The sequence below is a fragment of the Halopenitus sp. H-Gu1 genome (genome assembly GCF_041821145.1).
Classification (GTDB): domain Archaea; phylum Halobacteriota; class Halobacteria; order Halobacteriales; family Haloferacaceae; genus Halopenitus.
Genome location: NZ_JBGUBC010000019.1, coordinates 1 through 54,875 on the forward strand (window position 1 = coordinate 1; position 54,875 = coordinate 54,875).

At 61.1% G+C, this 54,875-nt stretch carries 57 protein-coding genes and 1 pseudogene; 29 read left to right on the top strand and 29 right to left on the bottom strand.

Annotated features, from left to right (window positions below):
• Positions 1 to 59 precede the first annotated feature (59 nt).
• The 13 genes from ACERIT_RS12670 to ACERIT_RS12730 form a co-directional block, all read right to left on the bottom strand.
• A complete protein-coding gene (locus ACERIT_RS12670; RefSeq protein WP_373675229.1) occupies positions 60 to 464 on the bottom strand; it encodes an Hsp20/alpha crystallin family protein in 405 nt (134 codons plus the stop codon).
• 131 nt (positions 465 to 595) lie between these two features.
• Positions 596 to 1,201 (bottom strand): hypothetical protein, encoded by a 606-nt coding sequence (locus ACERIT_RS12675; protein ID WP_373675230.1) that lies wholly within the window; start codon positions 1,199 to 1,201, stop codon positions 596 to 598.
• Positions 1,194 to 2,351, bottom strand: a complete 1,158-nt coding sequence (locus ACERIT_RS12680) for a DUF3179 domain-containing protein (protein WP_373675231.1) — start codon at positions 2,349 to 2,351, stop codon at positions 1,194 to 1,196. Before ACERIT_RS12680 ends, ACERIT_RS12675 begins: the two co-directional genes overlap by 8 nt.
• 633 nt (positions 2,352 to 2,984) lie before the next feature.
• Positions 2,985 to 3,494, bottom strand: a complete 510-nt coding sequence (locus tag ACERIT_RS12685) for a universal stress protein (protein ID WP_373675232.1) — start codon at positions 3,492 to 3,494, stop codon at positions 2,985 to 2,987.
• Between the two features lie 76 nt (positions 3,495 to 3,570).
• Entirely contained in the window at positions 3,571 to 4,428 is an 858-nt protein-coding gene (locus tag ACERIT_RS12690) for a DUF58 domain-containing protein (protein ID WP_373675233.1), read from the bottom strand.
• Positions 4,425 to 5,375, bottom strand: a complete 951-nt coding sequence (locus ACERIT_RS12695; RefSeq protein ID WP_373675234.1) for an AAA family ATPase — start codon at positions 5,373 to 5,375, stop codon at positions 4,425 to 4,427. Before ACERIT_RS12695 ends, ACERIT_RS12690 begins: the two co-directional genes overlap by 4 nt.
• Positions 5,372 to 6,292 carry a hypothetical protein gene (locus tag ACERIT_RS12700; protein WP_373675235.1) on the bottom strand — a complete coding sequence of 307 codons (921 nt, stop codon included), beginning with the start codon at positions 6,290 to 6,292 and terminating at the stop codon, positions 5,372 to 5,374. Before ACERIT_RS12700 ends, ACERIT_RS12695 begins: the two co-directional genes overlap by 4 nt.
• A gap of 59 nt (positions 6,293 to 6,351) precedes the next feature.
• Positions 6,352 to 7,005: a chromosome partitioning protein gene (locus ACERIT_RS12705; RefSeq protein ID WP_373675236.1), complete on the bottom strand. Its 654-nt coding sequence runs from the start codon at positions 7,003 to 7,005 to the stop codon at positions 6,352 to 6,354.
• The gene (locus tag ACERIT_RS12710) at positions 7,002 to 9,374 is read right to left on the bottom strand and encodes a VWA domain-containing protein (RefSeq protein WP_373675237.1); all 2,373 of its coding nucleotides are present in this window, start codon (positions 9,372 to 9,374) and stop codon (positions 7,002 to 7,004) included. The genes ACERIT_RS12705 and ACERIT_RS12710 overlap by 4 nt, the downstream gene beginning before the upstream one ends.
• Complete coding sequence (locus ACERIT_RS12715) at positions 9,374 to 11,179, bottom strand: BatA domain-containing protein (RefSeq protein ID WP_373675238.1); 1,806 nt, start codon at positions 11,177 to 11,179, stop codon at positions 9,374 to 9,376. Before ACERIT_RS12715 ends, ACERIT_RS12710 begins: the two co-directional genes overlap by 1 nt.
• 111 nt (positions 11,180 to 11,290) lie before the next feature.
• Positions 11,291 to 12,730 carry a dihydrolipoyl dehydrogenase gene (locus ACERIT_RS12720; RefSeq protein WP_373675239.1) on the bottom strand — a complete coding sequence of 480 codons (1,440 nt, stop codon included), beginning with the start codon at positions 12,728 to 12,730 and terminating at the stop codon, positions 11,291 to 11,293.
• 180 nt (positions 12,731 to 12,910) lie between these two features.
• On the bottom strand, positions 12,911 to 13,258 hold the full coding sequence (locus ACERIT_RS12725) for a hypothetical protein (protein ID WP_373675240.1): 348 nt from the start codon (positions 13,256 to 13,258) through the stop codon (positions 12,911 to 12,913).
• A gap of 201 nt (positions 13,259 to 13,459) precedes the next feature.
• Positions 13,460 to 13,942 carry a dihydrofolate reductase gene (locus ACERIT_RS12730; RefSeq protein WP_373675285.1) on the bottom strand — a complete coding sequence of 161 codons (483 nt, stop codon included), beginning with the start codon at positions 13,940 to 13,942 and terminating at the stop codon, positions 13,460 to 13,462.
• Positions 13,943 to 14,108: 166 nt separating this feature from the next.
• On the opposite strand from ACERIT_RS12730, the gene ACERIT_RS12735 reads away from it, so the two are divergent.
• The 3 genes from ACERIT_RS12735 (at position 14,109) to ACERIT_RS12745 (ending at position 19,514) form a co-directional block, all read left to right on the top strand.
• Entirely contained in the window at positions 14,109 to 15,569 is a 1,461-nt protein-coding gene (locus tag ACERIT_RS12735) for a ribonuclease H-like domain-containing protein (RefSeq protein WP_373675241.1), read from the top strand.
• A 2-nt stretch (positions 15,570 to 15,571) separates the two neighbouring features.
• On the top strand, positions 15,572 to 18,103 hold the full coding sequence (locus tag ACERIT_RS12740; protein ID WP_373675242.1) for a DEAD/DEAH box helicase: 2,532 nt from the start codon (positions 15,572 to 15,574) through the stop codon (positions 18,101 to 18,103).
• Positions 18,104 to 18,254: 151 nt separating this feature from the next.
• Positions 18,255 to 19,514 carry a CynX/NimT family MFS transporter gene (locus ACERIT_RS12745; RefSeq protein ID WP_373675243.1) on the top strand — a complete coding sequence of 420 codons (1,260 nt, stop codon included), beginning with the start codon at positions 18,255 to 18,257 and terminating at the stop codon, positions 19,512 to 19,514.
• A gap of 88 nt (positions 19,515 to 19,602) precedes the next feature.
• Here the strand turns inward: ACERIT_RS12745 and ACERIT_RS12750 are convergent, their stop codons facing one another.
• Positions 19,603 to 20,022 (bottom strand): RidA family protein, encoded by a 420-nt coding sequence (locus ACERIT_RS12750; protein WP_373675244.1) that lies wholly within the window; start codon positions 20,020 to 20,022, stop codon positions 19,603 to 19,605.
• Positions 20,023 to 20,160: 138 nt separating this feature from the next.
• Here ACERIT_RS12750 and ACERIT_RS12755 point away from each other — a divergent pair, with 138 nt between their 5' ends.
• The 3 genes from ACERIT_RS12755 (at position 20,161) to ACERIT_RS12765 (ending at position 22,335) form a co-directional block, all read left to right on the top strand.
• The gene (locus ACERIT_RS12755) at positions 20,161 to 20,559 is read left to right on the top strand and encodes an ArsR/SmtB family transcription factor (protein WP_373675245.1); all 399 of its coding nucleotides are present in this window, start codon (positions 20,161 to 20,163) and stop codon (positions 20,557 to 20,559) included.
• Positions 20,552 to 21,715, top strand: a complete 1,164-nt coding sequence (gene arsB, locus ACERIT_RS12760) for an ACR3 family arsenite efflux transporter (protein ID WP_373675246.1) — start codon at positions 20,552 to 20,554, stop codon at positions 21,713 to 21,715. Before ACERIT_RS12755 ends, arsB begins: the two co-directional genes overlap by 8 nt.
• A gap of 188 nt (positions 21,716 to 21,903) precedes the next feature.
• Entirely contained in the window at positions 21,904 to 22,335 is a 432-nt protein-coding gene (locus ACERIT_RS12765) for a low molecular weight phosphatase family protein (RefSeq protein WP_373675247.1), read from the top strand.
• 132 nt (positions 22,336 to 22,467) lie between these two features.
• Here ACERIT_RS12765 and ACERIT_RS12770 read toward each other — a convergent pair whose 3' ends face one another.
• From ACERIT_RS12770 to ACERIT_RS12780, 3 genes are read right to left on the bottom strand one after another with little or no spacing between them, the layout of a single operon-like run.
• Positions 22,468 to 23,121, bottom strand: a complete 654-nt coding sequence (locus ACERIT_RS12770; protein WP_373675248.1) for a hypothetical protein — start codon at positions 23,119 to 23,121, stop codon at positions 22,468 to 22,470.
• A 25-nt stretch (positions 23,122 to 23,146) separates the two neighbouring features.
• Positions 23,147 to 25,081, bottom strand: a complete 1,935-nt coding sequence (locus tag ACERIT_RS12775; protein ID WP_373675249.1) for a heavy metal translocating P-type ATPase — start codon at positions 25,079 to 25,081, stop codon at positions 23,147 to 23,149.
• Positions 25,082 to 25,087: 6 nt separating this feature from the next.
• Entirely contained in the window at positions 25,088 to 25,303 is a 216-nt protein-coding gene (locus ACERIT_RS12780) for a heavy-metal-associated domain-containing protein (RefSeq protein ID WP_373675250.1), read from the bottom strand.
• A gap of 202 nt (positions 25,304 to 25,505) precedes the next feature.
• Between ACERIT_RS12780 and ACERIT_RS12785 the strand changes: the two genes are divergently transcribed.
• Complete coding sequence (locus ACERIT_RS12785) at positions 25,506 to 26,042, top strand: ArsR/SmtB family transcription factor (RefSeq protein ID WP_373675251.1); 537 nt, start codon at positions 25,506 to 25,508, stop codon at positions 26,040 to 26,042.
• A 52-nt stretch (positions 26,043 to 26,094) separates the two neighbouring features.
• Here the strand turns inward: ACERIT_RS12785 and ACERIT_RS12790 are convergent, their stop codons facing one another.
• Positions 26,095 to 26,466: an SHOCT domain-containing protein gene (locus tag ACERIT_RS12790; RefSeq protein WP_373675252.1), complete on the bottom strand. Its 372-nt coding sequence runs from the start codon at positions 26,464 to 26,466 to the stop codon at positions 26,095 to 26,097.
• A gap of 299 nt (positions 26,467 to 26,765) precedes the next feature.
• Here ACERIT_RS12790 and ACERIT_RS12795 point away from each other — a divergent pair, with 299 nt between their 5' ends.
• Positions 26,766 to 28,133, top strand: a complete 1,368-nt coding sequence (locus tag ACERIT_RS12795) for a permease (RefSeq protein ID WP_373675253.1) — start codon at positions 26,766 to 26,768, stop codon at positions 28,131 to 28,133.
• Positions 28,134 to 28,177: 44 nt separating this feature from the next.
• Here the strand turns inward: ACERIT_RS12795 and ACERIT_RS12800 are convergent, their stop codons facing one another.
• On the bottom strand, positions 28,178 to 29,254 hold the full coding sequence (locus ACERIT_RS12800) for an AI-2E family transporter (RefSeq protein WP_373675254.1): 1,077 nt from the start codon (positions 29,252 to 29,254) through the stop codon (positions 28,178 to 28,180).
• Between the two features lie 202 nt (positions 29,255 to 29,456).
• On the opposite strand from ACERIT_RS12800, the gene ACERIT_RS12805 reads away from it, so the two are divergent.
• From ACERIT_RS12805 to ACERIT_RS12825, 5 genes and pseudogenes are all read left to right on the top strand, one after another.
• A complete protein-coding gene (locus ACERIT_RS12805; RefSeq protein ID WP_373675255.1) occupies positions 29,457 to 30,056 on the top strand; it encodes a helix-turn-helix transcriptional regulator in 600 nt (199 codons plus the stop codon).
• Positions 30,057 to 30,225: 169 nt separating this feature from the next.
• Positions 30,226 to 30,525 (top strand): annotated as a pseudogene (locus tag ACERIT_RS12810) (hypothetical protein); the annotation flags it as partial.
• A gap of 190 nt (positions 30,526 to 30,715) precedes the next feature.
• The gene (locus tag ACERIT_RS12815) at positions 30,716 to 31,054 is read left to right on the top strand and encodes an SHOCT domain-containing protein (RefSeq protein ID WP_373675256.1); all 339 of its coding nucleotides are present in this window, start codon (positions 30,716 to 30,718) and stop codon (positions 31,052 to 31,054) included.
• Between the two features lie 131 nt (positions 31,055 to 31,185).
• Positions 31,186 to 31,494, top strand: a complete 309-nt coding sequence (locus ACERIT_RS12820; RefSeq protein ID WP_373675257.1) for a thioredoxin family protein — start codon at positions 31,186 to 31,188, stop codon at positions 31,492 to 31,494.
• 22 nt (positions 31,495 to 31,516) lie between these two features.
• Entirely contained in the window at positions 31,517 to 32,293 is a 777-nt protein-coding gene (locus tag ACERIT_RS12825) for a plastocyanin/azurin family copper-binding protein (RefSeq protein WP_373675258.1), read from the top strand.
• 47 nt (positions 32,294 to 32,340) lie between these two features.
• Here ACERIT_RS12825 and ACERIT_RS12830 read toward each other — a convergent pair whose 3' ends face one another.
• Complete coding sequence (locus ACERIT_RS12830) at positions 32,341 to 32,487, bottom strand: hypothetical protein (RefSeq protein WP_373675259.1); 147 nt, start codon at positions 32,485 to 32,487, stop codon at positions 32,341 to 32,343.
• Positions 32,488 to 32,571: 84 nt separating this feature from the next.
• Here ACERIT_RS12830 and ACERIT_RS12835 point away from each other — a divergent pair, with 84 nt between their 5' ends.
• Positions 32,572 to 33,306 (top strand): uracil-DNA glycosylase family protein, encoded by a 735-nt coding sequence (locus ACERIT_RS12835; RefSeq protein ID WP_373675260.1) that lies wholly within the window; start codon positions 32,572 to 32,574, stop codon positions 33,304 to 33,306.
• Positions 33,307 to 33,313: 7 nt separating this feature from the next.
• Here ACERIT_RS12835 and cyaB read toward each other — a convergent pair whose 3' ends face one another.
• Entirely contained in the window at positions 33,314 to 33,970 is a 657-nt protein-coding gene (gene cyaB / locus ACERIT_RS12840) for a class IV adenylate cyclase (RefSeq protein WP_373675261.1), read from the bottom strand.
• Positions 33,971 to 34,125: 155 nt separating this feature from the next.
• On the opposite strand from cyaB, the gene ACERIT_RS12845 reads away from it, so the two are divergent.
• The 3 genes from ACERIT_RS12845 (at position 34,126) to ACERIT_RS12855 (ending at position 36,492) form a co-directional block, all read left to right on the top strand.
• On the top strand, positions 34,126 to 35,112 hold the full coding sequence (locus ACERIT_RS12845; protein ID WP_373675262.1) for a peptidylprolyl isomerase: 987 nt from the start codon (positions 34,126 to 34,128) through the stop codon (positions 35,110 to 35,112).
• Positions 35,113 to 35,191: 79 nt separating this feature from the next.
• Entirely contained in the window at positions 35,192 to 35,452 is a 261-nt protein-coding gene (locus ACERIT_RS12850; RefSeq protein WP_373675263.1) for a hypothetical protein, read from the top strand.
• Between the two features lie 2 nt (positions 35,453 to 35,454).
• The gene (locus tag ACERIT_RS12855; protein WP_373675264.1) at positions 35,455 to 36,492 is read left to right on the top strand and encodes a sodium:calcium antiporter; all 1,038 of its coding nucleotides are present in this window, start codon (positions 35,455 to 35,457) and stop codon (positions 36,490 to 36,492) included.
• Between the two features lie 35 nt (positions 36,493 to 36,527).
• Here the strand turns inward: ACERIT_RS12855 and ACERIT_RS12860 are convergent, their stop codons facing one another.
• The 4 genes from ACERIT_RS12860 to ACERIT_RS12875 all read right to left on the bottom strand — a co-directional run bounded on the left by ACERIT_RS12860 (position 36,528) and on the right by ACERIT_RS12875 (position 38,599).
• Positions 36,528 to 37,157, bottom strand: coding sequence for an RAD55 family ATPase (locus ACERIT_RS12860; protein ID WP_373675265.1), 630 nt, complete (start codon positions 37,155 to 37,157; stop codon positions 36,528 to 36,530).
• An 87-nt stretch (positions 37,158 to 37,244) separates the two neighbouring features.
• Positions 37,245 to 37,451 (bottom strand): hypothetical protein, encoded by a 207-nt coding sequence (locus tag ACERIT_RS12865; RefSeq protein WP_373675266.1) that lies wholly within the window; start codon positions 37,449 to 37,451, stop codon positions 37,245 to 37,247.
• Between the two features lie 52 nt (positions 37,452 to 37,503).
• The gene (locus ACERIT_RS12870; protein WP_373675267.1) at positions 37,504 to 37,878 is read right to left on the bottom strand and encodes a YlbF family regulator; all 375 of its coding nucleotides are present in this window, start codon (positions 37,876 to 37,878) and stop codon (positions 37,504 to 37,506) included.
• Positions 37,879 to 37,951: 73 nt separating this feature from the next.
• Positions 37,952 to 38,599, bottom strand: coding sequence for an alpha/beta hydrolase (locus tag ACERIT_RS12875; RefSeq protein WP_373675268.1), 648 nt, complete (start codon positions 38,597 to 38,599; stop codon positions 37,952 to 37,954).
• Positions 38,600 to 38,735: 136 nt separating this feature from the next.
• On the opposite strand from ACERIT_RS12875, the gene dph2 reads away from it, so the two are divergent.
• Positions 38,736 to 39,779, top strand: coding sequence for a diphthamide biosynthesis enzyme Dph2 (dph2, locus tag ACERIT_RS12880; protein ID WP_373675269.1), 1,044 nt, complete (start codon positions 38,736 to 38,738; stop codon positions 39,777 to 39,779).
• 39 nt (positions 39,780 to 39,818) lie between these two features.
• Here the strand turns inward: dph2 and ACERIT_RS12885 are convergent, their stop codons facing one another.
• Complete coding sequence (locus tag ACERIT_RS12885; RefSeq protein ID WP_373675270.1) at positions 39,819 to 40,271, bottom strand: TIGR00725 family protein; 453 nt, start codon at positions 40,269 to 40,271, stop codon at positions 39,819 to 39,821.
• A 443-nt stretch (positions 40,272 to 40,714) separates the two neighbouring features.
• The gene (locus ACERIT_RS12890; RefSeq protein WP_373675271.1) at positions 40,715 to 41,389 is read right to left on the bottom strand and encodes a TrkA family potassium uptake protein; all 675 of its coding nucleotides are present in this window, start codon (positions 41,387 to 41,389) and stop codon (positions 40,715 to 40,717) included.
• A gap of 149 nt (positions 41,390 to 41,538) precedes the next feature.
• Between ACERIT_RS12890 and ACERIT_RS12895 the strand changes: the two genes are divergently transcribed.
• Together ACERIT_RS12895 and ACERIT_RS12900 are read left to right on the top strand one after the other, a co-directional pair.
• Complete coding sequence (locus tag ACERIT_RS12895; protein ID WP_373675272.1) at positions 41,539 to 42,963, top strand: APC family permease; 1,425 nt, start codon at positions 41,539 to 41,541, stop codon at positions 42,961 to 42,963.
• 15 nt (positions 42,964 to 42,978) lie between these two features.
• Complete coding sequence (locus ACERIT_RS12900) at positions 42,979 to 43,632, top strand: TrkA family potassium uptake protein (protein ID WP_373675273.1); 654 nt, start codon at positions 42,979 to 42,981, stop codon at positions 43,630 to 43,632.
• Between the two features lie 136 nt (positions 43,633 to 43,768).
• Here ACERIT_RS12900 and ACERIT_RS12905 read toward each other — a convergent pair whose 3' ends face one another.
• Positions 43,769 to 44,317 carry a hypothetical protein gene (locus ACERIT_RS12905; protein WP_373675274.1) on the bottom strand — a complete coding sequence of 183 codons (549 nt, stop codon included), beginning with the start codon at positions 44,315 to 44,317 and terminating at the stop codon, positions 43,769 to 43,771.
• 320 nt (positions 44,318 to 44,637) lie between these two features.
• On the opposite strand from ACERIT_RS12905, the gene ACERIT_RS12910 reads away from it, so the two are divergent.
• The 7 genes from ACERIT_RS12910 to ACERIT_RS12940 all read left to right on the top strand — a co-directional run bounded on the left by ACERIT_RS12910 (position 44,638) and on the right by ACERIT_RS12940 (position 52,758).
• Entirely contained in the window at positions 44,638 to 45,981 is a 1,344-nt protein-coding gene (locus tag ACERIT_RS12910) for a choice-of-anchor W domain-containing protein (protein WP_373675275.1), read from the top strand.
• Between the two features lie 55 nt (positions 45,982 to 46,036).
• A complete protein-coding gene (locus ACERIT_RS12915; protein WP_373675276.1) occupies positions 46,037 to 47,500 on the top strand; it encodes a VWA domain-containing protein in 1,464 nt (487 codons plus the stop codon).
• A gap of 52 nt (positions 47,501 to 47,552) precedes the next feature.
• Positions 47,553 to 48,947: a SipW-dependent-type signal peptide-containing protein gene (locus ACERIT_RS12920; RefSeq protein ID WP_373675277.1), complete on the top strand. Its 1,395-nt coding sequence runs from the start codon at positions 47,553 to 47,555 to the stop codon at positions 48,945 to 48,947.
• A 248-nt stretch (positions 48,948 to 49,195) separates the two neighbouring features.
• A complete protein-coding gene (locus ACERIT_RS12925) occupies positions 49,196 to 49,948 on the top strand; it encodes a hypothetical protein (RefSeq protein ID WP_373675278.1) in 753 nt (250 codons plus the stop codon).
• A gap of 1 nt (position 49,949) precedes the next feature.
• The gene (locus ACERIT_RS12930; RefSeq protein ID WP_373675279.1) at positions 49,950 to 50,918 is read left to right on the top strand and encodes a SipW-dependent-type signal peptide-containing protein; all 969 of its coding nucleotides are present in this window, start codon (positions 49,950 to 49,952) and stop codon (positions 50,916 to 50,918) included.
• Positions 50,915 to 51,829: a signal peptidase I gene (locus tag ACERIT_RS12935; RefSeq protein ID WP_373675280.1), complete on the top strand. Its 915-nt coding sequence runs from the start codon at positions 50,915 to 50,917 to the stop codon at positions 51,827 to 51,829. The genes ACERIT_RS12930 and ACERIT_RS12935 overlap by 4 nt, the downstream gene beginning before the upstream one ends.
• The gene (locus ACERIT_RS12940; RefSeq protein ID WP_373675281.1) at positions 51,826 to 52,758 is read left to right on the top strand and encodes a hypothetical protein; all 933 of its coding nucleotides are present in this window, start codon (positions 51,826 to 51,828) and stop codon (positions 52,756 to 52,758) included. The genes ACERIT_RS12935 and ACERIT_RS12940 overlap by 4 nt, the downstream gene beginning before the upstream one ends.
• Before the next feature lie 64 nt (positions 52,759 to 52,822).
• On the opposite strand, the gene ACERIT_RS12945 is transcribed toward ACERIT_RS12940, so the two are convergent.
• Positions 52,823 to 53,386 carry a hypothetical protein gene (locus ACERIT_RS12945; protein ID WP_373675282.1) on the bottom strand — a complete coding sequence of 188 codons (564 nt, stop codon included), beginning with the start codon at positions 53,384 to 53,386 and terminating at the stop codon, positions 52,823 to 52,825.
• A gap of 250 nt (positions 53,387 to 53,636) precedes the next feature.
• On the opposite strand from ACERIT_RS12945, the gene ACERIT_RS12950 reads away from it, so the two are divergent.
• Together ACERIT_RS12950 and ACERIT_RS12955 are read left to right on the top strand one after the other, a co-directional pair.
• Positions 53,637 to 54,398, top strand: a complete 762-nt coding sequence (locus ACERIT_RS12950; RefSeq protein ID WP_373675283.1) for a hypothetical protein — start codon at positions 53,637 to 53,639, stop codon at positions 54,396 to 54,398.
• 141 nt (positions 54,399 to 54,539) lie between these two features.
• Positions 54,540 to 54,863 (top strand): hypothetical protein, encoded by a 324-nt coding sequence (locus tag ACERIT_RS12955; RefSeq protein ID WP_373675284.1) that lies wholly within the window; start codon positions 54,540 to 54,542, stop codon positions 54,861 to 54,863.
• Positions 54,864 to 54,875 lie beyond the last annotated feature (12 nt).

The window sequence follows — 54,875 nt, forward strand, 5'->3', positions numbered from 1 at the left end:
GATTCGTCACGAGACAGCTGTCACCATCCATCCGTGGTGGTCGACGGAATGGTTACCCGTCACTCGATCTCGATTTGGGTGCCCTGCGCTACCGGCTCACTCTTGGGCATCCGGATCGTCAGGATACCGTTGTTGTAGGTGGCCGAGATCTCGTCCGCCTCGACGGCCTCCGGAAGTGGGATGGAACGAACCGCGGATGCATGGCGGCGCTCCCGTCGAATATACTTACCCTCCTCTTCTTCTTCTTCTTCCTCTTTTTCCTCGTGCTCGGCTTCGATCCGGAGCGTCCGATCGGTCACCCGAATGTCGATGTCATCCTCATCAAATCCGGGCAGCTCGGCAGTCAATACGAGCTCCTCGTCCTTGTCTTCGAGGTCGATCGTGACGGACGACGCCGCCGACGGTTCGATCCCGAACACGTCGCCGTTCCAGTGGCGGGCCATCGCTTCGAACTCCTCCTGCATGCGATCGAACGTCTGTATAAGTTCGTTTAATGGGGTCGTTGGTTTTGTCATATTGCAAACGTGGTTTCGACTCGAAACCAAATGAATGCTCCCGTATTTCCTACGCTATGGGAACATTCATGATATAGTTTTTATAATTGTGAAGGTTCGACCTGTCGACCGATCAGTAACAGACCGCCGACGAGCATCACGATCGCAAACGGGACCAAAAATCGGAAGCCGGTGCTGATCGTCGCACTGGCTTGGATGCCGATTACGAGAAGTATCGTCGGTCCACAGCACGCAGCGCCGGACAACAATGCCGGGATGCCGGCGAGGACGCCGGTCGAGGTCTCCAATCCACAGGCCCGGGGCTGAACCACGCCGAGATAGGTGAGTGCGAAGTTCGCCCCAACGAGACCGGCAAGGATCATGGCGACCAGCATATTGAGCGGTGACACCAGATACGTAATCGATCCGATGGAGACGACCGCGATAGCGTCGAACCGAAAGAACCCGACGTTGGCGAACGCTCGGGAGAAATCGTCGACGGTTCGAACTGTGAGTCCCCCCGGCTCGCCGCTAGCCACGGAGAGATCACCCACCGTGACGAGATACACTACGAGATAGCTGACTCCGACACCGAGGAACACGATCCGTGAATCCCAGCGTTTTGCTGCGATCTCGAGAGCCGCCGCAGTCCGACTCAGGACGCCCATTTCGTTTGCGATCGCGTTGGTGTGGCTGGTCTCAGGCATAGAGGGTGGTGTCAGGATAAAAACCGCTCCAGGCGAACCACATCGCGTCGAAGGCGAGCGTCCGTTCCAAGGGGAGCGCCTCCGGTGCGTACGTGTCTCCCGTACGATCTACGATCTGCCCGTCCCGATACTCGAACGGCTTGTCGTCCGGGTTCCGGTACACGTAGCCCGTGTCGAGATCCGGTTCGTAGGTTGCCACCACGGATGTCCCGCCGAGGCTGCCTTCGATGAGTTGTGCGTTCCTGAGCGTGTTCTTCTCGAAGGCGGCCGCCCCATCCGTAGTTCGCGTCCCGATAACGACCGTCTTGGGCTGGAGGCGGTCGTCCTCGGAGAACGCCGAAAACATGGGAGACGATCCCGGCGAATAGTATCCCTCTCGCGGGGTGTACGACCCGTACGGGTCTCGATCGTAGTTCCTCGCGTGGCCGGTCTCTCGGGAGAGAACCTGGGTATCGGGATGTGTACTCGACCAACGGTTCCACGTCGTCCAAATGACTCGAAACTCCTGCAGCGAGTGATTCGGCGGCTCCTCGTTCCACGGGCCGGGAATCGCGGTTGCGAGTACTTGCGGCCACCAGGTTTCGGTAGCCCTGTCGTACATGATCAGGTTGTTGTTCACGAGCCGTCCGGACACGCCAAACGTCGTGTCACCGCGTTTGAATCCCATGGCGGTACCGGTCAACGGACAATAGGTGACGCTAACCGGAGTGTCATCGACGACGTCGTTACAGATCTCGTGTAAGACGAGAATTGACTGCGGGTACGCCTTCGCCTCGTGTTCCGTTGCAAGTCCGAATACCGGATCACCCGGATCCAGTCCACTCGAAGCCTCGTCTGCGGAGATAAATGTCGGGTCATCGATCGACGGAATGCCGTCTTTCGGTGGACCACCGGAAACCGCGTTGTCCCGCAACGAAGACGGCTCCATCGGAAGCGGGAGTCGTTCATCCGTTGATGGTGGTCCTGTCCCGCTCGTATCCGATCGGTCGGTCGATTTGCCGTTTTCTTCGGTCGATTCGCCATCTTCCTCGGTTGATTCGGTCGTCGACGTATCCTTGGCGCCGTCGGTTCGTCTCCCGCCGACGCATCCGGAGAGGGTTGCGACTCCGACACCGGCAAGGACGCTCCGACGTGTCACGAGTCGCGGCATACCCCAGTATTGGTCGTAGACGGGCAAAAGCACTCCCTAACCCCCACGTAACCGGGGAGACGCTCTTCCGTCCGCCTCGGGGCGATCGACGGTCAGTTTCGATCGGTTTCGGGTAGTGATCGACAGTCAGTTCAGATCACGAAAGCGAGTACCGTCGGAGTCGGAATCCGTCCTCAAGAACAGCTGGTTACAAATCCCGGCATCGGTTCGGCGCGTCCGCATCGCTATCGAAGCCGCTGTGGCACGTTTACGTGGCCAGCGCAGGCTGACTTCCGTCTCTTCGATCGATCGGATCGCATGCTCCACGATGTTTCAATCCGCGTTAGTAAACTGAAGCACACCTCCGCTCTGGGTAGTCAAATCCGCTCGATTACGACGGGAATCGATCGTCGTTCCACACTCGGGACACTCGTAGTCGAGAGAGTCGGTACGCACTTCGATGATCCAGTTCCCGTTAATACGACTCGCGTGATTGCAATTGGTACAGTACAGCGTCGCCTTCTGGGACGGCTGCCGCTCAGAGAGGGTTTTGGAGGAAACCATTTGCATATATACTATTCGGATGGGTATAACGATGTTGTTCTCCCCCCGGCTACGATCGGGAAGGCGAGGAAAACGGCCGTTACCACTCCCTCACTCGTTTCGGGTTAGTGCTACAACTGGTCGGTCCGAGTTGATCATAATGGACTGTGAGATGCTTCCAAATATGGCCTTCCCGATGGGGCTCCGCTTTCGCCCGCCGACGACGATATATCGAGCGTCGATTCGATCCGCTTCCTCGATGATCTCGGTTTCCGGATCGCCGACCCTTCCTTTAACGGCGATGTCGGCACGTTGCTCCTCGGATAGCGTTCGTTCGACGCATCTCTCAGCGACGCCTGCCGCGTCATCAGTTGCATCTTCGAGGTCGTAGTCCGAGAGGCTCTCTTCGGACATCGCGTATCTGAACCCGGCCTCTTGGCTCCCGCCTGGAACCACGACCGGTGTCGTGACGTCGGAACTCTCACGAAGTTCCTCGAACTGATCCTGTTCCATCACGTGGAGGGCAACGAGCTCCTCGTCGTATGCCTCCGCGAGTTCGTGTCCGACCTCTACAACCTCATCTCGTTCGTGTTCGCCACCGATTGCTGCAAGTATCGTCATGGCTATGTATTCCCCTGGTGATGTAATAAATCATATCCCCAGTTCCCACATTCCAATTACCGCCGGCGGCTTTCGTTCACCCGATCCACACCGTCGAAAAGGCGTCGAAGAAGTCCTCATCGGTTGCCACGAGCGCGTGTGTCACCCGCAGATCCTGCGCTCGGGTGGCCACGTCGTCGACGAACTCGTCGACGCGGCTGCGATACTGCTTGGCGAGCCGTCCGCCGAAGTACGTTCGTCGAGTTAAATCCGTCTCGATGTCCTCGAAGATGGTGTCCCCGCCGACCTCCGGATCGAGTTCAGTCGGGGAAAGCACCTGTATGAGAACCACCTCGTTGCGAGCCAGCGACGCCACGCCCGTCTCCAATCCGTCGATATCGCCGATGCAGTCGGTTACGACGACCACGAGGGACCGTGATCGGATCGACGCCGCGTACGCCTCGAATGCTGTCTGGAAGTCCGTTCCGCCAGTTGGGGTCGTCCCGTTGAGTCGATCGATCAGCGCCAACACCTCCCCGCGAGTCGATTTTCCGGTGTCGATGCGTTCTGCACGCTCGGTAAACAGGGAAAACCGGAAGTCGTCGTGTTCCTCGGCGGTGAGGTATGCATAGCCGAGGCCGAGTTTCGCTCCGAACTCGAATTTGTGCTGGTTGCCCTCGCCGAAATCCATTGATGCGCTCGCGTCCAACAGGACGTGGACCGTCAGATTGCGCTCTTCTTCGAACTGCTTGATAAAGAACTCCTCCGTGCGAGCGTAGAGGCGCCAATCGACGAGGCGGGTGTCGTCGCCCGGTGAGTAGCGGCGGTAATCGCTGAAGGTCAATCCCTCGCCGACGCTTGGCGACTCCCGTTCGCCCTTCTTGGTCGACGTAGTTCGCTGATCCAGCGTCTCGAACCGATCGAGTTCGTCGAGGAAGTCGGGATCGATGGTCATATCTCGGTCAGCAGATCGGCGATTACGTCATCGGTCGTTACCCCTTCACGCTCCGCCCGGAAGTCGAGCAGAATTCGATGACGGAGCACCGGTGGGGCCATCGACTCCACGTCCTCCCACGAAACGTGGTTTCGACCGTGCAGGAATGCGCGTGCCTTCGCCGTAAGGACGAGACCCATGCTTGCCCGAGGACTCGCACCGAACTCGACGGTCTCCGCCTCGCGGGTCGCTCGAACGAGACGGATCGCCCGGTCACGAACGTCGTCGGCGATGGGCATCTCGCGGACGAGCGACTGTATCTCCGTTAGTTCCGCCCGTGTGAGCACCTTCTCCACTTCCTGAGCCGTTTCGCCTCCGGTATAGAGGGTCACGATGTCGCGTTCCTCCTCGTAGGCGGGATAGTCGAGAACGAGTTTCAGGAGAAAGCGGTCCGTCTGTGCCTCGGGGAGCGGATAGGTCCCCTCCTGATCGATCGGATTCTGAGTAGCCAGCACGAAGAAGGGACGCGGGAGGTCGTAGGTCTCGCCTGCGGCGGTTACCTGTTTTTCCTGCATCGCTTCCAACAGAGCGGCCTGCGTCTTCGGGGTCGCACGATTGATCTCGTCGGCCAGAACGACGTTCGCGAAGATCGGCCCCTTCTCGAAGACGAACTCCCGGTTGCCCTCCGATTCGCGGATGATCTCCGTCCCCGTGATATCCGAAGGCATCAGATCCGGCGTATTCTGTACCCGTGAGAAGTCCAGATCGGTCACGTCCGCGACCGTGCGTACCATCGTGGTCTTCCCTAACCCCGGGTTGCTCTCCAGCAGAGCGTTGCCGTCCGCAAGGATACAGACCAGAAGGCGTTCGAGCACCTCACGTTGCCCGATGATGCGTTTGCCAACCTCCTCGCGCACCCGGTCGAGCCGTTGCTGCAACGCGTCGACGTCCGATGTCTGTTCGCTCATGACTCCTCGCTTTCCTCCCGGATTCGGAGGTTGTACTCGCGGATCAGTTCCGCGTCTTCGAGGCGTTCCCGCTCGTCAAAGCCCGCACGCTGTGTCTCAATCGTCGTCGAGTCGTCGAAGCCGCTGTTGTCGTAGGCCGCCGCCGAATCAGCATCAGTCCCGGCCTCGCTCCCCGATCCGCTGGTGTCGATTGTCGCATCCAGTTCCTGCTCACCGGCCGGAACGTCCTCCGGCTCGCCCAGGATCGACGATCCGTTCTGGAGTCCACCGTACTCCGATTCGATGCCCCCCTGCGTGTCGCCGTTTTGGGATCCGTCCATGCCGGTCAACGACACGTCGACGACGGCGAGTTGGATCGTCGCGACGCTGACAACCGCGACGACGAGGATCGTCACCGTCACCCGTCGGAGGTCCAGCAGACCGACGCTCGATGCGTCCTTGAGATCGTCCAGAACGTCCTCATAGAGGCGACGGGCCATTCGGGACCGTCCCCCATGATCCACGACGTCCCGTGCGGTCCGGAGCGCCTCGTTCAGGTCGGGGTTGGCGCTTTCGAACTGCTCGACGAGCGGGCGGTGGCTCCGCCACGCCACCTCGACCACGAGGACGACGCCGCCCACGGCAACACCGAGGACCGCACCGGTCGTTACCGTCGGATCCGCGAGCGGCAGTCCCACCGCTTGAAGCGCGTTGAGCACCGCCTCCGGGATCGGAAGTCGCGCGGGGAGACCGGGGACGCCCGTGACCGTCGCCGCGAGATTCACGAGTAACGTTGCGAGGCTCGCATCGATGACGGCGTAGATGGCGGCCACCTTCCATCCTTCGCGCCGGATCTCGACGAGCGCGCGGCGGATCTTGCGCTCAGCCGGTGGCGGATCGCGGTCGGGGTTGTCATCGGGTGGTGTCGTCTCCGACATGGGTTCAGTTCTCCAACAGTAGTCGGTTCATCAACATTGGTCAGTTCTCCCACATTGGCTTAGTTACACTCCGGCGGTGGGTCATCGAACCGCGAGCACACCGATTGAAGGTCGTTTTCGGTCTCGCGGAGGTCGTTGCGAAGGCGGTCGTTTTCTTCCCGGAGATTCGCGTTTTTCCGTTCCAGATCGTTGACCTCGGACTCGAGTTGCGAGACCTCTTCGTTCAGGTCCTCGACGTCCGACTGCAGTTCGTTCCGCTCGTCCCGAAGCTCCCGGTTCTCGGATTCGAGGGTCCCCACTTCGGATCGGAGCTCGGCGTTCCGGGATTCCAGCGCGTTCACCCGGTTCTCCAGGGATCGAACCTCCTCCTGGGCGGCCTCCAGTTCCTCCTCCGTCGACGCGAGTTCGGCCTGTGTCTCGTCCAGTTGTCCTTCCGTCTCCTCAAGGTCTTCCGACACCTGACTGACGTCGCTTCGGGTGGTGCTGAGGCTCTCGTTGAGTTCCTGCAGTCGCTGGCGCGTCTCCTGTAAGTCCCGTTCCGTCGTCTGCAACTCCTCCTGGAGACGATCGTTCTCTTGGCGGAGTTGGGTGTTCTCCGCGTCGAGTTCCTCGACTGACTCCTGATAGTACAACGTTGCGCCGGCGGTGCCGGCCATGGACAGACAGATCAGGAGGGCGAGGGTGAGGTTGATGGACCGGCCGATGAGGCTCATGGGAGACCGCTCTCCGTTTGTGTACGTCCTTTGTACACTTGAAGCCGCCGGACGATCACCTCTGCGAGAAAGACGAGGAGTGCGGCAGTCAACAGCGCCCAGTCCCACGACTGTCGAACGTCGCGGACCCGGGTCGACTGTTGACGGGCGAACGTCGCGATCTCGGTGGCCTCGTCCTCCTCAAACTGCCGACCGTCCGTCGTCCGCACGGCCTCAGTGAGCGCTGGCGACGTGCCAAAGCCGGCGTACTCCGCGGGATAATTCGCGGCATAGGTCGCGCCGGCGACCGTCTCGAAGCCGGGTGTCGTGGGCGTGACCGTGGCCCGGTAGACGCCCTCATCAGTGGCGCTAAAGGAGAGATCGGTCCCGCTCGGCGGCGACGATCCGCGGTAGATGATCGTCGTCGGTTCGCTGACCCTCGTATCCGACACGTCGGTGACGCCAGTCGCCTTGCGCTCCGGATCGCCGATGGCGTAGTTGGCTGACTTGGTGACGAGCAGGGAGTCCGGCTGACCGAGCAGCCCATCGAGCCCGCCGTCTTCTCCATAGGTCGTGATGGTTGTGACCCGTCCGAGACCGTATCGCCACGAGGCGACGGCTGGAGTTCCGTCCGCCCCGGCGACGAGGAAGTCCGCGCCCGGCCGGATCGAGACGTCGTTTACCTGACCGGGGTCGGATTCGAGGGCCACTCCGTTGGTGATGAAGTGACCTGAGTCGACGACCGTGAGGCCATCGCCCTCGAACTGTCGACTGCCGCCGCCAAAGAGCAGGCGAAGTCGGTCGGTCTCGTCGGCGCGGAAGTAGTTGCCGCCGGATTCGTCGGCGACCCGTCTGAGAACTCCCTCGTTGACGTTTTCTCCCGCCGCGACGGCGATCACACGAATACCTTGCCGACCGAGGGAGTTAGCGACCACCGCCGACCGACTCTTGGTGTCGCGACCGTCGCTGACGAGGATGATCGTCCCGCGTTGGTCCCCGAGCATCTCCTCAGCACCACGGAGTCCATTCGCGATGTCCGTCGCGCCGCCGGCCTGCAGGCGGCGGATCCGATCCTCGGTTTCCCCGCGACCCTCACTCAACGGAACGGGATCGGAAACACGGTAGGCCTCATGGTTGAACCCGACGACACCGACGGTGTTCTCGTCGCCGAGTTGCGAGAGGGCGTCCAGCACCACGGCCTTCTGGATCCGCATTCCGTCGCCGGCGCTCTCGGAGACGTCGATCAGGAGCACGATCCGCGCGCTCCCCTGCGTCGACTCGCCGAGTGTAACCGGGAGCATCGAGGCGACCGAGGAGTTGTCGTAGTTACCGTTCTCGAAACCGTTGGGACCGCCGACCATCAGCAGACCGTTACCATCGATGACGAACCGCTGGAGTTCATCGACGTTCCCCAGGTCCTCGGCAGCGACGTTCTGGACGACGACCGCGTAGTACGGATCGAGATCTGCGGGAACCGACTCGGCGGTCTCCACGTCGTACAGCTGGCCCAGATACTCCTGGAGGGGGTATTCGCCACGGGAGACGTACAGCACTCGGGGTCGGTCGACGACTCGGATGGTCTTTCGCGCCACGTCGTTGATCTCGAACGTGTCCTCGCCGTCGAGTTCGGCGGTGATCCGATGGCTTCCCGTATCCTCGAACGTGTGGGCGACGGCGACGCTCCCGGTCCCGTCGTCGATCCGATCGCTGGCGACGGGTTGGCCGTCGACGGAAACGGTCACTCCCACCGGATCGGTGGCTTGCACTCCCGAAACCTGCACCAGAAACTGACTTTCGACGCCGGTGCTCGCCTTGCTCGGCCCGGCGAGAGTGACGTACCGTTCGGTTTGGGTGGGGTGGGGCGAGACGGTGCTGATCGTGGCGTTGAGAGATCTGGCGTACTCCGCCGTTTCGGCGAGGCTTTGCCCACCGGTGACTTGTCCGTCGGAAACGACGACGACGGAGCCGTTCTCGCGGAGATTGGCGGCGATGCCGTCCCCGACCCGGGAGTCAGTTCCCTGTGCGATCGTGGAGACGGTCGTCGGGACGCCCTCCGCCTCGATGTCGTCGGCGAGATCATCGGCGACGGCTGGCGAGACGTCCGTGCTGTTCGAGCGGTCGACCAGTACCGACACACTCGGATCGCCTTGCGTCTCCATCGTGACCACAGTGAACGGACCGGCGGCCGCGACGACGACCAGCGTCGCGACGACGATCCGCGAGGCGAGCAGGAGTTGTCGGCTCCGAGCGGAAGCCGTCCCCGATGCCCGATAACGGACCAGCAGGCCGAGGGCGAGAACGGCAAGCGGTAACGCTACGAGAACGATCGGTCGTTCCAGACCGACGACAGTTTCCCCGATCGTCGTCCGGACCGACAGAAGAACCCACATTAGAGATCACCTCGACGGCGGAGATACGCCACTTCACCGACGACGATGAGAAGTGCTGCCAGCGCGACCAGCGGCGTCAGCGAGAGCGGAACCTGCCGATCCTCCTCACGCGCCCGGATGCCGGTCTCCGCGGTCCGGTCGTCGAGCGGCGTGGCATCCACGTCGGACTCGGTATTGCTGTACAGCGAGACGCCGATCCGTCGTTCGTCGTCACCGACGACGTAGAAGCCGGTTCGATCGAGCGGGATGGTGCGAGCCGAGACGGTGCCGTCGGGCGTCCGAACGTCCGTCGCGTTGGCGAACTGGAGGCGGGATCCCGTTTCGCGGTTCAACGAGTCCAGCGACTCGCGCCCGGCCAGATGGAAGACCGCTCGCTTCCAGAAGACGGGATACTGGTAGTTGAACCGGAAGGGGTCGGCGGTGGCGACGTACCCGTAATAGAGTACCCGTCCCGATCCCTGCCGGTCGGTCGCCACGAGGGGCGCACCGTCCGTGGTACGAACCAGTGCGGTTCCCGAGCGGAGCGACCCTTGGAGGTATTCCTCCGGCGGCGGGAAGTCGATACCACGAGTGAGTTCGTCGTTCTCCACGCGGCCGATCGACGGATTGGTTCCGACGCCGTCGGGCGAGATGAGAAGGAGATCACCGTAGCCGTCCGGCGGGTCGTCCTGCGCCAGTATGCCGACGCCACCGCCCGCTTTGAGGAGGTTCCGACCGGCTTCGACGTTGCCTCGAAGGAGGCGATCGGACTCCAGATCGCTGTAGAGGATCACGTCGTAGTCGTCCTTGACGGTCGTCGGCGGGGAATCAACCGTGAGTTGCACTTCGTCCACCACGGAGAGCGCGGTCGTGAGATGCCGATCCTGGTCGTTAGTCAAAAGCAGTACGTCCACGGTCGGATCCGACGGAGCAGCGACGTATGCCGTGTCGTCGGTCGGAAATGAGTCACCGGGAGTTACTCGTGCGTCGCCGCCGCCGGCCGGAACCGTGAACTCGACCCGTTCGACACCGCCGGGATCGAGCGCGATCGATCGGGTGCGGTCATCGAGCGTCACCGATCGCGTCGCCCGTTCATCACCGAAGTTCTTCACAGCAAGCGTGACGTTTGGTCCCGAAAAGGAGCGATCCACGATTCCGACGTTATCGTCACCACCGCCGTCGAACTGCCGGAGGTCGACTCGAAGATCGCGGGCACGCGCCGACTGCACGTCGTCGCTCCACCCCGTGTCGTCAGCAAAGTCGCTGAAGACGACGATACGAGCGTCCTCGCCGGCGATTGAGGCTGCCTGTGAGATGGCTGCACCGAGGTCGGTCGGTGCGTCGGTGACCGCAAGACCTTCGAGCGTCGTAGTCACTTCGTCGGCGCCGCCGGTGCGGAGTGCGATCCGACTCTCGCTCCCCGCGAAGACGACGGAGTTGGTTCCGGTGGTCGACTCGCTGGCTGCCGCGACGGCCGCATCAAATCGCGTTCCGTCGCCGGTTTCGACTCCCATACTCGCGCTCCCGTCGAGGACGATGACCGTCTCCTCGACGGTCCGACTCTCCGAGACGGACATGTACGGCCCCGCAAGTGACACGGCAAGAGCGATCAATACGAGCAGTTGCAATACCAGGAGGACGTTCCGATTGAGCCGTTCAAGCAGAGGGTTCGACGCGTCTTCGCCGGCTTCATCGAGAAGGAATCTGAGAGTCGGCAGTTCCACCCGGCGGGGATCGGGTTGGACGAGATAGAGGAGAATGACGGGGATAACCGCGAGCAGGGCGACAAGCCCCAGCGGTGTGAGAAACACGTCGGAGAGGGCCATGCTCTTCAACAGGGTGTCATTTCCTATCCCTCTTTCGACGATCGAGAGATCGCCTCGTTCGGGACGGACGGAGTCGAACTCCGCGAGACCACCCTTCGAAGAGCGAAACGATCAGTGATGATGGTGGTGATCACCGCTATCGCCCCGGGTGAAATGCCCGGAGAAGGCGCGCTGGACGACTTCGGGGAGTGCGGGATGGATATGGATGGCGTTTCGAATGTCCGCTACGGTCCCGGTCCCCGATTTCATCGCGACGACGACTTCCTGAATCAACGAGGACGCTTCCGGTCCAATGATGTGACAGCCGAGAATCTCACCGTCCAGATCGATAAGCACCTTCACGAAGCCCTCGGCTTTCATTGCATCTCCGCGGGCGGTGTCCTCGTAGCGGTACGTATTCATCGCGTACTCGCGATCCTGGTCGCGGAGTTCCGATTCGGATGCACCGACGCCTGCAACCTCGGGTGAGGCGAAGACGGCGAAGGGCATTGCACTGTAGTCGACCGGCTGTTGGTCACTACCGAACAGATTCCGTACCACGGCTCGTGCTTCGTGGTTGGCGCTGTGTTTCAGTAGATATTCGCCGACGATGTCGCCGAGCGCCCAGACGTCGTCGGCCGTCGTCCGCAGGTATTCGTCAGTCTTGATATATCCGTGATCGTCCGTTTCGACGCCAGTTGCGTCGAGATTTAGTGTATCGGTGTTTGGGGTTCGTCCCGCTGCGATGAGCAACTCATCACCGGTTACTGTGACGGGCGTCTCGTCCTCGACGATACCGCCGTCCGCTCCGTATTCGTACTGTTGCGCCTCGACGGTTACGGAGCCATCGTCCTGCGAGACGGCCGTGGCTGCATGTCCCGTGTGCACGGTGAACCGCTCGGCATATCGGTCGGTGAACGCCTCGGCGACCTCCTCGTCGGCCTCCGGGAGGAGATGCGGTCGGCGGCCGATGATCGTCACGTCGCTCCCGAACGTTCCGAAGAAGTGGCCGAGCTCGGCCGCGATGTATCCACCGCCGACAACGACGAGGTGATCGGGTTGCGTCTCCAACTGGAGGGCTTCGGTGCTCGTCAGGTAGTCCACCGCTCCGATCCCGTCGATATCGGGAATCGAGGGACGGGTTCCGGCCGCGATCAAAACCGTCTCTGCTCGGAGACGCGCCCCATCGTCTTCGCCGCCGGATATCTCGACGGTCCGCTCGTCGACGAATCGAGCTTCTCCTTCGAACAGCTCGTGTCGTGAGGACGAGCGTAATCCGTGGCGGATCGACTCCGAATCGGATTCGACCTCCTCGTTGACTTCCCGAACGATATCCGCAAAAGAGACGTCAGTGACCTCCGCGTCGATGTGAAACTCGTCGGCACGCTCGATCGTTTCCAGAACGTCGGCGTGATACAACAGCAGTTTCGACGGGATACATCCCCGGTTGAGACACGTGCCGCCGAGCGGTCCTTTTTCGACCACGGCGACGGACTGTCCCTGATTCGCCGCAACGTTCGCCACGTCGAGACCGGAGCCTGTCCCGATAACCAGAAAGTCGAACTCGTCCATGAATCGTGGTAGGATTGCCCGGCTTATGAAACTCGGAGATACTCCACGGTAATGGCCGTGGGACTATTCGTGGTCGCCACGATATCGTGTCGACCGAACGCGGGATCGTTGAGAGATGGGAGGGACTCCGTCGACGAGGACATTGTGAACGCTCAGACGACGCCGGACGACGGCATTCGATCACATCCGCTCGGTACCGGGAGCCGAATTCCCATCGCGAGTCATGATGAGCCCGCTACCGAGCATGAGGATCGCAAGGGCGACCATTCCTGCATCCCAGCCCATTCCGGTCGTCATCGCACTCCCGCCCATTCCCGTGCTCATTCCCATTCCGCTGCCGTCAGCCATCAGTCCCGTTCCGAGGAGCATCTGATTGAGGAGCATCACCACCGCATAGGCGATCATGAGCGGACCACTGACACTGTCGAGTCGCTCCGCGTAGTCCGTCAGAAGGATACCACCGTGGACGAGTACGATGACTCCGAGCACGCCCATGAGCCAACTGCTCGTCACCAGTTGTGACGCCATGGATGCACTCCATAGTGAGTACAGTCCCGATACGAAGGCTATCGACGCACCGTATAGCCGGGTGTTTGAAACCATCGTGGGAAGACAGGGTCACTAGGTGTCAATAAACCTCGGGGCCAACTCCCGAAGCATTCGCCGTGTCCCACGTGCTATCGAGGCGTTTGACGCAGAACGTATCGACGTGTCAAAGGACCTCCCGGCTCATTCGGGGGTTCGAACCCACTCCTCGAGAGTAAACTCCTCGTAGGATACCTGATCGATTCGGTTCCAGTTCGCAGTCTGCCACTCGGGGAAGTATGCGTCCCCGTCGTACGTGCCCGGGATTCGACTCAGCACCATCCGGTCGACGACGGGATGAAAGAGGCCGTAGATGACTGCCCCACCGATCACGTAGCCCCGATCCGCTTCGAGGGATTCGACTGCCGTGATTGCCTCATCGACGTTCGAGGCGTGAGAGGCCGACGCAACGTCATACTCACGCTCGGAACGACTCAATACGATCTGCGCGGTTCCCGGGAGGTCCTCACGCATCGCGTCGAACGTAACCCGTCCCAGAATCACGGGCGAGTCCGCGATCCGGTCCCGATACTGCCGTCTATCCGCTGGAATACTTGGCCACGGGAGCTCTCCATCGCGCCCGATCACGCCGTTTGCTGCCACCGCAGCGACCGTGACGAGTTCCATCTTATCCGTCTTTAGGGTGCGGTCCATCTTGAACCCATGGCGCGCTCCCGTTACGCTCGCTCTCTTTGGCGACCGGAGGATGATTCCAGTCTCGGAGTGAGCGAACGGTAACTCCGTCACTGTCCACGGACGAAAGCTTATACTGGACCCTCGATTCCCACGTTATATGAGCGCCGGCCACGGTGCGCGACTCCTCGCGCTTCGATGCGATGCGCTCGCAGGACGATCGAGCGACGCGATCGTGGACCTGGTGGACTATTTCGACCCGGATCTCGTCTACATCGTTCGCGAGAAGACGAATATGCGGGTGGTGACGCGGATCCGACGCCACTGCGACCAGCCGGTCATCCATTCTCGAAACGGCCCGGACACGATACGGACGGAGACGGTTGGCGACGTGTCTTTCGCGTTTATTCCGGCTACCGATTTCATCGATGGGGCATCGACCGCCGGCGACGCCGTTCCCGACCCCGTTGATTTCGTCGCCGCTGATGATCTGGAGATGACGCCCGACGCCGTCTCGATGGATGCGGCACTCGACGGCCTCGACGATATTGCTCGCCATCAAGCCCGGACGGAGGGAGCGACGACATACCTCTCCGGTTCGCTGGAGGCGAGTTACGACTACGTCTGGCGGGCAACCCCGGACGGAACCACGGTCAGACTACCGGTTCGAGGTATCGCCCCCCTTCGCCGTTCGGGTGCTCCTGAGATCGCGTGTCTCAGTTGTGACGCGGAGGGGCGAGTCGCGGTCACGTCCGTCCCGTCCGACCGATTCGGCCTTCAGGCAGTGACCGGGGTCGGGACCACGATGGCACACCGACTCAAGGAGAACGGGTATGAGACGCGGTCGGACATCGCTCGGACGGCCGAAGCGGAACTCCGGACGATACGCGGCGTGGGGAAGTCGACGGCGCGGACGATACGAGGGAGTGCCCGCGCACTGGCTGAGGGACGTGTCATCCGGCAGACCGACGCATCCGTCCCCGCTGGGGAGTATACACCGTTGTTCGTCGATATCGAGACGGATGGGTTGAGTCCGACGATCATCTGGCTCATCGGAGTGTACGACCCGACACGTGACGAGTACACGGATTTCGTCGATACAACTCCATCACACGATGAACCGGGACACGCGACACGAGACTTCGTTTCCTGGCTCGCTTCCGAGTATGAGCGACCGTCGCTCATCACGTGGAACGGCCACCAGTTCGACTACAAACACCTCAGCCGATTCATCGCCGGTTACGCGTCCGACTACTCGGAGTACTGGGGAGAGTCCGTATTCGAATACGACCTCTACGACTGGGCGGTGCGGAAGGGGAACGCGATTCTCCCGGGGCGGACGAACCGGCTCGAGGACGTCGCCGAGGCAGTGGGTCGCGATCGCGATGCGACTGCAGCAGCCGTCGACGGCAAAACCCTCGCCCGCACCGTTCAACGTGTACTCCAGTCGCCGGATCGGGCCGGGGAGGTGGACTGGAACGCAGCGCGAGCGTACTGTGAGGCGGATGTCCGTGAACTCGCAGCGGTCTACGATGCGATCGTCGAGGCGACACCGGGGCGTGAACGCGCCGATGTACCGACGGACGGAACGACCACTCAAACCGGATTATTGGACTTTTGAACATGCCGATAGATGACATCGAAACTGACGTCCTCGCAGTAACGGGAGCGGACCTCGAAACGACGTATCCGAATAGCCGATATCAGGGGCAAATTCACGACCGGTTCGAGCTTCCGGCACGAGACGAACGATGCGTCCCCGCGAGTGGGACGCTTCCACCGGAACTCGCGAGGAAACTCGAGTTCGATCCCTGGTGCCACCAGGCGGAGGCACTCGACGCGCTCGCGAACGATGAAAACGTCTGCGTTGCAACGAGTACCGCCTCCGGAAAGACGTACGTCTATGCCCTTCACATCGCCCGCCAGTATCTCGCCGATCCGGATACTCGGGCGTTGATCGTGTACCCCACGAAAGCACTCAGTCGGGATCAGGAACGGGAACTCAACGACCTCCTTCGCAACACCCTCGGGCTCGATATCACGATCGGCGTCTACGACGGCGACACGAAATCCGAAGCGAAATCGCGAATCCGTGAGAACGCCACCGTCGTCATCACCAATTTCGTCGGGTTGAACCAGTACCTCGAGAGCCATCACCTCTGGGCGGATTTCCATTCGAACTGTTCGCTGGTCGTGATCGACGAAGCCCATATGTGGACGGGGCTCAGCGGGATGCACGTTGCCTGGATCCTTCGGCGCGCCCGGCGAATCATCGATTGGTACGGTGGCGATCCACAGTACGTCCTGACGACCGCGACGATCGGGAATCCCTCCGATCATGCTCGTGCACTGACCGGTGAGCCCGCAACGGTCGTCGACGACGATGGCTCGCCGAGCGGGCGTCGGGATCTCGTGTTCTGGGATCCGCCGATGAGTGGGAACGAAGCGTCCGGCGAGCGAGGTGCCGATATCGATCCGGCTCCACTAACCAAGCGTCCGGCGAGCGTCGAAGCCCCCGAGGTCTGGGCGCACCTGTGTCACAACGACGTCCAATCCCTCCTGTTTTGTGGATCGCGGAAGCTCACGGAGTTGGCCGTGGATCGTGCAACCTCGTTTTTGCGGAGCACGGATCTATCGGCACCCGGAGCGACGGATCTCGAAGCCTACAACGCAGGTCACGGCAAGAAATCACGTCGATCTACCGAACACCGTCTCAAAAAAGGCATTCTCGACGGCGTCGCCACCACGAGCGCGCTGGAGGTCGGAATCAACGTCGGTGGCGTTGATGGAACCGTGTTGATGGGGTATCCCGGTTCTCGTCAATCGTTTTGGCAGCGGCTGGGCCGGTCGGGGCGTGACACGCGGGATGCACTGTCCGTGTTCGTTCCGAGCCATTCGACACTCGATCAGTATATCCTCCATCACCCGGAATACGTTCTTGAAGAGGACCACGAGAGCGCCGTCGTCGATCTGGAGAACAATCCCGTCTACCTCCAACATATCAACTGTGCAGCCCAGGAATTACCGCTCACTCGATCGGATGCAGACCGGTTCGGTGGAGAAGAGCGGTTAGAGCGGGCCGTTGAGTATGGACATCGAATGGGCGATCTCGACGGATCACTTGCGGGAGGGGTCATGTACGCACACCGCGACCGCCCACAGGACGACATCAGCCTGTACGCCTCCGGTGGGAACACCTTCGACGTCCGACTTGCGGGCGATGACACGATCGATCACCAGCCGATCGGTCGTGATCGGGCCTATCGGGATTATCACGAGGGAGCGACCGTTCTCTATCAGGGGGCCCAATACCAGGTGACCGACCTTCGCGAGGATCTCCCACAACCGTATATCGAACTCGAGCAGGTCGACGTCGGGTACTACACGCAGTCACAGGGCCAGGTCCACATCTACGATACCGACAGTCGCGAATCACGTGACGTCGGCTCCTTCAAGCTCAACTGGGGGTATGGGACGGTCTCCATCCACTACAGTACCTACCTCAAACGCGAGTTGGACTCGGGTGACGTGCGTGAGATCGGTCTTGAAACGGACCTCCCGCCACTCGAAATGCGAACGCAACTGTGCTGGGCGGAAGTTCCCGACGATTTCGAACGAGCGATGTACAACAAACACAGCGACTACCATAACCCCGAGTGTGTGGACCTTCCGTCACGGCTGCACGGCTATCTCGGCGGCATTCACGCCGTCGAACATGCGATGATCGCCGTCTCTCCACTCGAGTTACGAGTCGACGCCGACGATCTGGGGGGACTCGCCACCAATCGACTCCCGGAGGATCCGGAGACGAGTGGCTGGTTCATCTACGACGGGATCGAAGGCGGACTCGGATTCTCCCGAAGTATCTACGACGAGTTCGAAGCGGTCGCAAAGCGAGCTCACGACTTGATCGTGGATTGTCCCTGCGGTCGGGTGGGTGGCTGTCCGGCGTGCACGATGGACGATCGCTGTGGCAACGACAACAAGCCGCTTTACTCGCCAGCCGCGACGGACGTCCTGGCTCGTCTTCTCGGCGAGATCGACGACGACGAAGTAACTGCATATCTCCCTACCCACGAAGACGAGATGAAGAGCCACCAGGGAGACGAACTGGAGGGACGGGAGGAACCGCGACCTCCAGCGTCGATCTCGTGAAGCCAGCGATTGAGGCGGTCGAGGACGCCGATCTCGACGGGCGGACCGCAGGTCGGCCATTCGACGAACGCTGATCGGGTATCCTCACGAGGCACCAGGTGAAGTCACGTAAACTCATGTAGCTGGACGGTTCTATCCCGCAATACGAATCGTGTCGGACCGACGGATCTCGATCGAGTCGTATATTCTACTCGGGCTTGCCAGCCTCGGCTACTTTCTGTTCATGTTTTCGTGGTTCTCACTCGCCGCGTACCTCGTTCCGATCGTCGAAGAGCTGGGACTGTCCAGCACACAGGCCGGCGTCGTTACTGGTGCCGTCCAACTCAGCTATATTCCCCTGGCGCTCGTCTCCGGACTCGTGATCGACCGACTGGGGTCACGAACGTCCCTCGGAGTCGGGCTTTTCGTGATCGGGAGCGCCCACATCGGTCGGGGACTTTCAGCCGGGTTCACGACCATCCTCCTTTCCACCCTGCTTCTTGGCGTCGGCGGAACCGCCATCACGTTCGGGCTGCCCAAGCTTGTTTCGGAACTCTTCCCGCCCGAACGGTCGGGGACGATGTCGTCAGTGTACATCGTCGGCTCGACGCTCGGAAGCGCTACCGTCTTCGCCGTCGCGCGCCCGCTTGTCGGACCACTCGCCGGGGGCTGGCGTCCGTTCTTCGTTTATACCGGCGTGGTCGTTGCCGGGTTCGCGGCGGTCTGGTCCGTCGTCTCCTGGTACCTGTGGGGACGCATCGAGTGGTTCCCCGACTCGGCCGACGACCAGTCCTTCTCGCTGGCGTCGATGCGAAACGATCTCGTTCGCGTGGTTACCCATTACGGCCTGCTGCTTCTCGTCGTTATCGGCACGATGCGACTGTTCATAACTCACGGTCTCTCGAACTGGCTCCCCACGATCCTCGAGGCACGTGGCATGACACCAGCGCTTGCAGGAACGCTGACGAGCCTGTTTATCCTCATTCGGGTGCTTGGAATTCTCGGCATTCCCGTCCTCTCGGATCGATTTGCGACCCGACGACTGCCGATCATCGGCTGTGGACTCGCGGGTGCGGCCGGTATGGTCGGACTGATCGTCGCGAATACGGTTCCGACACTCGTATTCTCGCTCGTTCTCGTCGGTGCGTTCGTTATCGGCGGGCTCTCACCGCTGATCCGGGCGATCCCGATCGAAATGGACGGTATCGGTCCGCATCTCACCGCAGTCGCGACCGGGCTCATCTTCACCGTCGGAGAGATCGGCGGATTCATGGGGCCGTTCCTGATCGGTCTGTTGCACGACGTCACCGGTTCCTTCGGGGTGGCGCTTGGCGTGCTCGCCCTCGCGAGTCTTTTCGCCGCCGTCGCGGGATATTACCTGAACGAACCGTCCGATTCGGAACGGTCTCCGGCGGCGACCGATAGGGACTGATATCGATCCATCCGCGTCGAGTCGCCGATTCCTGGACACCTCCTCTGCACGCACGATCCGGCCAGTCACCGCGATCTGGCCACGGATATCACTCGATAGCGACGACGGCGTCGATGGTTACTGCGGCGCCGCCGAGGAGTTCACAGACGCCAACCGTTGTGCGTGCCGGATACGTCCCCTCGAAGTACTGCTCGTAGGTTTCATTCACCGACTCGTAGGCGTCCATATCCGCGAGATAGAGCGTCACCTGTAGCACATCGTCCGTCTTTTTGCCGTGCCGATCCAGTTCCGTTTCGAGGTTTCGTAAGCAGAATTCGAGTTGACGAGCAGGGGACTCATCGCTAGCGATCCGCTCACCGTCATCCGGAAGTTGCCCTTCGATGAAGAGGAGATCCGAGTCGTGGCTTTTCTTCCCGACCCCACCGATAAACTTCGCTCCGTCACGCTGTTTTCGGCTGGTCTCGCTCGCCCGACCTGGCCGTGAGTCGCCCACTGCGTCAGATCCCATATCTGAGTTTAGAAATTATTCAAGTATGGTTCTTTTTACTCTTCTCGGAATCCGAATTATAGCCTATATAGGGCTACCAACCGCTAAGTGGCCTTTTCACCGAAACCATTAATTGATGTTCTGTTCAAATAAATCTCGATGTCACACACAACGGAGCGACTTCGACGCTACCTCGATTCGGAATTGGGAGAGTGTCGAACCGAGGACGTCGATCGTCGGCTTGACGAACTCGGCACGCTCGAAACAACACTTCGAGCAGCCCACGTGGATGCCGAACTCGGCGTTGTTTCGGCGCTCGCGAACGAGACGCGCTACACGCTCGTTCGTGTCCTCGTCGCAGCACAGGAGGAATTGTGCGTCTGTGAGCTGAACGCGGTCGTCGACGTCACCGAAAGCGGCCTCAGTCATGCCCTCTCGACGCTCGTCGATGCGGGTCTCGTCGACGGCCGGAAAGACGGCCGCTGGAAGAAATACCGCGCGACCAACCGCGCGGTGGCGCTCGTGACCGTCCTCGAAGGGACCGTGAGTGATGAGTAACGTCGAACGTGAACACGGTCCGACCTGCGACTGTCCGAACTGTGGGGACCCGCGGTCGATGGATTTCCTCGACAAGTATCTGACCGTCTGGATCGTCAGTGCGATGGCCGTCGGCATCGGTCTCGGCTATATCGCGCCGTCGGTTACCCGGCCGATCCAGGACTTGTATCTCGTCGAGATCGGGCTCATCCTGATGATGTACCCGCCGCTGGCGAAGGTCAACTACGGCCAGCTCCCGACGGTGTTCAAAAACGTCCGGGTGCTGGGGCTGAGCCTCGCCCAGAACTGGCTGATCGGACCGACGCTGATGTTCGGTCTGGCGGTCGTGTTCTTCAGCGGTCTCGTTCCGGGGCTGCCGGCTCGACCCGAGTTCTTCCTCGGGCTCGTGTTCATCGGGATGGCCCGCTGTATCGCGATGGTGCTCGTCTGGAACGAACTCGCGGACGGCTCCTCGGAGTACGCTGCCGGGTTGGTCGCGTTCAACAGCGTCTTCCAGATCCTCACCTACGGGGTGTATGTCTGGTTTTTCGCGCTGTTCCTTCCGCCACTTGTAGGCATGGAGACGCTCGTCGCCGGCATCGAGATGTTCGACATCACGCCAATGCAGGTGTTTGAGGCCATCGCCATCTTCCTCGGGATTCCGTTCGCGGCCGGCATTCTCTCGCGGTTCGTCGGCACGCGGACGAAAGGCGTCGAGTGGTACGAGGAAACCTTCGAGCCGACGATCAGCCCGCTCACCCTGATCGCGCTGCTTTTCACCGTGATCGTGATGTTCGCGATGCAAGGAGAGCGGATCGTCGGCCAGCCCAGTGACGTCCTGCTTATCGCCGTCCCCCTGACGATCTACTTCGTCGTGATGTTCTTCGTGAGCTTCGGGATGGGTCGGGGGATCGGCGCCGACTACTCGACGACTACCGCCATCGGCTTTACCGCTGCCTCGAACAACTTCGAACTCGCGATCGCCGTCGCAGTCGCGGTGTTCGGGGTCGGCTCCGGGGTCGCGTTCACAACGGTCGTGGGGCCACTCATCGAGGTTCCCGTCCTGCTCGCGCTGGTAAACGTCGCGCTGTACCTCCAGCGACGCTATGACTGGGCCGGATACACGACCGGTAGCCTCGACGAACGAGTGAGCCACCCCCCGACGGAGGACGACTGATCCACAATGACCTTCGACACGATTTTGATCCCGACCGACGGACGCGACCCGCCGAAGCCGCCGCACGCCCCGGCTTCGAACTCCCAGCACAACTCGATGCGACCATCCACATTCTGTCGATCGCCGACTGCAGTTCGGCCGCACGATATGGAGACGGGGCTGAACGACGAAACACGGGGTGAGAACTGATGGTCGATGACCCGATCCGTGTTGCGTTTGTGTGCGTTCAGAACGCCGGGCGCTCCCAGATGTCGACGGCTTTCGCGGAGCGTGAACGCGATCGACGCGGCCTCGAAGACCGCGTCGAGATCCTGACCGGCGGGACGCATCCGGTCGACCACGTCCACGAGGTGGTACTCGAAGTGATGAACGAAGCGGGGTTCGATCTCTCCGATCGGACGCCACGAGAGATCACACCGGCGGAACTGCGATCCTGTGACTACGTCGCTACCATGGGCTGTTCGACGCTCGACGTCGGCGACGTTGGAGCGGACGTCGACGTCCGTGAGTGGGCGCTCGAGGATCCGGACGGGAAGGAGTTCGACCGGGTACGCGGGATCCGGGATGAGATCGAACAGCGCGTTATCGGTCTGTTCGACGAGTTCAGTTCTGTCCCCTGACAGCCGCCGGGGAACTGATCCGGCCGCCGTGAAACTGATCCGACCGCCATCGAACGAGCTACCGGACATCACAGGACGGGCGCAGACGTGGTCTCGGTGGAGGAACTGTCGGCGTCAGCTACGACGACGGTGTCACTCGGTCGGGACCGTTTCGACGGTGAACAGGGAATCGTCGGTGAGGATGATCCGAATGCGGCCATGCCAGGCCTCCCCAAAGGCATCCCGCTGGTCGTCGCTTGCCGACCCGTCGAGTATCCGTTGGAGATATCCCATTGCCGATCCACCGTCCGGGATATCGCTCACGTGGTAGGCCACCTCGACGGTCTCATCCGTGTCAGTCCGCCGGAAGCGGAACGTTGGATCCGAACTGGCTGGGTCGAAGCCGTCGAACGCCAAGAGGTCGCGGCGGTCACCGTAGCTCCCGGCGAGCCCACCGAACCCGTCGTCTTCGGCTGCCCCCGTCACGTACGAGATGATCCGTGACGTCACGCCATAGGTCGGATCCGTTTTCGGCCCGCCTGCAATGACTTCGATATCCCCGCGAACGGGGTGTCCATCGGGATACAGTGCGTCCAGCCCGAGTTGGGCGATTCGGTAGGCGCCCGAGGCGGTGGGACACGAGTGGCCGGCGACTTTCAACACGTCCGCGTAGGTGATGACGAACGGGGCTCCCGGTTCCAGAACCGTCAGCGCTTCAGCGACGGGATCTCGAATATGAATCGGCTCGGCGTTTTCGTACACGATACTCCAGTTCGTCCGGTCAGCGTTGGGTGATGGTTTGCTCATTGGAGTTCTAACGGGGTCGTTGGGATCAGTACCGGAGCAGCCGCATCCCGTTGAGGATGACGGCGAGGACGCTGGCCTCGTGGACCAACATTCCGGAGGCGAGGGTGACGTAGTTCGTGAGCACGCCCACGAGTAGCACGGTCACGGTCAACACCGCGAGGCCGACGTTCTCGAGGACGTTCCATCGGGTCGCCTTGCTTAGGGTGACCGCATAAGGGATACGTTCGAGGTCGTCGGCCATCAGCGCCATGTCCGCGGTTTCGATGGCGGTGTCGGTCCCTGCAGCACCCATCGCGATGCCGACGTCGGCCGTAGCCAGCGAGGGCGCGTCGTTGATGCCATCCCCCACCATCGCCACCACGTGTCCGTCATCCTGAACCCCTTCGATGACGACTTGTTTGTCCTCGGGGAGGAGTTCGGCGCGGTACTCGTCGATGCCGACCTCCTTGGCGACGGCGGCGGCCGTACGCTCGTTGTCACCGGTGAGCATCACCGTCTCGATGCCGGCACTTTGCAACTCCGCGATGACGCCGGGCGCGACCTCGCGGAGTTCATCACGCATGGCGATCACGCCGACGACGGTTCCATCCCGAACGACGTGGACGGCCGTCTCGCCATGCTCCTCGCGCTCACGGACGTACTCCCCGACGGGTTCGGGGATGTCGATGGCACGCTCGTCCAGCAGCGCCCGATTCCCGACGACGACTTCCCGGTCATCGTACTGGGCAACGATCCCCTTTCCGGCGATCACGTCGAAGTCGTCCGGGTCGGGGATCGACTGCGCTCCCGCGTCACTGGCAGTCGTGTCCATGTCGGATTCGTGAATGGCCTTCGTGCCGCCGTCGGCGGCTGCTGCCGGGCGCTCGTGAGCCGCTCCGATGATGGCGTCGGCGAGGTGGTGTTCGCTCTTCTTTTCGGCGATCGCCGCGAGTTTCAGTGCCTCGCCGTCGTCGATACCGAATCCCTTGACGTCGGCGACGGTCGTCTCACCGTTGGTGAGCGTGCCCGTCTTATCGAAGGCGACGAGGTCGATCTTGCCGGCCCGTTCGAGGTGTTCGCCGCCCTTCATCAGGACGCCCGAGCGGGCGGCGTTTCCGATAGCCGAGACGATACTGACCGGCGGACCAATAACGAGGGCGCCGGGACAACCGATCACCAGCAGCGTCAGGGACAATATCGCGTTCTGGGTAACGGCGTACGCACCGATGGCCAACGCGAGCACGCCCGGCGTGTAGTACTTCGCGAACCGATCGATGAGGCTCTCCGTCGGGGATTGAGCTTCCTGGGCTTCCTCGACGCGGCGGATGATCCGTTCGAGGGTCGTATCCGATCCCGCTCCAGTCGTGTGCACTTCGAGTGCACCCTCCTGGTTGACCGTGCCCGCGTAGACTTCGTCGCCCTCGGTCTTGTAGACGGGGGCGCTCTCGCCGGTGACGGGCGCTTGATTGACGGCGCTTTCGCCGTCGGCGACGTCACCGTCGACCGGAATTTTCTCTCCCGGTTTGATGATGACGAGTTCTCCCTCCTCGACCTCGCGAGCTGGCACTTCCTGGTGTTCGCCGTCACGACGAACGGTGGCCGTGTCGGGTGCCATCTCCAGGAGTTCCTGGAGAGCGGTGCGCGTTTTGCGCATCGTCCGTCCTTCCAGGTAGCTTCCGAGACTGAACAGGAAGACGACGGCGGCGGCCTCCCAGTACTCGCCGATCGCGATGGCACCGATAGCTGCCAACGTCACCAGCGTCTTGATACCGAGCGTCCGGTTCGTGACCTCGTAGTAGGCCGTCTTGGCGATGTCGTAGCCCCCGACGATCGCGGCGAGGATCAGGATCGCCGCACTTGCCGTGTGGAGGCCCGTGAAATAGCCGAGGCTCCACCCCCAACCGTAGAGGAGACCACTCGTCGCTGCGACGATGGCCGTCCGATGGATCCGGTAGTACTGTGTGATCGAGTGACTATCCATGGTCGTCTATGCCGGTTGGGGGGTGTACCCCTGATTCTCGATGGTCCGTGCGAACGCGTCGGGGTCCGCGAGGCTGTCATCGTAGTCGATTTCGACGCGACCGGTCGAGTAGTGAACCTCGACGTCTTCGACGCCCTCGACGTTCGATAGGGCACGTTCGACGGTGCTTGCACAACTGGGGCAGTCGAAGTCCATCACGCGGAGTTGGGTCGTTTCGTTCATTACGATTTGAGATACCGCCCGTACCCCAATAAGTATTTTTTAGATGATATGTTTATGAATGGATACGTGTTGTTGGAACAGTCAAACGGGTCGTCTAACGCTTTCGCCGTGCGCGAGGGAAACGGAACCAACCAGTTGACTCAAGCGAGTTCGATACGTTGCCATCCCCTACCTTTTCGTGCGCGCACTCCACAATTCGCGTATGAACGCCTCCGATCCCGACCATCGTCTCGACGACATCGCAGTCCGGGATACGCGGATCTCCGACGCGATAGACGAACCGATGCGAGCGATGATTCTCGACATTCTGGCCGACGAGGCACGCACCGCCAGCGAGGTTCACGACTGCCTCGCGGACCGCGGGATCGATCGAACGGAAAACACCGTTCGGCACCACATCAACGAGTTGCGGGATGCCGACCTCGTGGACGTCGTTCGCTTCGAGGAAGGACGTGGTGGCACGACGAAGTATTATCACGCGAACACGATCGTCCTCTCGTATTCGCTCCCGGACTCGGCCGACCCCGCGATAGCGGAGATGATCGACGCCGTCGAGCCCCAGATTACGGACGCACTTGCCACGCTCACCGACGAGTACGAGGACTCGATCGAGGAGATCGTCGCGGAGATGCAACCCTGCGAACACTGCCGGACCCAGAAGTACGAGACGTACGTCCTCCTGACCGTCCTTCGGCGGGCGTTCGTCCGCGCTCACCGGGAGGAAATCACGGATCGGTAGCTCCCGAGAAAACGGCGAGAACGGTCGGCGTTCCACCGACTACGGCCTCCGCTCACGAGTCCCGTTCGAGTGCTGTCCGCCGCTGTTCGTATTCTTCCTCCGTGAGATCGCCACGAGCGTACGCAAGGCGGAGTTCTTCGAGCGCCTGATCCGAGTCGGCGTCACTCCTCGTGATCGCCCGGTAGATGAGGTAGCCAACCCCGACGATCGCAGCGAGGAACAGAAGTTGCATCACGACGCCCATCAGGACCACCCAACCGGACATCGTTCCATCACTCCACATCCCGCTTCCCCACATTCCGCCCATCATCGGTCCGTATCCCATCATCCCGAAGCCCATGAAGAACATCGGGAAAATGACGAACGCACCGATGATGATGAAAACGATCGTGACGAGTCGTGTGTCGTCCGTCTTCTCTGGCATATATGTTCCTCCGAGACTTCCGTCTCTCCTGTAGAATACGGGGTCACGATTTAATGCGATTGCCCTTGTTATCCGCCCATTGAATCCCACCCTCTCTTTTGATATACGATGTCTAATACGGATCTCACATTCGAATATAAGATACGGTCGAGGTTCTTTCGGAGATCGTTATTTAATTTTAGTAGTTTATGATCTAAAATATTAATAGTAAATACTTTCGAACAAATCGTTTCAAGCCACAACAAGGCGATTATTTGTAATGAAAACTGCATTAATCGCCGAGAGCGAATAATACAAGTATGGTCTCCTCGGTGCTGAACACACTCGTCGAAGGGCTCGTTCTCGCAGGGGACTTCCTGTGGCAGGCACTGTGGGCGCTCCTGTTGGGATTCATGCTCTCGGGAGCGATCCAGGCGTTCGTCTCCAAGGAGGGGATGGTCAATTACATGGGTGATGCCAGTCCGAGATCGATACTCTATGCGATGGGCTTTGGCGCTGCCTCGACCTCCTGTTCGTTCGGGGATATCGCGGCGACGAAAACGCTATTCAAAAAGGGAGCCCACCTGATCCCGTCCGTCGCGTTCCTGATCGCCTCGACGAACTTCGTGATCGGACTCACCTTCGTCATCTGGGCGCTGTTGGGCTGGGAATTCGCCGTCGCACAGGCGGTCGGTGCACCCGTGTTCATCCTTATCGCGATCACGCTCGTGCACCTTACGATCCCCTCCGAGGAAGCACAGCGAGTCAGGGAGCGACTCACCAAAGCGGAGCAACCGGTCGTCACCGATCCGGTCTGTAAGATGCGAATTAACCGCGAAAACGGGATCCCCGTCTCCCACAAAAACGAGACGCTCTACTTCTGTTCGGAGGGCTGCAAGGAACTGTTCGAGCAGAACCCCGATATGCACACGACGTCGTGGCAGGAGAAGATCACCTCCTGGAACGGTTGGGTCGAAGCCGCAAACCAGACGAAAAAGGACCTCAAGATGCTTTGGAAGGAACTCGCGATCGGGTTTCTGTTGGCGGGTCTCGTCGGAGCCGCGGTCCCACAGACCGTCTGGACGCTCCTCTTTGAGGGCGGGGGTGAAGGAGTCAGCCAAATCGCATACAACAGCGTTCTGGGCCCACTCATCTCTCTGGCCACCTTCGTCGGCTCGATCGGAAACGTCCCGCTGGCGGCGGTACTGTGGGGATCGGGCTTTGCGTTTGCAGGTGTGATCGCGTTCCTCTATGCTGATCTGATCGTTCCGCAGCTGATTCGGATCTATCGCAAAATCTTTGGAAAGACGATCGGAAATCGATTGTCGATCATCCTGTTCGTCTCGATGGCGATGACCGGATTCATCATTTATTACCTGTTTGCAGTGCTTGGACTGCTTCCGGATCCCGGCATAACGGAGCCGGGTGAGGGAATGACGATCGGTGGCTTCAACCCGGTGACGATACTGAACGTGTTGTTCCTGCTGATCGGTCTCGGATTCGTCGCCCTACTCGTGCGAGGACGGCGGGGAGCCCCCGGTGACCGTGTCGTCGAGGATCCGGTGACGGGAGCCGATATCACCGTGAAGGATGCGGACTACTGTACGGTCCACGACGAATCGATCTACTACTTCGAAAGTGACGAATCGCGAAAGCAGTTCACCGACTCTCCGACGACGTATTTGTGATCGGAACAGGGACTTTTGACGCACGTACCGCCTCGGTGCCTGCATTAGGACGGCGGATAGCGCTCGAGATCACCATCGGAAACACGATAGAGGTCGGCGAAGACGTTGAGTCCGGCTTTGAATACGGCCAGCAGGACGGGGCCGACGAATAGCCCGATGATTCCGAGGAGATAGATGCCACCAATGACGCCGATCAGAACGACGGCCGGATGAACGCCCGTATCTCGATCGACCAGAATGGCCCGCAAATAGTCATCGACCGCCGCGAGAACGACGATCCCGTAACTAAACAGCAGTATTGCATTGAACGGTTCGCCGATCACCAGGAAGTGTACGACTGCAGGGCCCCAGATCAACCAGATACCGATTAGAGGGAGAATCGACATGATAACCATGACGACGGCCCAGAATACGACGTTCGAAATACCGAGTAGATACAGGCCGATACCGCCCAGTATCCCTTCGATCAGTGCGATAAGGACGTGACTTTTGATCACGGCCCACGTGACGCGATGGATCTCCCCGTATAACTGTTCGCGAACGTCGTCGTCGAGCGGAGCGACGTCACCGATCCATTCGATGAGCGTCCGTCCATCGACGAGGAAATAATACAGTAAGAAAATGAGCACCAGCAGACCCACCCCCATTTGGAGACTCACATTCACCAACCGGAGTAGTTCCTGGACCACCATTTCGAGGCCCCGATCGGCGTGGCGATCGACTTCGGACAGCAGATACTGTTCGACGCTCCCGAGTAGTTCCTCTTCGACACCGAGATCGTGTGCAACTGCCCGTAGTCGGTCCAGAAGGAGAGATTCATCGAGTTCCGCAACGAACGAACGCACGGTCTGAAAAAGGATCACCGAGAGGATAAGCAGGGGAAAGATGGCGGTGACGAGGGTAACTATCGTGAGGAATCCGGCGGAGATTCGAGGGCCGACCGTCAACTCGACGACGCCGACGTCGATCCGGAACCCGGACAGCGTCTCATGGACGGGGTAGAGAACGAACGCCACGAGTGCGGCAGCAACCACGTACTGCAAGAGCGGAAACAGAAGTAGCATACTGATGACGCCGAAAATCGCGAGCAACAGGACGAAAAAGGCGGTTCGAACGTCCATACGCTGGTCTATCGACTGCCGGCTATAAAAAGAATAACCGGGAATACCGCTAACGGAGAACGGGTGGCGATCGTGAGCCGGGTGGACGACTCGAACGGCCTCGTTTCGAATCCCGGACGGAACGGACAAACCACAATTGGTTCAGCAGTCGCGCTCGAAGGACCGGTATGAACGAACGGATCGATCGAGTAGAGGTCGCCGAATGAATCGGCGCCAAGCGGATGCCATCGTTGGTGTCCTCATCGGAGCGGTCCTCTTAGGCGGGGGTGCGCTCAGTTGGCAGGCGTATCAGCAGCGTCAGGCTCTCGACAGATCGATGGGCTCGATGATGGACACGTCGATGGGAACGATGCACGGACCGAATCCACTGTGGTACGTGTTCGGAACGGTTCTCGTCGCGGCCGTTATCGGCGGGGTCTCTCTCCTCGTTCGTGAGGAGATCACAGGTCCGAACGAGAGCGACCAGTCGGAAGACGACCCCGTCAGTTCGGGACGCGTCGCCGGAACCGGATCGGCGACCAGTGAGCCGTCGATGGGTGGATCGATCAATCCGGAAGCGCATCCACGGGCGCGCGTTCTCGATCTGTTACCGGACGACGAGCGACGCGTTCTCGCGCCCGTTCTCAGTTCTCCCGGTATCACGCAGATCGAATTGCGCGATCGCTCCGACTTCTCGAAGAGTAAGGTGAGTCAGACCGTGAGTGCCCTCGAAGAGCGTGGCCTGTTGTACCGAGAACGGCAGGGGCGAACGTATCGGATCTATCCAAGCGACGACCTCCGGAACGAGCAGTCCGACTCCTAGAGACACGGTATCTTCCATCCCATCTGCTCGAATTCGACGGGTAGGAACGGTCTGGCTGGAGGAGGACGGTTAGAACGCTTTAGAGACGTTCTCGAACGATCTCCTGTGTGAGTTCACACCCAGAGGGATAACTCCGGAACCGGCATATGACTAACTGAGGAGAACGACAATGACAACCAGAAAACTCGGACGCTGGCTGCTCGTGGCGCTTGCGATCATCGGACTCGCGTTCGCGGCTCCCTTGGCCAGCGCACACGGTGACGAACCGAGGCAAGAGACCGGGACGGCAGCAGATGGGGCTCCGGCTGACGGTGAGGCGGCCGACTGGGCAGCCTGGATGGAGGCCCACATGGGTCCAGAAGCCGTCGAGGAGATGGAATCACACATGGGCGTGACCGTCGACGAGATGGCCCAGGACATGGCTAACGGTACCTACGCTCATGGATCCGGCGATACCTACGCTCACGGCCCTGCCGGAGATTATACATACGGTCCTGCGGAGGACCACGTTCGTGGACCCGGCGGTACCTACGCCCATGGACCGGGCGGCAACTACGACGATGCCGGGACGCACCGTCAAGCACGCGGCTGCTAACGGCTCCCGGCCGGCTCCACACGATCGCCCGAATGACTACTGACCCCTCGAACACGCAACACTCATGACACAAATCACTACCACCCTCGGACGCATGGCTCGTCGAATACCGATGCTCGCCATCCCCCTGTTCGTCGCAGCGACCGGAACGGCTGCTGCCCACGGCGGCGGGAGCTACGGCGGCGGCATGATGGGTGGCGGCGGCTGGGGCCTCTTCGGCGGACTGATGGGGCTCCTCTGGATGGGGATCCTCGTCGCCGTGCTGCTTCTCCTCGGCTACTCGCTATTCGAGCGCAGGACTGACGAGAGCAACGACCGACCGCAGTCGGTCCTCCGTGAGCGCTACGCCCGTGGTGAACTCTCGGACGACGAATTCGAACGACGACGAGAACAACTCGAATGAACCGGATGAGACAACGAGCCCAGGCCATCCCTTCCCCACGTCGACCCGCTTTCGAATCCAAGATTCGGGCCGCCCTCAGCTGTGGATCGTGAAGGGAGAGGTAATTACGGACCGAGACCGTACAATGAATCATGACCGAAGTTATCCTCTTCACCCAAGAGACGTGCGGAGCGTGTACAACACAGCGGGAGAAAAACGACGGCCTCGAGGACGCATATCCGGACGTCGAGTTCCGGGAGGTCGACATCCGGACGGATCTACAAACGGCCGAGGAGTACGGCGTCCGGAAGACGCCGACGACACTCGTCTACGCGAACGACGACCGGATGGCCGAGTTCGTCGGGATCGTCGACCGGGACGACCTGGAGACGGCCATCGAGAACGCGAACGAACAGTCATCCGGGCTCGCCCGACGCCTCATCGAGATCGTGCGAGGATGACGAACGAGAGAACGATCCAGACATGACAAACCCTACTCGACGTCGATTCCTGGGAGTGCTTGGCGCCAGCGCAGTCTCCAGTATGGGACTCTCCCAGCCAGCAACTGCACAGGGGACGCCCGTCGTCAGGATGGGCAACAACTACTTCGATCCCATCGGACTGTACGTTGAGCCGGGAACCACCGTTCGCTTCGAGATCGAGGCCGGGGCACATTCGGCGACGGCCTACCCGGAGCGAATTCCCACGGGCGTCGACACCTTCGATAGCGGCACCATCTCGGAAGGAAGCTTCGAGTATACGTTCGAGACGCCGGGGACGTACGACTACTACTGCATTCCACACAAATCGGTCGGCATGGTCGGTCGGATCGTCGTCGGGAATCCCGGCGGCCCGGCCGAGGACGGGCAGATACCCGATGGCGACGTCCCCGAGAGTGATGCGATCGTAGACCAAGGAGCGATTCCGTACGAGACGTTCACTGGCGGCGACGGGAGTTCTGATACCGTGAGGACGGGCTCCGGAATGGGACCGGGAATGGGGCCCGGGATGGAGCGCGGAACGGGTCCGGGAATGATAACCGATCAACGCGGCTGGGGAGGTGGTGGACTTCCGTTAGTCGGTGGTCTCCTCGGAACGGTCGGCGTGATCGGCGGCCTTCTCTACTGGCTGCTCGGTCGCGATACCTCGGGGACGGGAACCGATGATGCCCTCGAAACGCTTGAACGTCGATATGCCCGGGGTGAAATCGACGAAGAGGAGTTCCATCGCCGACGAAACCGGTTACGAAGAAACGAATAGTCGTCGTGGCGTCTCCAGGGGACGTTCGGAACCGATCCCGGATTCGATTACAGTAGCAGCGCCGGAATGAGGTAGGCGATCACGAGTCCCACGAGCAGGACGACGAGTCCAGTTGTGACCTCCTTGCCGCCGAACTCCTGCATCGGGGACGTCACGCGCGCGTTCGGGTCGGATTCCTCGGAGTGCTCCGTCATGCGCCGAGGTTACGAGCCGAGACACAAAAGCGCTCTCGATCAGCGATCGAACCGATTTTGACATCCGGTCGCATATTCCCCTGCGTGAAGAACGTCACGGATCGGATACGGAACCCGTTCGGGATGACGCCCGACTGTCCGGCGTTCGTCCCCGGATTCGGCGACGCCAACGCCGACTTCCACGTCATCGGCGACCATCCGGGCATCCACGGCGGGACGGATCTGGGCATCCCGTTCACCGGCGAGCCGTGGTCGGATGCGTTTCTCGGAACCCTCGCCGAAACGGGACTGCTCCGCTCGATCGATCTCCCGACGGATGAGGAGTCGCAGATCGAGAGTTCGACGGCAGCCGAGACGACTGCCGTCGAAACGCCGGACGGCGGGGTATCAACGCCACCGGACGACGACGATGCCCCGATCGTCGTCGATGGAGCGTTTCTCTCGTATCTCCACATGTGTGTTCCCGACGGCAAGCCGACCGAGGACTCCTATGCCGAGATGGAGCCCTTCTTCGATGCGGAGCTACGGGCGATCGCGGCACACGTCCTCTTACCGGTCGGGAAACGGGCGACGGAGCACGTCCTCACCGAGTATACCGCGAAGGCATCCTCGATCGACCTCGAGATGGACGCGCTCCACGGAACGGAGATACGCGGATCGGGCTGGCTCGTCGTCCCGATCAAGGATCCCCGCGAGTGGACGGACTCCGAGGCTGAGACGCTCGTCGCGGGACTTCGCGAGCTTCAGCGAACCGACTACCGACGCGTGACCGATCTCGGTCGCTTCGTCGCCGGCGACGATCCGTATCTCGTTCGCTGAGGATCGGCTATTGATCGCGGAGCTCCTCCGCCGCGAGCAACAGTCCGAGATAGGACGTCCGTATCTGGTTGTCCGGTTCGAGTCCGAGCGTCCCGAGAATCTCCTCGGCCCCTTCCCGGGCCGACTGGACGTCGTTTTCTGCCGACACCTCACATTCGATCTCGAGGAACTCCCCCACGTCTGCGACCCTATCGAGCGTGAGCGTGTACCCCTCAAGCGCGTAATACTCCCGATCCTTCGCGACGGTCGCCGCGGGCGTGTACCCGAGTCGCTCGAAGATCGCGGCCGTCTCCCGTTTGTCGTCGACGACGGTTTCGTGCTCCTCGCGGGTCTTCGAACTCGAGTCGATGAGAGGCCCCTTGTAGGTCAATCGGGCCGTCTCGTCCGGATCGGTCCCGTTCGGGTCGTCCTCCTCCCAATCCTGATCGGTCCGTGCCGACTTCTCCTCAAGGCGTCCGTTTTCCTCCTGGTCCACGTCGTCTCCGGAGACGGGGCGTTCGACTCGAATGCGAAGTGCCTCGTCCGTCTCGGCGAACTCCCGATCGGGAGCGTCGTAGTACGTGTCAACTTGTTGTAGCGTCTTGATCCGTTCGGCCCCGCGGTCGCGAAGCCGGGATCGCGTCGTCTCCGCATCGACCGGGATCTTCAACTCGACCTCGTACATGTCCCATCGAGCGTCGCCGCACGTAAAAAGGGCGACGCTCGCGCCCGGTCGGAGTCCCGCCGTGTTCGCCCCCCCCCATTCCGTCCGTGGGAGTCTCACACACTCGATCGAGGCGAACCGTGCGCCTTAAGGGTGCAACGGGAGATGATTCGTGCATGAGCGACCAGGAGCAGGCCGACGAGACGGGAGACGACACCGAGGCCGACGTGACCGAGTCCGAGGACGTCGAGGCCGAGGCGGCCGATACCGACGAGCAGGACGGGACCGAAACCGGCCTGCAGGACGGCGATTTCGTCCGTATCGCCTACACGATCCGAACGCTCGATGACGACCAGGTCATCGACACGACCGACGAGGAGATCGCGGAGGAGGCCGACATCGACACCGAGGAGTACGACTTCGAACCGCGCATCATCGCGATCGGCGCGGGACACGTCTTCGAAACCGTCGAGGGTGAACTCATCGGAGCCGGAGTCGGCGATGAGGGGACGGTCGAGATCCCAGCCACCGATGCCTTCGGCGAGTACGATCCCGAAGAGGTCGAGACGATAAAGGCCGACAAGATCGACGAGGACGAGCGCTATCCGGGCGCCCAGATCCAGATCGACGGCCGCCAGGGCCGCCTCGAGACGATCATCGGCGGACGCGCCCGAGTCGACTTCAACCATCCGCTCGCGGGCGAGGACCTCGAATACGAATACGAGATTCTCGAGATCATCGAGGATCGCGCCGAAAAGGCGAAGGGCCTCCTCGGGATGTACCTCGAACAGGAGCCCGAGGTTCGCGTCGAGACGGTCGAGGAGACCGAGGAAGTCGCCGGCGATGAGGAAGATGGCGACTCCGAGACCGAGACGGTCGAAAAGGACGTCCTTTACATCGAGGCCTCTCCGGGCATGCAGATGAACCAGCAGTGGATGTTCCAGAAACAGCAGGTCGCCCAGGACCTGATGGACCGTCTCGACCTCGATCGCGTCGTCATCGAGGAGGTCATCGAGGGCGGTGGCATGGGCGGTCTCGGCGGCATGATGGGCGGCATGGGCGGTGCCGGTGCCGGCGACATCGAGGACGCATTAGAGGACGTCGACGTCGACGCCGACGAGTTGGCCGAGGAACTCGAGGACGTCGAGGCCGACGACGAGTAGTCGAGCAGTCGAGTAGTCGTCCCGCCACCGTGAACGCGGGAACCGCAGTCTTTTGAACGATCGCGCGCCAGCCATGGGTATGGATCTCGATGATGCACGCGAGGACGTAACGGTGGCCGCGACGGCCGCGGTCGCCACTGTCGTGGTCACCCTCCTCGTCCGATTCTCTCCGCTCTCCGACCCGGGGACGATTCTTCGCCTCTCACCGATCGGAGTGTACTTCGTCTACCTGTTCACGCGGCGGGGCGGTCCGTACGGCGAACTCGATACGGCGCGCAACTGGGCGATCCTCACGGCGGTGGTCGCACTCGTGGCCCTCGGATACGTCCTTCTCGGGTGACCATGGCGATCGAAAGTCTCCTGTTGGGGTCGACGGTCGGGGCCGTTCTCCTCATCGGTCTCGCGACGATCGCGATCTGGATCGCAAGCGGCTGGCTCGAGGAATCCGCCGAGGTTCTCTCGGGATACTACGGCCTTCCGGCGGTGATTCAGGGATCGATCGTCGTGGCGATCGGGTCCAGCTTCCCGGAATTCTCGAGCGTTATCTTCACTTCCCTCACCGGATCGTTCGACATGGGTGTCGGCGCGATCGTCGGCTCGGCGATCTTCAACGTGCTCGTCATCCCGGCGCTTTCAGGACTTGCGACCGAGGACGATCTCGCGGCGAACCGCGCGATCGTCTACAAGGAGGCACAGTTCTACATGGTTGCCGTCTCGGCGATCATCGTGACGTTCGCGCTCGCGGTCATCTATGTACCGGTCGCAGGAGGTTCAGAACTCCTCGGCGAGATCACGCGGCCGCTCGCGGCGATACCGCTTTCGCTTTATGGACTGTATCTATTCATCCAGTGGCAGGAGGTTGGCGATCAGGAGATGCCCCCCGATCGGGAGGGAGTGGCGCTCCGCTGGGAATGGGGGAAACTCCTCGCCGGATTGGTCGCCATCCTGATCGCCGTCGAACGGTTGGTGGCCGGCGTCGAGTCGATCGCCATCACGCTCTCGATCCCGGAGTTTCTGGCCGGCGTGACGATCATCGCGGCCGCAACCAGTCTTCCGGACGCACTCGTGAGCATCCGCTCGGCGAGGGACGAGAACGGCCTCACCAGTCTCGGGAACGTCCTCGGATCGAACACGTTCGACCTCCTCGTTGCGATCCCGACTGGGGTACTGATCGTTGGCACCGTAACGGTGGATTTCGCCGTGGCCGCGCCGATGATGGGTGTGCTCACGCTCGCGACGGTGCTTTTGTTCACACTGCTTCGGACCGATCTCTCGGTGAGCGATCGTGAATCATACCTGCTGCTCGTCGCCTACGGGCTCTTCGTCGCGTGGGTGGTGGCTGAGACGATCGGTCTGACGGAATTGCTTCACACCGCGTGACTCGGTGTGTGGTCGAATGAGACCGTCGCGGTGATTTAGGCGATATCTCGGCTCGTGTCGATGGTGACCGATTCGGCAAGCTTGAGCTTCACCGGCTCCTCGAGGGCGACGCCGCCGCGGAACTTCGGTACGGCGAGCCGATTTACGACCTCGTTCGTCGTGATCTCCGTGTGGAGATCGAAGACGACATCGGCGACGTGTTCCGTGAGATCCCGGTTGTCGGGAATGGTCTGGCCCTTCATCGCGTGGATCACGGCCACGCTTCCGGTGTTTATCATATGGGTCTGCAGCGAGTTGAGAAACCGGCGGTATCTGGAGGTTTCGTGGCGTTCCAGCGGGTCGACTGCATCGATGATGAGGTTCGCCTCCTCGGGGAGCGTGCCGATCAGGTCGTTCGCGTGATCGAGATCGAGGGCCGTGTCGCCGCCGATGTCGCGGATCGTCGGCGACCCGATCCGTGTCGTGGTCCGATCGAGCCCATCGCGAACGGCCTCCTCGGAGCGAATCGTCGTCAGGTACAACGTCCCACGGGCTGCCGTGAGTTCGTATAAGAACAGCTCGGCCTGACTGGCCGGCTGTGCGGTGAGAACCACGATGCTTCCGCTCGGGATCCCGCCGCCGAGCTCGCGATCAAGCACGGAAATTCCCGTCGGAAGCCGGTCCATGTTATATGAGTGGATCCCCAGCGTTAATTGCTTATCGGCGAAACGCGTCCGTTTCGGGGCGTTCGTCCGCCGTGCGTCCGCCGTTCGTCATCCGTGCTCGAGGGTCGTCATCCGCACTCGGATCGACGTGGATTTCGCCCCACGATCGGTGTCCTGCGCCACCGAGCGACCGTCACCAAACGCGTCTCCCGCTCTTGCTGAATCGGATGCCTGCGGTACGTCAGCGAGCGTGTGGAGGTTCGGAAGGTCCCAGTCTCCGTCGACGGCGGTCATGGGACGGCCGGATCGAGTCATGGGGCGACTGACTCGGAATCGGATAAAAGGCTTGGGCGATGGGGTGGTGAGATCAGTCGTGACAGCAGCCACCGGCCTCGCCGCCGAAATCAACCGCGAGGGGCTCGGAGATCGCCTCGTTGACGGTTGCGAGCCGTTCGGCAAGCGCCGACTGCGCCTCCAGATACTCCGCCATGAGGGGCATCGAGTGGAGTTCCTCTTGGGCTCGCTGGACCTCCTGGAGTCCGGATCGGGTGGCCTGATCGGTCTGGCGTGCGGCCGTGAACTCCTGTCGGAGGCGCTCGAACTCCTCGATCTTCTCTTGGACCGCCTCGTCATTCTCGACGGCGGAGCGGGCCGCCTCAAGCCGCTCGTGCTCCGGGAGCTGTGCGATCTGCTCGCCCAGTTCGCGACCGAGATCCTCCACGGAGACCTCTTCGACACTCATGGCTCATCGTTTGGCGTGAATCGGTTTTAACCTGCCGGAACGTGGAACCGGAGCGTTCCTCGTGGGGGCGATCTCACCGGTTCGACTCGAGGAACGCGACGACGTCCGCGAGTTCCCCACGCCCGACGCCGTGGCCGCCCGGGTAGCTCTCGAAGGTCACGTCCGCGCCGATCGCCTCGAGCCGTTCGGCTGCCGCCCGCGACCGCGTTTCCGGAATCACCCGATCGCCGGCTCCCCCGCCGACGAATACCGGTTTATCCATGACCCCTTCGGGCGCGAGGCCCGTATGAGCGTCCGCGAGATATCCGTGCAGCGCAATCACCCACGCGAATCGCTCCGGGCGTTCGAGAAGAAGGCTCAGGCTCGTGATGGCGCCCTGGCTGAACCCAAACAGTCCCAGTCCGTCCGGATCGAGATCGTAGGCGTCGACCGCGGCGTCGACGCTCTCGTCGATCAGATCGAGGCTCCGGCGGAAGTCGTCGGAATCCGGCTGGCTCTTCTCGAGTCCGCCCGCGGAGAGGTCGAGTTCGTACCACGTGTATCCGCCCTGCAGCGAGTCCGGCGCACGCAGGCTGATCACGTGGATATCGTCGCCGAGTTCCCTCGCGATCGGGAGCAAGTCCTGTTCGTCGGCGCCCCGCCCGTGGAGGACGAACGCCGCCGGTGCCCCGTCCGGGTCGTCCGGTTCGATGTGGACGTGTTCGATCGGGAAGTCAGTCATGGGCCCGATTGGTCCCCGGACGGCATGTGCCTATCGACTCCCGGCAGGGAGCGCCTTATCGAGCAGATGGAGACGAATCCGCCGAATCGCCCCTCGAACGCGCGATTTAACCGTCGTGGAGCGCTATCGAATGCGTATGAGCGGCGGGTCAACGGACGGCGATCTCACGAAGACGGGGATGGCCCTCAAACACGATCGAGAATGGGACTACGAACTCGAACGCGTGATCGACGCGATCGAGGAGCGGGACGCTTCGAAGGTCGGCTTGCAGTTTCCGGAGGGTCTGAAACGCCGCGGACCGCGAGTCGCGGACGACCTCCGCGAACTGGCGCCCGACGACGTCACGTTCATGATCTCCGGGCAGCCCTGCTATGGTGCCTGTGATCTGGACACCTACCTGATGCGGCGAACGGACGTCTTCGTCCACTTCGGCCACACGCCGATGAAGGAGTCGGACCAGATCATCTACGTTCCGCTGTTCTCGAACGTCGATCCCTTCGCGATCTTGGAGGAATCACTCGAGGAACTCGCGGACCCTGAGGACGACCCCGACGTCGGACTCGTGACCACTGCCCAACACATGAACCGATTCGATGAAATGGTGGAGTGGCTGGAGGCCCGCGACTACGAGGTCCACACCCGCCGTGGGGACGATCGGCTCACGAAGGAAGGACAGGTACTCGGATGCAACTACGCCTCGGCCGACATCGACGCCGATCAGGTGCTGTACGTCGGCGGCGGCAAGTTCCACCCCCTCGGGCTCGCGATGGAGCATCCGGACAAACGCGTCGTGATCGCCGATCCGGTGAACAACGTCGTGACGATCGCCGACCACGAGAAGTTCCTCAAACAGCGCTACGGAGCGGTCCACCGCGCCATGGACGCCGACACCTGGGGCGTCATCTTCTGTACGAAGATCGGCCAGGGTCGCTGGGAGACCGCAGAGGAGATCGTCGAGGAGGACGAAAACGCCTATCTCGTCACGATGGACGAGGTCACACCCGATCGACTACGAAACTTCGATTTCGACGCGTTCGTCAACACGGGCTGTCCCCGGATCACGACCGACGACGGCCCCCAGTTCCACAAGCCGATGTTGACTCCCGGCGAATACGAGGCGGCGGTCGGAAAGCGCCCCCTCGACGAGATCGAGTTCGACACGTTCCACGGAACGTGGTGAGCGACCGAGGGAGATAGCGGCTCGGAGGACGGAACCGGCTCACGTCTCGACGGCCCGCTCCAGATGGTCGATCGCCGCTGTGGGCGTCGCCGTCTCCTCGATCCATCCTACGTCGTGCGTCCCGATCCCGGCGATCGGGCGCTCGTAGATCGCTGCCATCCCGATCTCCGAGAGCGTTCCGGCACCGCCAGCGAGGGCTACGACCGCATCGCCGTTCATCGCCACGAGTGCGTTGCGTGCGTGTCCGAGCCCGGTCGCGATCGGAATCGTGACGAACGGGTTGGCTGCACGGCGACGATCGCCCGGCAGGATGCCGATCGTCTCCACCGGATCGCTTGCGGTTCGGGCACCGCGACAGACCGCCTCCATCGTTCCGCCAAGACCGCCACAGACGACCACGTGTCCCCGATCGGCGAGTTCGCGGCCGACCGCCTCGGCTGTCGCTTCGTCCCGTTCGTCGATCGAACTCCCGCCGATGACGCTGACGCGCATACGTCGTGTTCGACGCACGTGGCTTAGCGTCTTCGGACGATCCACCCCGATTTCGGACGGTCCTCTCCGCTCGCGTCGACGGCAGCACACCGGTCGGTCAGCTGATCGATAACGTGATAGAACAACGACTTATTGGTTCGCGTCCGAAAGAAACCGTATGGGAAACGAATGTACGTACTGCGAAAGTGATATTGAACGACATACTCCGGTGTTCGTGAACGAAGGGTCGAACTCCCGTACCACCCAGTCAGGACAGTTTTGTAATTACGCGTGTCTCGCGGCATATATCGAGGCGGAAGAACTGACCTCAGGGGCCGCTTGTGAATGGAGTCCCTAAGATGGCTGCGTTTGGGGACGGCTTCGTTGACTCTTACGTTCGCTACCGTGATCGGTAGTTGTGGTCTTATCCGACTGCCGGGAGCGAATCGAAGCGATCACTCACGCTATCCTCGAAACAGGTTGATGACTTCGTTAGCAACGGACGGGTCAACGGCAAGAACGTAGGACTGACCGGCGAGTAGTTCGGTCTCGGCATCGGCGATACTGTCTCCACCGGCTCCCGTAACAACGAGGCTCCCGCGCGGGAGTGCCACGTCCTCGAGCGTTTTTCCCGCGACCGGAGTGTCAGGCCCGACTTCGATATCGAGAATTTCGATCTCACCGACAGTACCTTCGAGCGCTTGGACGCCGAGTTCAACCGCGCTCGCGGCCACTTTCGCTCCGGCAACCTCCGGCACGAACGTCTCGTCAACGAACTCGTCGTACTCGTTGGGATCGTCGTGTGCGGTTCGCATTACCGTTCGGATAGTGGGGTTTCGCTGTTTTGCGATCGTGCACGCCGCCAGATTCGTCGCCGTCGTATCAGTCAGCCCCGCGATGACATCCGCCTGCTGGAGGTCTGCCTGTTCGAGTATCGAGGGTCGTGTGGCGTCACCCTCGATCACCGTTGCCACGTACTCGTCGGCGATCTTCTGTACCTGATCCGCTCGTCGTTCGACGACGACGACGTCGTGGTCGTGTGTGGCAAGTATTCTGGCGGTCCGAAGCCCCGTTCTCCCGCTTCCAACGAGCACGACGCGTAATGGACCGGTCTCGGGTGGTTCGCCAGTCGCGTTCATATTTCACGTTTCTTTTGATGCGGTAAGAAAGTACGCTCCCCCAAAGCGTCCGACGCGAATCCACGACATTGTGACAACCTTTTTGTTCGCTCCCCAGGGGGACTATGTAATGCGCTCCGGGAGTTTTTCGACCCGTAGCCGTGATATGCGTGAGTGAATCCGGAACACGTGAACCGGCCGCCGAACTCGGACTGCTGGACGCCACCATGATCGGCATGGGAGCGATGATCGGTGCCGGCGTGTTCGTCCTCACCGGTCTTGCGGCCGAAATAACGGGGCCGGCAGTAATCCTCGTCTTCCTGCTCAACGGGGTCGTCACCGGATTCACCGGATTGGCGTACGCGGAACTGTCGAGTTCGATTCCGAAAAGCGGCGGCGGATACGCGTTCGTCGAGGAGATATTCTCCGACCGGATCGCGTTCCAGATGGGATGGATGCTCTGGTTTGGATATATGATCGCCGGAGCGCTGTACGCACTCGGATTCGCCGCCAACTTCATCGAGTGGATCCACATCTACTGGTCCGGGCTCCCGGACGGGGCGGTTCTTGCTGGGCTCACGTCGTGGGCCGTCGTCTACGCCTTCGCTATCGTCGCGTTATTGATCGTGTTAAACGTGCTATCGACGGCTGCGAGCGGGGCTGCTGAAACGGCCGGAACCATCATCAAGGTCGGCATCCTGGTCGTCTTCTCGGCGTTCGGAGCCTTCGCCATCGATACCGGCGAGTTCACGCCCGTGGCCCCGGACGGCCTGTTTGCGATCATTCCGGCGATGGGACTAACCTTCATCGCGTTTCAAGGATACGACCTCATCTCGACGGTCACCGAAGAGGTCGAGAATCCACGCGAAAACATTCCCAAAGCGATCTTCCTCTCGTTGACGGGGACGGTCATCGTTTACCTCACGGTCGTGACGATATCGGTTGGGACACTGGGTGCCGAACGACTCGGGGAACAGGGTGAGATCGCGATCGCCAGCGCAGCCGGATCGTTCATGCCCGAGATTCCGATCCTCGGTCCCGGATCCACGCTGATCTGGTTCGGTGCCGTGTTCTCGACGTTCACGGCACTGAACGCAGTGGTCATCGCCTCAAGTCGCGTCGCCTTCGCCATGGGTCGTGATCGGCTGTTTCCGTCCCGGCTCGGGCAGATCCACCACCGGTTCGGGACGCCGTCACTCGCGGTCATTGCCAGTGCCACAGTGATGCTCGGTTCAGTTGTCTTCTTGCCGATCCAACTCGTCGGGAATCTGTCGAGTTTCTTCTTTTTGCTCGCGTTCGTCCTGGTGAACGCGGCAGTGATCAAACTTCGGCGGGAGCGACCGAACATGAACCGTCCCTACGAGATGCCGTACTATCCCATTCCGCCGATCCTCGGGATCGTCTTCAACATCGGCATCGGCGGGTTCTTGCTCGTTCGTGATCCCTTGACTGGCGTCCTGGCACTTGGCTGGCTGGGATTAGGTGCCATCGTGTACTACGCTCTCGACCGGACTGGATACGGGGGTCGGCGGCGGAATCCAATCGATGAATCGGGAGAATCGGTATCCGGATCGGAACTGACGGGAAACGACTAGCTCCAGAGCCCACACATGACAACACAAGATCTCCGAATCGTCGTCGTTGGCGGTGGTCGTGTCGGACTCCGAACAGCCCGAACGCTCGATAACCGCGGGCATGACGTAATCGTGATCGAACGCGATCCAGCTCGAAGCGACCGGATCGCCGACGAGTACGTGGCAACGGTGATCGAGGGCGATGCGACGAAGCCATCGATCCTCAAGCAAGCAGGACTTTCAAAGACGGATGTTCTCGTAGCGCTTACCGCGGATCTCGGGACGAATCTCGCCACATGTCTCACTGCTGAACGGTACGGTGCACCGATCCGAACGGTGATGCGCCGAACGGAGGAGGATACCAACGAGTACGCGGACCTCGTCGATGCGACGATCTTTCCGGAACGATCGGGTGCCCGAGCGGCGGTTAACGCGGTGGATCCGGGCGTCCGCGCCCTGGAGGATATGATCGGTGACCTCGAAATCCTCGTCATGGAGGTGACGGAACAGGCTCCGGTGGCTGGACGCTTGCTCACCGACGTTGCGCTCCCGGAGGGGAGCTTGATCGTTTCGGATTCGGAGGGGGACACCACGGCGGGGGCTGAAACGGTTCTGGAAGCCGGTCAGTCATACGTCGTTGCGACCGAACCGAGCGTCGAAGACGAGGTGGTACGGTTGTTCCGAGGGTGACCACACGTCGGACATGATCGGAGCAATGGAGAGAACACAACCGGAGCCACACCAATAGTCGTCGTCCGTCCACTTTCGAACGTCGTCGTCTGTTCACTTGCAAATGAACGTGGGTGACTCGTCGACAGCACGGCCCCTAGTTCGTCGGTGCCGACGATCCAACGATGAGCTGTCGGAGATACCATCGAAGTGACCACAGCTGATAGAGGGTCGACCCCACGAAAACGACGAGAAAGCCGCTCGCCCACAACAGCGGATCCACGGCGTCGACGAGGGGAATCCCCGCAAGCGATGCGACGACCGAAACGAGCGAGACGATACCGATCGTCCGGTAGTATTCACCCCACGTGAGCCCGTAGGGAGTCATAAGCTCCATATATCGATCGATCTCTCGAGCGGAGTCACGGATGCTGACCGTTCGTGCCCCACGATCGTATTCGACGATGCCGAGTTCGTCGAGTTTCGGAAGGTGCGTCTGCTGTAATGAGTTGTATACGCTCTCTTTACACGAACGCGGGGGCGGTGACTCTCCCGTCTCCTCGGCAGCTATCGCCGTCGCGAGGTCTCGAAGCGACACCGTTCGGCCCGACGTAGTCTCCGTCAGATGTTTGATCGTCCCTCGCCGACGTGGATTGGCGAGAATCTCATAGACGACCGACTCTGGAAGAGACCGCGTTTTGAGCATACACGAGGATGGCGAGGCGAGGGCATAACCACGACCCGCCTACCGGAAGTGGGTTCCGGTGCCTACCGTTCTAATGTTCCGACATAATCGGACCTAATCAGGAATTTGGACGTCATCGATTGACGGTAGGGTGTGGAGAATCCCCGGCTTATACTGCCTGCAAACGGGTGAAATCGAGGGTTTGAACGCCAGATACTGCTATTGGAACGTTTGACACTCGGCTGGTAGGTCGTAACTACATCGGTAGCTCTCCACGGATGAATCAGCCGAACTGGGACGGATGTCCACCGGCTCCGGCCGGACAGTTCGGAGATACCACAATGACTACCGACAACACGAATCCGATCGGCCTGTCGCGACGAAGAGTACTCAGCGGACTCGGCGCCATCGGCGTGGCAAGCGCGGGTGCCGGACTCGGTACCACGGCGTTTTTCAGCGACAGCGAAACGTTCGAGAACAACACGATCACTGCAGGCGAACTCGACCTCCGCGTCGCCTACGAGGCATCCTACGACAGCGACGGGGCCGTCGAGAACATGGCTGACACCGCCATGGGCGTTCAGGACGGCGAAGCGGCCGCGATGTTCTATGACCTCCAAGACGTGAAGCCGGGGGACTCCGGCCAGGTGGAGTTCTGCTTCGAGATCGTCGACAACCCCTCCTATATGTGGGTGTGCGGGGACCTGATGCAGGACGAAAACGGGATCACGGACCCCGAAAGCGCGGTCGACGACACCCCCGATCTCGGCGAACTCGCCGAGAGCATCGAGGCCCGGCTCGTCTACTGTGAGGTCAGCGAGGAGGACCTCGTCGAGGGTGAGGAAATCGTCTCCGGTTCGCTCGTTGACGTGTTCGCGGCCATCTCCAGCGGCGCGGCGCTTGACGGCGACGGCGTCGCTGGTCTCGTACCCGGCGAGCAATCCCCCTACGACACGGTCGTCGAGGTCGAAGAAGAAAGGAACTTCCTCACGGGCGCGTGCGTGTGTCTGTTCTGGGAGATCCCGACCTCCGTCGGCAACGAGATCCAGTCCGACATGCTGGCCATGGATCTCGAGTTCCACGCACTCCAGTCGCGCCACAACGACGGCACGACCAATCCCTGCACGCCGACGATCACGACCCGGACCGGCGACGGGTTCGCCAAGCAACAGGAGTTCGCCACCGAACAGGAGACCTCCTTCGCCCGCGGTCGCTTCGGCGATAACGGTCCCTCAGGCGCGTGGGAAGTCGCGGTCGGTCCTGACGTCGGGAGCGCTGACACGGCCAACTACGTCTGGACACCCGGTGATACTGTTCCGTTCAGCTACTCGTACGACGGCAGCGGCAACGCATCGTTCACCCTCGACGGCGTGAACGTCGCCAGCGCCATTCCCGATCCGAACGGCAAACTCGGGATCACGACGAAAGCTGACGAGGCGAGCATCTCGGTCGCGAACCTCGCGCTGGATCTGGACGGCACTCCGGTGGCTCTTGGCGGTCCCGACGCTGTCTCGGCGTCCAACGACGACGACGGACCCGACCGCGAGATCACCTACCTCGTCCTCGATACCGACGCGGCCGACGTCGCGAACGCGTTCACCGTCAGCGGTGACGTGACCGTCGACGTCCAGGGCGACTACCCCGGGAACGACGAGGGCGTCGCGTTCGACATCAGCGTCGAATAACCTGTAACACTCGCCCGGACTGCCCCGGGTGCGAGCAAAATAACACACAAACAACATGGAAGAAGACACACAACTACGAAACCTCTCCCGCCGTAAAGTGCTTGCCGGCCTCGGCACCATCGGCGTCGCAAGCGCAGGCGCGGGACTCGGTACCTCCGCATACTTCAGCGACAGCGAAACGTTCGATGACAATACGCTGACCGCCGGTACCCTCGATCTGAAGCTTGACTACAAATCGACCTACCTTGGCGGCCCCGGCCGCCTTGACGATGTCGTGGCGATGGGCTACTCCGACGCCGAAGATCTCGGCGACGGACGGTACCTCCTCGATCAGGCTCCCAGCCCCGCCGACATGCAGGCCTGGGAGGACCTCGTCCAGGGCGAACAGTTCGACTTCTGCTCGGCCGAAGCCGACGAATACCTCGTCAACGGTGACGGCATTCCGGTGTTCACGCTCGAAGACGTGAAGCCCGGTGACTCCGGCGAGGTGACGATCAGTCTCCACATCTGTGACAATCCGGCGTACCTCCGACTGTTCGGTGAGCTCACGGAGAGCCTGGAGAACGGCCAAACGGAATCCGAGATGGAAGCCGAAGGCGAGGATTCCGACGGGCTCGGTGAACTTGCCGACGCCATCGAGGTCTGCGTCTGGTACGACGAAGACTGCGACAACGTCTACGAACCGACCGGCACGGGCGAACAGAACGAACTGGAGGTCGCGCTCGTCAGCGACGTTTCCGGCTCGATGAGTGGATCGGCGCTTTCTTCGCTGAAGACTGCGGCCACGGTGTTCGTTGACAACCTCTCCTCGCCGGACGAGGCTGCTGCGATCTCGTTCAACTCTAGCGCGACGACGGATCAGGAGCTCACGACCGACTACCAGCTCGTCAAGGACGCGATCGACGCGTACACTGCCGGTGGTGGTACGTCTATCGCTGCCGGCATCATCGAGGGTGAAGACGAACTCCTCAACGGGACCTACGCCACTCCCGGCGCGTCCAAGGTGATGATCCTGTTGAGCGACGGAAACTCGAGTGAAAGCGCCGCAATCGCAGCAGCCGACGACGCGAAGAACGCAGGAATCCGCATCTTTACCGTGGCACTCGGCAGCGCGAACACGAGCCTGCTCGAGAGTCTCGCGAGTTCACCCGACGATGCCTTCGTCGCACCCGACCCAGCCGACCTCGATACCGTCTACGCCGAGATCGCCCAGATCGTTCTCGAGGGCGAACAGAAGATCATCTCGGGCACGATGTCCGACGTCTTCGCCGAGCTTTCCGAGGGTCTCCTCCTCGACGGTAACCGTCAGGAGGAGGGCGTCCAGCCGTACCCAGGCGCGACGACCCAGTGTATCGGCTTCGAGTGGGAGCTGCCATACGAAGTCGGCAACCAGGTTCAAAGCGACTCGGTCGCCTTCGACATCGGTATCGACGCCGAACAGAGCCGCCACAACGACGCGCCGTTCGAGGAGTCGGAGGACACGAACACGACGAACGTGACGACCACGACGAGCTCCTAAACCCGTCGCTGCGTTCCGCCCTTGACACCATACAGATATCACTCATAAACCAATGACAAACGAAAATAACTTACACGACCTCTCCCGTCGTAAAGTGCTCGCCGGCCTCGGCGCCATCGGCGTTGCCTCCGCGGGTGCGGGACTCGGAACGACGGCGTACTTCAGCGACGACGAAACGTTCGAGAACAACACGCTGACCGCCGGTCAACTCGATTTAAGCGTTACCTGGCAACAGTTGTACTACGGTGGTCCGCAAGCGACTCGACCGGGAGATTACGGCGACGCCGAGCGGCCGTTCGTGAACGCATATCCGGATGGCGACGGCAACGGCCTGCAGTCGTTCGAGCGCGACAACGGCGTTCACGAGTACGCTGATCTCAGCGCCTACGACGATCCCGAGGAAGCCGCAAAAGCCGGAACGAATCTCGAGTTCGCCTGTGCGGAAATCGCGACCTTTGAGGACCCGTCGTTCGATCCAAACGACGACGCACTAATCGAACTCGATGACGTGAAACCAGGGGACTCCGGCGAAGTGACGTTCGGGATCAAGCTCTGTGATAACCCCGGATACATCTGGCTCAACGGCGATCTCGTCGACGAGACTGATGGTGGTCACGCCGAAAGCGACGGGGCTCAACTCGCGGATGAGATCCAGGCTCGTGCGTGGTACGACACCAACGGAAACAACGTATTCGACGTCGGAGAGACGCCGATAATCGGTGGCTCCCTCCGGGAGGTCCTTACGATGCTGAACGAAGGTGTGCTCCTCGCATACGATCCCGCTCCGGACCTGGGGGTTCCCGATCCGAACGAATCGACCGAACTCGACGGCATCACGCTCACGGAGGACGACTGTGAAGTCGTTCCCCGTAATCCCACATGTGAGGATTTCGGTCTGTTTCGGGCGATCAAAATCGAGTCGGAGGATCTCCCGACGACCATCGGCGAGTCGGAAACGTATTCGACGCCGGTCGGTGACGTGACGATCGCGGCCACCGACGTCGGCGGCGGCGATCTCCGTGAGTTCGACTTCCAGCTTTCGGGATTCGAGGTGAGCGCGGTTATCGTGAAGGGCGGAGCCGACGGAAACGTCTGTCGGCGAGCCGATAGCGATGGCGACGGCTATCTCACTGCGGCCTTCGGAGACGGGCTCGGCGCACCATTTAGAACCGAGACGGAACGATACGGCGTCAGCCACATCAGCTTCTGTTATGACGTGGTGGTTCCGGAAGAACCACCGGAGGACACACCCGTCTGTTTTGAGCCATCGAACACGCGGTTTATCGCCCTCGAGTGGACTCTTTCGACCGTCGTCGGTAACGAGGTGCAAGGCGACAGCGTTGCCTTCGATCTGTCGTTCTACGCGGAACAGTGCCGGCACAACCCGGATCCGGTCTCGCCGTTCGAGGCTCCTGACGACGCCGAGGACGCCGAGATCGCCTCCTAGAGGATCGGTTCCCTCCCTGCGGAGTCACGTGTTCAGACGGTGCTGCGGAACCGGTCCTTCGAATCCCCACCACTCGTCGACGGCCTCGTCCTTGCGGCTCGAAGTCCCGTTTGGCAGTGGGTGGTGTCCCCTACCGTATCCGGTAGGTGGGGCATGGATACGTCGCTCTGCGTCAATAGTACTGACAGCAACCGAATCGGCGTCTGTCCACAGTTCGGCGTGCGCAGCCGATTCGGGGAGAAACCCAAATGTCAAAACAACGGTACTCAGATCCGACCCGTCGTAGCGTACTCACGAGTGTCGGTGCTGCAGGGGTCGGTGCGTACGGATTCTTGCGATTCCGTGGCGTGTCGACGGCGGGCCCCGACACCCGATATACGAACTATACTCTCGCCGAGACACACGGCCCCGCGATCCTGGTCGGGTGGTACAGCACGTACAACGGCGACCTCCGCTCGGGATCACCGACGGATGGCGACGAGTGGGAGTTCAATTCGACTGCCGAGTATATCGACGACGTCGAAGTCGTCCTTGCCGATCATCCCGCCGTCGATGTCAGTAACGTTCTCCCGGGGGATAGCGGCACGCTCAGCGTCGGGCTATTCGTCAACTCCGACTCCGAAAGCGGTCGAATATGGATGCGACTCGAACGTGGACGCGGGCCACTGAGCGAGGCGATCGGGATACGGATGTGGTACGATACGGGGATCTTCGGGATCGGCGGCTGTCAGGGGGCTGAAAACGGAATGCCGATCGATACGATCACACCGGAGAACGCCACACTTGCCGATCCGGGAGCGTTAGCGGACGGTATCGAGATCAATCCGGGGATCTTCGATAATGGACGGATAGACCCCGGTGACCGGATCTGTGTCGCCCTCGCATGGACACTCCCGGTTGATGTCGGCAACGATCTCCAGAATACGTCGACGCTCTTCGACCTGGAGTTCGTGGTGACCAACGCTGACGATCCGACGAATCCCTTCGAGGGAGGTGCTTGAGATGGCATCACCCAACATCTCCCGACGCGAGGTCCTCGCAGGGCTCGGCGGTGTCGGCGCTGTCGGAGCCGTCAGCGGGGTTGGAACCTACGCGTTGCTCACCAGTAAAAAATCGTTCAGCGGATCGATCCGCTCCGGGACGCTATCGATCGATGTCGACTGTCAGCGCTGTCTCGTCGACGGTGACGATGTCTCGTTCGCGCTCGGGGGCATCGATCGCGGTGACAACGGTACGGAAACGCTCGCCATCTCTATTGTGACGAACCCAGCTCGGCTATGGCTCCGAAGTGGCTGTCCACCCGCCATCGATCGACTCGGAGACGCACTCGTCGTTACTCTCAGATACGATGACGTCACGATCGAATCCGGAACGCTCTCCGCGGTTCAGCGTTCGCTTCGTGGCGGCACGTCACTCGGGGAAAGCTGTACGACCCCCGGTGAGACGGCCGAACTCGATATTGAGTGGGATCTTCCGATGGAAACGCCGGATTCGGTGGCGGGCGAACGGACGAGCTTCGAGTTCGAATTCTTTGCCGAACAATGTCGCCATCTCGATGCGACCAACGGCGAGAATCCCTTCGTGGGGACGCCACCGTGTGAGGAGTTCGAGGACTGTCTCCCCTGCGACGGAGACGGCAGCGACCGGATCGCCAACGCGACCTTCGAGTACGACGGCCCCGACAAGGCGTTCGTCGAACTGGTACAGGGAACGAGCGGAAACAGTCCCCAAAGCAGCGATCTGTTCGCGGGAACGCTTGATCCGGGGGACACCTTCGTTTCGTCCCTGCCACCGTCCGGCCGCGCGGACGTCGACGTCCTCGTGGGAGGCGGGACGATCGGCCAGTTCCACACCAGTTGTTCACAACCGTTCGGGCCGGGGCTCGTCATCACTGACGGACTCCACAGTCTGACCGTGCTTGAGGCGGCCGACACCGCCGGAAACGCGATCTGTGAGGTACCCAACGCATGAATTTCAAACGAACGCTCAACGTCGGCGGTGTACTGCTGTTGATAGCATTGGTCGTCCCGTTCGCGATATATGCGGTCCCAATGACCGTCGGCGCGGACCACAGCTTCGTGGTCCTCACCGCAAGCATGACACCCGCCATCGCGCCGGGCGACGTCGTCATCGTCGCCGACCGTGATCCGGAGACGATCGTCGAAGGTGACGTGATCACGTTCACCCGCGGAACCAACGAGGTCCCGGTGACACACCGAGTGACGACCGTCGTCGAGGGGGTCGATGGAGTGGCCTTCGAGACGAAGGGAGACGCAAACAGCGATATCGACGCTTCGTTCGTGCCGGCTGACAACGTGATCGGGACGGTGATACTGACGATCCCGTACATCGGCTACGTCGTTCAATTCACCAATACGCCATACGGCTTCGTCGCACTCGTCGCCCTTCCCATCGGCTTGTTCGTCGTCTCGGAACTCTGGATGCTCTTTCAGCGGCGCTCGATCACGGTGGGTCCCGACGGCGAATTCGCAGAAAGGGAAACGACCCACGGGACGCCCGACGACACCGCCAGTTCCGATGCCAGTGCCGGTGACGTCAACGAGTTCATGATCACCACCCGGACGCTCGAGGGTGCGTTCGCTCCACTCGTCGCGCTCACCCTCTATAGCGGGTATATTGCAACCGTCCGGCTAACCGAAATAACGATCGCGGTCGCCGTCGGCAGCACGATATCGCTCGTCGCCCTCTCGATACTACTGGTGACCGCTCGCCGACGGAACGGGGACGCGCCGATGTCCGCCGAGCCCGAACCGGAACGATCCGAGTCGGAGCGGCCCGCAGCGGACGGTGGGATTGTATCAGGATCACCAGTCTCGGGACCGTTACCGGATGCGGACGGCGACGGGTCGGTGGACGAATGACCCAACTGAGCGCCGGTGCTATTCCCGTTGCACTCGTGGTCGTCTTCGCGTTGACCGTCGGTGGCGGGTTCCAAACCGCCGCGTTGTTTTCGGACTCGGAGACAGTGTCCGGGAGTTTCTCGACGGTCGAGACCTTCGAACCGATCGAGCAAATGAATCCCGATCCGACGATCGAAAACGAGTCGATTGCCGCCCCAATACACGGGACGGGCGCTCCCGAAACGAACGGAAGTGTTTCAAGCGGCGGGTCGCCAGAACCGACCGATCTCGACGGCGAAATGACTGCTCGCTCCGGATCGGCGGAGAACGGGAACAACTCGATTTCGGTGATGGACGACGGAACAAAAACGGAATCAGAAACCGAACGTGGATCGGACGCCGACACCGGTGACGAACCGGAGGACTCTCTCGAAACGGGCTCCGATCGCGATGACACCGAGGCGTCTGACGACGACACGAACAACCTCACCGACGGAGACAGCGGCGGGACCGACGATGGGAGCGATAGCGGGGCGAATGACGAGGCTGCCGGACCGAGTGACCCCGATGACGAAAGCGACGTTGACAGTGGCGATGGTGCTGACTCGAGCAGCGGCGAATCGGATGATTCCGAGGACGATACGGAAACGGCTGATAGCTTAAAAAACTCGGAAGGTGACGAGACGGAGGGCACGTCCGAGGATACGAATACAGCGGATTCGAACGACGAAAGCTCGGATGACGACGGCTCCACCTCGGACGGGGATCGTTCCTCGATCAATGATAACAGCGCCACCTCGGACACCAGCAGTTCCTCGGCGGACGACGACTCCACCAGTGGTACCACCTCCGAGGGTGGATCGACCGACGACGGAGACGGATCGGGAGACAACTCGAACGACAACGGGGACTCCTCCGATAGTACGGACAGCAGTGAAACTGACGAATAGCGTCATTTCTCAGCCGTCTACGGGACGACAGCATACCTAGCGATTCGTCCGACGTCGGGTTCGGCTATTGCTCGGCTATCCGATTCCGTCTCATCTGGACGGTGTGAACGAGCGACAGACCGGTGAACAGGACTACGAAAAACGCGAGTGTGTGCCAACTGGATACAAACGGTATTATCCCGAAATAAAGTGCCGTGACGAACGCCGCAGCAACCGCCGAAGTCCCGAGATAAACGTCGCTCCAGGAAAGGTGATTCTTCGGAACGACCTCCAGATAGATATCGAGCTGTTCGGCTTGCGGTGCTAACTCGATCGTCCCGCGGTCAGCGTCGTACTCGATGAACCCATATCGGTGTAGTCTCGGGAGATGTGACTGATACAGCGACGTATATGCACGCTTGCGCTGTTTGTACGTCACCTCCACGATCGGAACGTCGTTTTCCCACGCCGCGATCTGCTCGGCGAGATCTCGAATAAGAACGGGTCCATCATCCTCATACGTTCGTAGATACCGCAAGGCTTGGCGTCGTCGGGGGTTCGATAACGTCTCGAAGGCCCGATCTCGCAGGACGCTCGTCGCTTCGCACTCCTGCTCGTCTCTTGGTAGTTGTATGTCTATCGTTTGCATTGATCAATCTCTCGGAGATATAATGGAGATGAGTTAGCATAAACACGTACTATCGTTCCCGCGTTCGACGGCGAAACCCGTTCTCTCCAGGACCGGCAGTAACCTCCTACGGGAACTGGTAGGTTGCACCTAACTACGCGCTGAGCGCACTAACATCGGCAGGATGACCCGAGGCTCTGCAACGGTATCGAGTTGGAAACGTTCCGATTACACGGGGGCGAATCGGTGTCTCCCATGTACCGTAGTTAACGTGGCTCTCGCTGCTGGACTCGCAGCCGGTGGCACCGTCGCCGCCGCTATTGTCGGGGTCTCGTGGGCAGCCATCGCAGGGGGATCGATACTCGGCGGGTCGCTTCTCGTGATCTATTTTAACGGATATCTCGTTCCGGGAACGCCGACTCTGACGAAACGACACCTCCCGCGGTGGGTGCTGACGGCGTTCGGAAAGGATGATCCCGTTCGAATCGACGGTCCGTTCGATCCGGATGCGGAGCTTCGTGACGCCGGAATCGTGATCGAGAGTCCCGACGATCTGGAGTTACTCCCCGCCTTCGAGCGCGCCTGGCGGATCGCGATCGACGATATCGGGATCGCAGATATGTCCGTCGAGACTGAAATAATTCAACGGATCGCGGCTCTCGGGGAATTCGACGTCGACGACGTCGAACTTATCGAGGATCCGAACGCCTTCCAAGTGTGGTACGAGGGAGAACAGGTCGCAAACTGGGAATCGCGTGCCGCCTGTCTCGCCGACGTCACAGCGGCCGACGTCATCCCCGAGTATGATTCGTGGTGGCACGAGCGCCCGCTGGCAATGCAGGCGGAACTGCTCGGTGCGCTCCGACTGTTCCTCGATCGGTGTCCGGTTTGTCACGGCGCAGTCACACTCTCCCTGGAGGTCGTCAGCTCCTGTTGTCACGACTACAACGTGGTGGCAACCACCTGCAACGGCTGTAATGCCCGGCTGTTCGAGGTCGAAATCGATGGCGAACTCCCGGTTGATGAGGAGTAATCGGACCGTTCCAAGAACACTCCACCCACGCGCACGATCAATAGAATGAAACTTGTCGCGAGCGCGGCGCTGTAAGTCGCTACTTCCCAAACGGTGGGAAAGTCGAGGAATATGAAGTAGGACGACCGAAAACGACTGCATATGACCATGGATCGGAAGGACCTCACTGGAATGGTCGTTATCGGCCTCCTTCTCATAGCCCTGATCCTCGTCGTGGCGGGAGTCGAAACGGTCGCCGGATTCGACGTTCTTGCAGCCGGACCATCCGCAGTCGGATACCTTGCTGCCGGGAATTTCAGCGTTGGCGTCCTCTCAGCCGGGATGTTCTCGGTCGGGATATTTGCTGCAGGGATATTCTCCGTGGGAGTCTTTGCTATTGGTATCTTCTCGATCGGAATCTTTTCGTTCGGCATCTATGCGGCGGGATTCTATGCGGTTCGCGAGTATATCGAGACGACTGAATAGTCACGTCGCATA

Excerpts from the sequence above, each read along its gene's own strand:
- ACERIT_RS12905 (WP_373675274.1), bottom strand. The coding sequence starts at position 44,317 with ATGCTCAAAACGCGGTCTCTTCCAGAGTCGGTCGTCTATGAGATTCTC.
- ACERIT_RS12790 (WP_373675252.1), bottom strand. The coding sequence starts at position 26,466 with ATGCCAGAGAAGACGGACGACACACGACTCGTCACGATCGTTTTCATC.
- ACERIT_RS12705 (WP_373675236.1), bottom strand. The coding sequence starts at position 7,005 with ATGAGCCTCATCGGCCGGTCCATCAACCTCACCCTCGCCCTCCTGATC.
- ACERIT_RS12885 (WP_373675270.1), bottom strand. The coding sequence starts at position 40,271 with ATGCGCGTCAGCGTCATCGGCGGGAGTTCGATCGACGAACGGGACGAA.
- ACERIT_RS12800 (WP_373675254.1), bottom strand. The coding sequence starts at position 29,254 with ATGGACGTTCGAACCGCCTTTTTCGTCCTGTTGCTCGCGATTTTCGGC.
- ACERIT_RS12675 (WP_373675230.1), bottom strand. The coding sequence starts at position 1,201 with ATGCCTGAGACCAGCCACACCAACGCGATCGCAAACGAAATGGGCGTC.
- ACERIT_RS12890 (WP_373675271.1), bottom strand. The coding sequence starts at position 41,389 with ATGAACGCGACTGGCGAACCACCCGAGACCGGTCCATTACGCGTCGTG.
- ACERIT_RS12910 (WP_373675275.1), top strand. The coding sequence starts at position 44,638 with ATGACTACCGACAACACGAATCCGATCGGCCTGTCGCGACGAAGAGTA.
- ACERIT_RS12770 (WP_373675248.1), bottom strand. The coding sequence starts at position 23,121 with ATGAGCAAACCATCACCCAACGCTGACCGGACGAACTGGAGTATCGTG.
- ACERIT_RS12930 (WP_373675279.1), top strand. The coding sequence starts at position 49,950 with ATGGCATCACCCAACATCTCCCGACGCGAGGTCCTCGCAGGGCTCGGC.
- ACERIT_RS12920 (WP_373675277.1), top strand. The coding sequence starts at position 47,553 with ATGACAAACGAAAATAACTTACACGACCTCTCCCGTCGTAAAGTGCTC.
- ACERIT_RS12855 (WP_373675264.1), top strand. The coding sequence starts at position 35,455 with ATGGCGATCGAAAGTCTCCTGTTGGGGTCGACGGTCGGGGCCGTTCTC.
- ACERIT_RS12750 (WP_373675244.1), bottom strand. The coding sequence starts at position 20,022 with ATGGGATCTGACGCAGTGGGCGACTCACGGCCAGGTCGGGCGAGCGAG.
- ACERIT_RS12755 (WP_373675245.1), top strand. The coding sequence starts at position 20,161 with ATGTCACACACAACGGAGCGACTTCGACGCTACCTCGATTCGGAATTG.
- ACERIT_RS12785 (WP_373675251.1), top strand. The coding sequence starts at position 25,506 with ATGAACGCCTCCGATCCCGACCATCGTCTCGACGACATCGCAGTCCGG.
- ACERIT_RS12740 (WP_373675242.1), top strand. The coding sequence starts at position 15,572 with ATGCCGATAGATGACATCGAAACTGACGTCCTCGCAGTAACGGGAGCG.
- ACERIT_RS12710 (WP_373675237.1), bottom strand. The coding sequence starts at position 9,374 with ATGTGGGTTCTTCTGTCGGTCCGGACGACGATCGGGGAAACTGTCGTC.
- ACERIT_RS12825 (WP_373675258.1), top strand. The coding sequence starts at position 31,517 with ATGACAAACCCTACTCGACGTCGATTCCTGGGAGTGCTTGGCGCCAGC.
- ACERIT_RS12955 (WP_373675284.1), top strand. The coding sequence starts at position 54,540 with ATGACCATGGATCGGAAGGACCTCACTGGAATGGTCGTTATCGGCCTC.
- ACERIT_RS12940 (WP_373675281.1), top strand. The coding sequence starts at position 51,826 with ATGACCCAACTGAGCGCCGGTGCTATTCCCGTTGCACTCGTGGTCGTC.
- ACERIT_RS12870 (WP_373675267.1), bottom strand. The coding sequence starts at position 37,878 with ATGAGTGTCGAAGAGGTCTCCGTGGAGGATCTCGGTCGCGAACTGGGC.
- ACERIT_RS12820 (WP_373675257.1), top strand. The coding sequence starts at position 31,186 with ATGACCGAAGTTATCCTCTTCACCCAAGAGACGTGCGGAGCGTGTACA.
- ACERIT_RS12945 (WP_373675282.1), bottom strand. The coding sequence starts at position 53,386 with ATGCAAACGATAGACATACAACTACCAAGAGACGAGCAGGAGTGCGAA.
- ACERIT_RS12830 (WP_373675259.1), bottom strand. The coding sequence starts at position 32,487 with ATGACGGAGCACTCCGAGGAATCCGACCCGAACGCGCGCGTGACGTCC.
- ACERIT_RS12735 (WP_373675241.1), top strand. The coding sequence starts at position 14,109 with ATGAGCGCCGGCCACGGTGCGCGACTCCTCGCGCTTCGATGCGATGCG.
- ACERIT_RS12720 (WP_373675239.1), bottom strand. The coding sequence starts at position 12,730 with ATGGACGAGTTCGACTTTCTGGTTATCGGGACAGGCTCCGGTCTCGAC.
- ACERIT_RS12875 (WP_373675268.1), bottom strand. The coding sequence starts at position 38,599 with ATGACTGACTTCCCGATCGAACACGTCCACATCGAACCGGACGACCCG.
- ACERIT_RS12815 (WP_373675256.1), top strand. The coding sequence starts at position 30,716 with ATGACACAAATCACTACCACCCTCGGACGCATGGCTCGTCGAATACCG.
- ACERIT_RS12900 (WP_373675273.1), top strand. The coding sequence starts at position 42,979 with ATGACAACACAAGATCTCCGAATCGTCGTCGTTGGCGGTGGTCGTGTC.
- ACERIT_RS12780 (WP_373675250.1), bottom strand. The coding sequence starts at position 25,303 with ATGAACGAAACGACCCAACTCCGCGTGATGGACTTCGACTGCCCCAGT.
- ACERIT_RS12850 (WP_373675263.1), top strand. The coding sequence starts at position 35,192 with ATGGATCTCGATGATGCACGCGAGGACGTAACGGTGGCCGCGACGGCC.
- ACERIT_RS12725 (WP_373675240.1), bottom strand. The coding sequence starts at position 13,258 with ATGGCGTCACAACTGGTGACGAGCAGTTGGCTCATGGGCGTGCTCGGA.
- cyaB (WP_373675261.1), bottom strand. The coding sequence starts at position 33,970 with ATGTACGAGGTCGAGTTGAAGATCCCGGTCGATGCGGAGACGACGCGA.
- ACERIT_RS12690 (WP_373675233.1), bottom strand. The coding sequence starts at position 4,428 with ATGACCATCGATCCCGACTTCCTCGACGAACTCGATCGGTTCGAGACG.
- ACERIT_RS12865 (WP_373675266.1), bottom strand. The coding sequence starts at position 37,451 with ATGACTCGATCCGGCCGTCCCATGACCGCCGTCGACGGAGACTGGGAC.
- ACERIT_RS12775 (WP_373675249.1), bottom strand. The coding sequence starts at position 25,081 with ATGGATAGTCACTCGATCACACAGTACTACCGGATCCATCGGACGGCC.
- ACERIT_RS12715 (WP_373675238.1), bottom strand. The coding sequence starts at position 11,179 with ATGGCCCTCTCCGACGTGTTTCTCACACCGCTGGGGCTTGTCGCCCTG.
- ACERIT_RS12730 (WP_373675285.1), bottom strand. The coding sequence starts at position 13,942 with ATGGAACTCGTCACGGTCGCTGCGGTGGCAGCAAACGGCGTGATCGGG.
- ACERIT_RS12845 (WP_373675262.1), top strand. The coding sequence starts at position 34,126 with ATGAGCGACCAGGAGCAGGCCGACGAGACGGGAGACGACACCGAGGCC.
- dph2 (WP_373675269.1), top strand. The coding sequence starts at position 38,736 with ATGAGCGGCGGGTCAACGGACGGCGATCTCACGAAGACGGGGATGGCC.
- ACERIT_RS12795 (WP_373675253.1), top strand. The coding sequence starts at position 26,766 with ATGGTCTCCTCGGTGCTGAACACACTCGTCGAAGGGCTCGTTCTCGCA.
- ACERIT_RS12700 (WP_373675235.1), bottom strand. The coding sequence starts at position 6,292 with ATGTCGGAGACGACACCACCCGATGACAACCCCGACCGCGATCCGCCA.
- ACERIT_RS12915 (WP_373675276.1), top strand. The coding sequence starts at position 46,037 with ATGGAAGAAGACACACAACTACGAAACCTCTCCCGCCGTAAAGTGCTT.
- ACERIT_RS12680 (WP_373675231.1), bottom strand. The coding sequence starts at position 2,351 with ATGCCGCGACTCGTGACACGTCGGAGCGTCCTTGCCGGTGTCGGAGTC.
- arsB (WP_373675246.1), top strand. The coding sequence starts at position 20,552 with ATGAGTAACGTCGAACGTGAACACGGTCCGACCTGCGACTGTCCGAAC.
- ACERIT_RS12765 (WP_373675247.1), top strand. The coding sequence starts at position 21,904 with ATGGTCGATGACCCGATCCGTGTTGCGTTTGTGTGCGTTCAGAACGCC.
- ACERIT_RS12860 (WP_373675265.1), bottom strand. The coding sequence starts at position 37,157 with ATGGACCGGCTTCCGACGGGAATTTCCGTGCTTGATCGCGAGCTCGGC.
- ACERIT_RS12685 (WP_373675232.1), bottom strand. The coding sequence starts at position 3,494 with ATGACGATACTTGCAGCAATCGGTGGCGAACACGAACGAGATGAGGTT.
- ACERIT_RS12695 (WP_373675234.1), bottom strand. The coding sequence starts at position 5,375 with ATGAGCGAACAGACATCGGACGTCGACGCGTTGCAGCAACGGCTCGAC.
- ACERIT_RS12670 (WP_373675229.1), bottom strand. The coding sequence starts at position 464 with ATGCAGGAGGAGTTCGAAGCGATGGCCCGCCACTGGAACGGCGACGTG.
- ACERIT_RS12925 (WP_373675278.1), top strand. The coding sequence starts at position 49,196 with ATGTCAAAACAACGGTACTCAGATCCGACCCGTCGTAGCGTACTCACG.
- ACERIT_RS12935 (WP_373675280.1), top strand. The coding sequence starts at position 50,915 with ATGAATTTCAAACGAACGCTCAACGTCGGCGGTGTACTGCTGTTGATA.
- ACERIT_RS12805 (WP_373675255.1), top strand. The coding sequence starts at position 29,457 with ATGAATCGGCGCCAAGCGGATGCCATCGTTGGTGTCCTCATCGGAGCG.